Here is a 51,230-nt window from a genome sequence, read left to right on the forward strand (position 1 = left end):
TCGGCTCGTCGATCGGTTCACCGCTGAGCAGCAGCACCACCGCATCGTTGTTGGCTTCCAGACTGAGTTGGTCGCCAGTGCGCTCGAACAATGCCAATTGCCCTTCGCGAACCCGTTCCAGGCCATTGACCTGGACCGTGCCGCGCAACACCACCAGCGCCGTGTTGCGACCTTCGTGCAGATCCAGGTTCAGCAACTTGCCGGCATTCAGGCGGATGTCCCAGACGTCGATCGGTGTGAAGGTCTTCGCAGGCCCCCGCAGGCCATCGAACTCACCGGCAATCAAGCGCAGGCTGCCGGCCTTGTTCTTCAGGGCAATGCTTGGGATATCACCGTCGAGAATCGTCTGGTAACCGGCATCGGCCATTTTGTCCCTGGCCGGCAGGTTGACCCACAGCTGGACCATTTCCAGAGTGCCGCCGCTCTTGGCGAACGCTTCGGAGTGAAACTCTTCATGCAGAATTCCAGACGCTGCGGTCATCCATTGCACGTCGCCGGGGCCGATCTTGCCGCCGCTGCCGGTGGAGTCGCGGTGCTCCAGTTCGCCCTTGTAAACGATGGTCACAGTTTCGAAACCGCGATGCGGGTGCTGGCCTACACCACGACGCGCCGTGGTCGGGGTGAATTCAGCAGGGCCGGCATGGTCGAGCAGCAGGAACGGGCTGATGTGTTTGCCCAGGTTGTCGTAGGAAAACAGCGTGCGAACCGGGAAACCGTCGCCCACCCAGTGCGCTTTTGGACTGGTGTAGATACCGATGATGTTTTTCATGGTGCCTCCGAATGTGGGTGAGTCAGAACATGGACAAAGCTTAAATCCGGCACCTTTGATGCGCTAGACTGCGAAAATCACTCTTAGCGTTCTATTTGGAGAACGACAGTGGAAGACCTGAACAGCCTTTACTACTTCACCCAAGTGGTCGAACACGGAGGTTTCGCCGCTGCCGGACGCGCGCTGGACATGCCCAAGTCGAAACTCAGTCGACGGATTTCCCAGCTCGAAGAACGCCTCGGTGTACGGCTGATCCATCGCACCAGTCGGCATTGTTCGCTTACTGACATTGGCCAGGCCTACTACCAGCGTTGCCTGGCCATGCGCGTGGAAGCCGAAAGCGCCGCGGAACTGATCGAGCGCAACCGCTCCGAGCCTCAAGGGCTGGTACGCATCAGTTGTCCGACGGCGCTGCTTAATTCCTGGGTCGGGCCGATGCTGACGCGCTACATGCTCAAGTACCCGTTGGTGGAGTTGTTCATCGAGAGCACCAACCGTCGTGTGGACGTGATCCACGAAGGTTTCGACATTGCCCTGCGGGTGCGCTTTCCGCCCCTGGAAAACACCGACCTGGTGATGAAAGTACTGGGCAACAGCACCCAAAGCCTGGTGGGCTGCCCGGCCTTTCTCGAACGTTTGTCGTCACCCGCCTTGCCCGCCGACCTCAGTGGCTTGCCGAGCCTGCACTGGGGCGCCGCGCAACGTGAATACCAGTGGGAACTGTTCGGCCCGGATGCCGCCAGTGCAGTCATTCGCCATCATCCACGGCTGGTGACCGACGACCTGATCGCCCTGCGCCAGGCGGTGCTGGCCGGTCTTGGTATCGCCCACTTGCCCGCGGTGGTGGTGCGCGAGGATCTGGCCGCTGGCCGACTGGTCGAACTGGTGCCGGGCTGGGCACCCAAGTGCGGGATCGTCCATGCCATCTTCCCTTCGCGCCGTGGTTTGCTGCCGTCGGTGCGAACGCTGATCGACTTTCTGGGTGAGGAGTTCAGCCAAAGCGATATTGCCTAGTAGCAGCTGCAAGTTTGAAGTTACAAGCGGCAAGAAGCTTGAAGCTTGAAGCTTGAAGCTGCTTCTATGATTCGTGACTTTGAGTAAAGAGTGCTTTGCCGATACAGCGGTTTTTCTCAAGGATGCAGACCGGGATACTCGTGGCCATTCCCGTCACAACCCCTGGAGTCACACATGTCTGTTCCCGCTTTCGGCCTCGGTACTTTTCGCCTGCAAGGCCAGGTGGTCATCGATTCGGTGAGCACTGGCCTTGAACTCGGTTACCGGGTGATCGATACCGCGCAGATCTACGACAACGAAGCCGATATCGGCCAGGCCATCGCCGCCAGTGGCATTGCCCGCGAAGAACTGTTCATCACCAGCAAGATCTGGGTCGCCAATTTTGCCAAAGACCAGCTGATCGCCAGCCTGAAAGACAGCCTGCACAAACTGAAAACCGACTACCTCGACCTGACGCTGATCCACTGGCCGTCACCGGAAAACCAGGTGCCGGTGCACGAGTTCATGGGCGCCCTGCTTGAAGCAAAAGCGCTGGGCCTGACCCGGCAGATCGGGGTGTCGAACTTCACCGTCGACCTCATGCAACAAGCCATCGACGCGGTCGGCGCGCACAACATCGCGACCAATCAGGTTGAGCTGCACCCTTACCTGCAAAACCACAAGGTGGTTGAGTTCGCCCAGCGCCAAGGCATTCAGATCACCTCTTACATGACCCTGGCCTATGGCGAAGTCCTGAAAGATCCGCTCATCCAACAGATCGCCGAACGGCATCGGGCAACTGCGGCGCAAGTCACACTGGCCTGGGCCATGCAACTGGGTTACGCGGTGATTCCGTCGTCAACCCGACGAGCCAACCTCGACAGCAACCTGGCCGCCCGCGACCTGACGTTGAGCGCTGCGGACATGGCGCTGATCGCCGGACTTGAACGCGGCCAGCGCCTGACCAGCCCGAAGGGTATCGCTCCCGACTGGGATTGAGCAGAACCGCTCAGCGTTGCGCCAGGTGCAGAGCCAAACGCTCCATGGCGTCTTGCAAGGCCTGCACCGCCTGGCTCAACAACGTGTGGTCGCGATGACCGCACGCGACCTCCAACTGCTCGCAACAACGGACCAGGCGTTGCGCCTTGACCATCTGCGCGCCGCCCTTGATCCGATGAGCCAGGTCACGCAAACCCATGCGATCACGTTGGCGGTAAAAGTCCTGCAAACGTGCCAGGTCCTCGGCGTTACTGCTGGCCAGGTCAGCCAGCAGATTATTGATCAGACTGCGGTTGTCTCCGGCCAGTTGTTCAAGACTGCCGAGGTCGATCTCGGCACCGGCGGCCGGCGACGTTTCGCCCTGCGTCAGCGCACTCGTATTCGCTACTCTGCCGGCCAACCGGGCATTCAGATCGTGCAGGCTGATGGGCTTGAACAGGCAATCGTCCATCCCCGCTTCCATGCAGTGGATCTTTTCTTCAGGTTGGGCGTTTGCGGTGAAGCCGAGAATCAGGCTGGGCTTGTAGCCGTTGGCCCGCTCCTCGTCGCGAATCGCCCCCGCCAACTCGTAACCGCTGAGGTTCGGCATGTTGCAATCGCTGATCACTACGTCGAAGGAATCCTCACGCCAATATTCCAGCCCCTGTTCACCGTCGTTGGCAACAAGAACACGGTGCCCCAGATACTCCAGTTGTTGTGACAGCAACAGGCGATTGGCCGGGTAGTCGTCAACCACCAGAATGTTCAACGAGCAGCCCTGCTCTGTCGGCGCAGTGTCGACTGTCGGCAGCTCGGCCAGCGGCTGCAGTTCCGGCACATCGAGGCTGATATCGATCTGGGTGCCAGTGCCCAGCACACTGCTCAATTGCAATCGCCCGCCCATCATCTCGCACAGCGAACGGCTGATGACCAGGCCCAGCCCTGAGCCACTGCGGCCATCCTGTGCGCTATTGGCGGCCTGAACAAACGGACTGAACAGCCGCTGCTGGTCAGCACTGCTGATGCCGATCCCGCTGTCCTCGATACGCACGTTGATGCTCAGGTGCCCGTGCGCCGTGCCGGGCTCGACTCGCAACGTCAGGCGAATGTATCCGGTGCGGGTGAACTTGATCGCGTTGCTCAGCAGGTTGGAAACGATCTGCTTGAAACGCATGGGGTCGATCAGTACCTCGCAGTGACTTCGGGCATCCAGCTCGACCTGCCAGAGCAGGTTCTTTTGCCGCGCCAGACCTTCGAATACCTTGCTCACCGACTCGACCAAGGCCCACAGATTCGCCCGTTCCGGGGCCAGGGACAAATGCCCCGATTCGATCCGCGAGATATCCAGAATATCGCCGATCAACTCCAGCAACTGCTGCGCTGCATTCGACGCGACCTCAATCGCAAAACGGTCGGTAACACCCTCCTCGGCACGCTTCATTGCCAGTTCAAGCATGCCGATCAGCGCATTCATCGGCGTACGGATTTCATGACTCATGGTTGCCAGGAAAGTAGTTTTGGCCCGATTGGCATCGTCTGCAGCATCCCGGGCTTGCTGCACTTGCTGCAGTAATTGCTGACGCTTGCGGATCAGGCTGCGCTGGTAGGCAATCCAGCCCAGCGCCAACAGCAACAGCAGTCCTGCGGCCGCAAACCCCTGAATGATGGTAGTGCGGTGACGCGACCAGTAGCTGTCATCCAGCGGCAGTTCGTTGCGCCAGCGGTTGGCCAACTCGTCCATTTCCTCAGGGGGAATGCTTAACAGGGCTTTATTGAGGATTGAGTAGAGTTCAAGGGCTCCGCGGTTGGTCGCAAAGCTGATATGCGCCGGTTCAGTGCCGACCGTACTGGTGATCGCCAGAGCGTGGCGGTGCTCCCGAGCGATCAGGTAGCGCGCAATGATCAACGAACTTAACGCCGCATCGGCTTGACCCTTGATGACCAGCTCCATGCCTTGGGCCGGGGTTTGCACATCAACGAAGCGCACACCGGGAACTCGCGCAAGAATGGCCTCGCGCAGCGCGTGGCCGCTGTAGATTGCCAGTCGCTTGCCGGTCATGTCGTCCAGCGTCGCCGGATCCCGAGCCCCGCCGGCACTGACCAGGACAAAGGGATTGATCAGATACGGTCGAGTGAAACGCAGTTCTGCCTGACGCTCGGTGCTCGGGGTAATCACTGCCAGCAGGTCGAGCCCGCCTTGTTTGACCTGCTCTATTTGTTGATACAACGAATTGCCGCGCACGAGCTCGAACTTCAGCCCGGTATACAGGCTGATCCGGTCCAGGACCTGGGCGCTGAGGCCTCTGAACTCACCTTTATCGTCATAAAAAGACAACGGTGCAAAATTGTCGATGACCCCGACCCTGACTGACCGATGGCTATCCAGCCAGCGTTGTTCGCTGGCACTCAATTGCAAGCGTTGCACACTGCTGAAACTGCTGCCGGCACTCCAGCGGCGCAGAATGGTCATGCGCTCTTGCACGGGAATCGCCGCCAAAGCTGCATCGACAATGCGCCGCAATCGAGGAGTGTCAGCACTCACTGCAAATCCGAACGCGTTAATGTCCAGCCGGGCGAACCCCGCCAACTGCACATTGTTCAGGTAACTGTTATTGATCAGGTAGCTGGCACTGATGGAGTCGCCAAGGTAGGCATCAGCCCCGCCAAAAGCCACGGCGCCGATGGCACTCAATGTCGAGGGGTACAGTTGCAGACGGGCCTGGGGGTAAACCGCTTCGACCGCTTCGGGTCGCAAGTAATGATCGAGCATCGCCACCCGCAGACCCGAAAGGTCCGCTGTCAGCCTGGCGCTGTCGCCCGTACGGGCGACCAGCGCCGGTGCGTCTTCGGCATAGGCCCGTGACATCAGCAACTGCGGATCGGCCGCTTCAAAGTCGTTGGCGGTGCCCAGCAGATCGACGTTCCCCTGCTTCAATGCGGCAATCACTGCCCCCCGGGACGGGTAACGTTTCACCTCGACCTTGATGTGCAGTAACTGGCTGAGCAAGAGCGCAAAATCAGCAGTGATGCCTTCCAGATACGCGTCGTTGATCGTCACCTCGAACGGCGCGTAATCGGGTGCCGAAGCGCCCAGTCGCAAGCTGCCCTGTTCGCGCAGCCAGCGCCAATCGGTCTCTTCCAGCTCGACCCGGTAACCGTCGACGGCCGAACGCCCCTGCAGTTTCAGCAGCTGTGGTTTTGCGGCGAAGCTGTCCAGCGACCAGAAGGTGCTGAGCAACGTCAGGGCAATCAGCCATATGCGCAGGCTCATGTGCATTCAGATCAGCTGATTGCGCTTGGCGAAATCCACCAGATGAACCAAGGACTTCACATTGAGCTTTGCGATCAGACGGGTTTTGTAGGTGCTGACGGTCTTGTGGCTTAAATTCATGACATTGGCGATTTCCGTGTTGCCAAAGCCAAGCGCCAGATATCGAAAGATGGTCAGTTCGCGATCGGAGAGTTTCTCGATCATCTGCAGTTCGTTGAGCTGCAGCGGGTCCAGGCTCACTGAGCTGCTGTCCAGCCGAGGGAAATAGGTGTAAGCGGACATCAACGCCTGAACGGCTTTACGCAGCTCTTGCAGGTCATTGGTTTTCGAGACGAAGCCCAAGGCCCCGGTTCTCATGCAGCGGTCGACATAAAACCTGGGCTCATAGGAAGTGAAGACCACAACCCGAGAAGGTGATTGATCGCGCTGTAGACGACTGAGCAATTCCAGCCCGCCAAGCCTGGGAATATTCAGATCCAGCACCACCAGGTCTGGTGACTGGGCGAGGATCGTTTGCAGGGCCTCTGCACCGTCGGATGACTCCAGAATGGTCTTGAACATCACCCTGTCGCTGGAGTCCCTGAGGGCCCCAAGCACCATTTTGACGGCGGCCCGAATAACCGGATGATCGTCCACGATCAGCGCTGAACTCATGGCAACTCCTGTAGAAACGCCTCAAAATCCCGGCGTACCGCCCATGGCATTTGCCAAGGCTGACACAACGGCTGCGCAAAGACTGTTGCACGAAAAACGGAGCGAAACTACCTGTCAGAATTGACAGTTCAGACGAACGGTCGTGTGGCTCAGGCGCGCAAACCGCCCTGCTGCCGGGCGTGTCCACGCTGGGAACCGTGAATCGGCATATCGACGCGACTCATCAGACCTTCGAGGGTTTCCTGGTCCGGTACGCGAGCCTGGCTGATCCGAACGTTGTGCCGCTGGACGGCGAACAACGCGGGCAGTCCGGCTTTCTGGGCATCGTAGATCAACGTATGGCGGATTTGCTGGTTGTCCTGGCAGAAGGCCACTGGGTCGAGGCCGGTCCCGGTAAACAAGGTTGCATTGATGATGACCAGATCAAACGGCTCACAGCCGTATTCGACAACACTGAGCAGCTCTGCAAGGGAGTGCACGGGAGCGATCCGGAAATAACCGAGCTGGTTCAGGTTGCGCTCGATTTTCATGCGATGAAAATGCTGCTCATCGGCGATCAGGATACGTAACGATTTATTCGGCATAGTAGATTGACCCTGCAATGACGGTGCGGCCGTTTGCGCCCACCCTTATCAAGAGCGCCTGAGACTAAGGGCAATGCCGCGGTATTTCTGTAGGACCTTTCTGAAAGAAACAGTTCCATCTACTTTTAATTTTTTTGTTGTGATGCCGATGACACTGGCGGCCCTTGCTCCTGCACCGGCAACATTATTGCCAGCCAAACCGGCGGATGTAGAAGCCTTTCACCGCCTGGGTCAGCGCCATGTACGCCAGCAGGATCACCGGCAGGAACACAAAGTACAGCGACGGCAACGCCTGCAATTTGAAGTAATGCGCCAGCGGCCCCATTGGCAGGAAGATCCCCACCGCCATGATGATTCCGGTCATCACCAGCAGCGGCATGGCTGCACGGCTTTGCAGGAACGGAATCTTCGGCGTGCGGATCATGTGCACGATCAGCGTCTGGGTCAGCAACCCGACCACGAACCAGCCCGACTGGAACAGGGTTTGATGGTCCGGGGTGTTGGCATCAAACACATACCACATCAAGGCGAACGTCAATAGATCGAACACCGAACTGATCGGCCCAAAGAAGATCATGAAGCGCCCGACATCGGCCGGCTGCCAGCGTTGTGGTTTTCTCAGCATCTCGTCGTCGACGTTATCGAACGGGATGGCGATCTGCGAAATGTCATACAGCAGGTTCTGCACCAACAGGTGCATAGGCAGCATAGGCAGGAACGGGATAAATGCACTGGCCACCAACACCGAAAACACGTTGCCGAAGTTCGAGCTGGCAGTCATTTTGATGTACTTGAGCATGTTGGCGAAGGTCCGGCGGCCTTCCAGCACGCCCTCCTCCAGCACCATCAGGCTCTTTTCCAACAGGATGATGTCGGCCGCTTCCTTGGCGATATCCACCGCGCTGTCCACCGAAATGCCGATGTCAGCGGTACGCAGCGCCGGTGCGTCGTTGATCCCGTCGCCCATGAAACCGACTACGTGCCCGTTGGCCTTGAGCAGACGAACGATGCGTTCCTTGTGCGTCGGCGTCAGTTTGGCGAAAACATTGGTGGTCTCTACCGCCACCGCCAACTCGGCATCGCTCATGCGTTCGATGTCGTTGCCCATCAACAGGCCTTGTTGCTCCAGACCCACTTCACGGCAGATTTTCGCGGTGACCAGTTCGTTGTCGCCAGTCAGCACTTTTACCGCCACACCATGGGCGGCCAGCGCCTTGAGCGCAGGCGCGGTGCTTTCTTTCGGCGGATCGAGGAACGCCACGTAGCCGATCAGCGTCAGTTCCTGTTCATCGCCCAGGCTGTAAGTGTCGCGCCCGGCCGGCATTGACCGCGCGGCCACCGCGACGACGCGCAAACCTTCTTCGTTGAGCTCGGCAGTGACCTGACGAATCCGTGCCAGCAACTCATCGCTCAGCGCTTCCTCGGCCTCGCCGTGACGCACGCGGTTGCACACCGCCAACACTTCCTCCACCGCGCCTTTGCAGATCAGCAGATGCGGTTGGTCTTGCTCGGCCACTACCACCGACATGCGCCGGCGATTGAAGTCGAACGGGATTTCATCGACCTTGCGGAACGCGGTGCCTACCTGCAACTCGCGATACACCTCAACGTGTTCGAGCACCGCCACGTCCAGCAGGTTTTTCAGCCCGGTCTGGTAGTAGCTGTTCAGGTAAGCCATTTCCAGCACGTCTTCGGACTCTTCACCCCAGACGTCGACATGCCGTGCCAGGAAGATTTTGTCCTGGGTCAGGGTGCCGGTCTTGTCAGTGCAGAGCACGTCCATCGCGCCAAAGTTCTGGATCGCGTCGAGGCGCTTGACGATGACTTTTTTGCGCGACAGAAACACCGCGCCCTTGGCCAGGGTCGAGGTGACGATCATCGGCAACATTTCCGGGGTCAGGCCCACGGCAATGGACAGCGCGAACAACAGCGCCTGCATCCAGTCACCCTTGGTGAAGCCGTTGATGAACAGCACCAGCGGCGCCATCACGAACATGAACCGGATCAACAGCCAGCTGACTTTGTTGACCCCGGTCTGGAACGACGTTGGCGCACGATCGGTGGCGCCGACACGTTGGGCCAGCGCGCCAAAATAGGTGTTGTTGCCGGTGGTCAGAATCGCTGCGGTGGCCGCGCCCGACACCACGTTGGTGCCCATGAACAGAATGTTGTCGAGGTCCAGCGGGTTGCTGGTGTCGCTGTCCTGCTGGCGCGGAAATTTTTCCACCGGCATCGATTCACCGGTCATTGCCGCCTGGCTGACGAACAGGTCCTTGGCACTGAGCACCCGGCAATCGGCGGGAATCATGTCGCCGGCCGAAAGCACGATCAGGTCGCCCGGCACCAGTTGCTTGATCGGCAGCTCAATGCGCTGCGCACCTTTGACCCGGACCGCCGCACCATAGAGTTTGCCAAACACGGTCGCGGGCTCGGCGCTGAAGTCGCGGCGCATCACCGTCGCGGTGTTACTCACCATCGCCTTGAGCGCATCGGCGGCCTTGTTCGACTTGGCCTCCTGCCAGAAGCGCAACAGGGTCGAGAGCACCACCATCGAGAAAATCACCGTGGCGGCCTTCAGGTCGTCGGTCAGCCAGGAGATCACAGCCAGCAAGGTCAACAGCAGGTTGAAAGGATTTTTGTAGCAGTGCCACAGGTGAGTCCACCACGGCAGCGGCTGCTCGTGCTCGACTTCGTTGAGGCCGAACTGCTCACGCAGTGCCTCGGCCTCGCTTTCGCTCAGGCCGTCGCTGTGGCTGCCGAGGTTTTCCAGCAGGCTGCCGGTGTCGCTGTTGGCGGCGGCCACCAGGGTTTGCGCCAGGGTGGGCGGTACGTCGCGGTCGACCTTGGCGTCGGTAAAGCTTTCCAGCAACGCGAGTCGACGGAAGTGCCGGGCAATGTGCCGGGTCCGCAGGAAGCCCGCGAAGAATTCTTTCAGCAGGGTAAGGTTCATGGCAGTTCCCCCAAGGATCAGCCGGGAAACCCACAAGCAGGTACGGCCGACCTCGTGCCTTGCCGTAAAACAGGCAAAGCGGATCCGGCCCGCCCGTCAAAAAGACAGGCGCGTCGATAGGCTGCAATGACGACGTAAAAGTCGGCATCACGCACTGTTCAGTGTCGTTGAGAGGACGTCGGGACTCGGGCCAGGACTGGCCACGATCGGGATGCCGCTGCTCGCTTTCTGGCGAGACAACAGCACAGGAAACTGCGCGTTATCTTGCCGAGAATATGCCGGTTACCGTAACCGGCCGACTACTGTCACTCGAACAAGTACCCACTGTGGGCCTCCGCTATTGATGAAAACGCGCGCAGCTTACGCCGCACCTTTAAGCGCGTAAACCTTGAAACAATTTTCGCCGGATGAAATCGGAAGTTCTTCAGGAAGGGTTCAGGTTGAGTGTTTTCAGGGCATGAAACAGGAAAAAGATCGCAGCCTTCGGCAGCTCCTACGCGTGGTTGCGATCTTTATAAAAACGATGATTAACCGACGACGACCATCGCATGCCGACGATGATGAACCTCCAGATGGCCCTTGATCGCCCGCAGCACTTGGGCTTCATGTTCATGAATGAAAAAGTGCCCGCCGGCCAGCATGTCCACCGAGAAACTCCCTTGGGTTTCCTTGCTCCAGCCAATCAATTGTTCGGTGCTGGCCCGGTCGGCCTTGCCACCGAACACGTGCACCGGGCATTTGAGTCGTGGTCGCTCAAGAGGCTGAAAACGCCCGCACAGCAAAAAATCCGCCCGCAGGATCGGCAAGGTCAAATTCATCAGTTCTTCATTGGCCAGCACTTCTTCGCTGGTGCCACTCAGGCTGCGCAATTGCTCGATCAATTGGACGTCGGACTTGGGCTCGGAAAAGCCCCGGTCGTAGTCCGAACGCATCGTCGGCGCAGCCGTTCCGGAAGCGAACAGCGCCACCGGTTCCGGCGCGCCCAGCACCCGAAAAGCGTGGGCCATTTCACACGCCAGCAAGGCCCCGAGGCTATGACCAAATAACGCATAAGGCGTTTTCAAGGACGAACGTTGCTCCCTGGCCAGTTGCATCGCCAGTTCGCGCATGTCGGTCTGCAAGGGCTCGTCAAATCGTGCGCCCCGCCCCGGCAGCTCCACCGGTTTGACCTGCACCCATTCCGGCAGCTTGCGCCGCCAGCGGCTGTAGACCATGGCGCTGGCGCCCGAATAGGGCAGGCACAGCAGTGTCAGCCGGGCCACCGCATTCCCCTCACTCAAGTTATCTGTAAATAATACGGATGACGCACAACACAAATTAGTCGCCGATTCACGCGAATTGGCGCGGGACGCCCCGTAGCAGCTGCCGAAGGCTGCGTTCGGCGGCGTAGCCGTCGCAAATTCGGCATACACGGATTACTGGAAGACCGCATTACATGATTTTACGACCGCCTCGCGGTCGAACGCAGCCTTCGGCAGCTGCTACGGGTCATGTGTCGCCCCCGAATTTCTTAACTGTCTGGCATTAGGGTTTACCCCATCGCTGCAGTTCATCGCCAAATTGTATCGCTCACCTGAGCCGGCGATAACTCTGAACAGCCGAACCCAGCACCACGGCCCCCGCCGCAATCGACAACCAGAACCCGCTGCGTGCGCCGAAAGCATCCACCAGCCAGCCGGAACCCGCCGCGCCGATGGCCACGCCAATGCTCAAACCGGTGATCAGCCAGGTCAGGCCTTCCGTGAGTTTGGCCGGCGGCACAATGCGTTCCACCAGACCCATGGCGACAATCAGCGTCGGAGCAAAAGATAGCCCGGCGACAAACACCGCCAGCGACAACCCGAGAATGTTCCCCGCCCACAGCAACGGCAGCGTGGTCAGCGCCGTTGCCACCCCGCCGTACAGAAACAGCCGAGGCAACGGCACGTTGAATTTCAACGCCCCAAACGCCAACCCGGCCAGGCACGAACCGATGGCATACACCGACAGCACGATACTCGCCGCCGCCGGCTGGCCTTGCTGTTGGGCGAAAGCCACGCTGACCACGTCCACCACCCCGACGATAGTGCCCATGGCGCCCATCAACAGCATCAACAGGCGTATATCCGTCGAACCCACCACCGAGCCCGGCTGATCGGCGTCATGCGGATGCACCGGCGGCTCAGTGCTGCGCTGCAATACAAACGCCGTCACTCCAATCGCCAACATCAGCAACGCCGCCAACGGCCCGGCCTCGGGAAACACCACCACGCACAGCCCCACCGACAGCGGCGGCCCGACGATAAAACACACCTCGTCGAGCACCGACTCCAGGGCATAGGCGGTTTGCAACTGCGGCTGACCGCGATACAGCTCGGTCCAGCGGGCACGGACCATCGCTGACATGCTCGGCATGCAACCGGCCAGCGCGGCGAACACAAACAGCGTCCAGTTCGGCGCTTGTAATCTTGTACAAATCAACAGCAACAACAGCGCGCCACCGCCGACCAAAGCAGAGATCGGCAGCACCCGGCGCTGACCAAAACGGTCGACCATGCGCGACACCTGTGGCGCACAAAACGCCGTGGCCAAGGCAAAGGTTGCCGCCACTGATCCGGCCAACGCGTAACCGCCCTGCAATTGCGAGAGCATGGTGATCAGGCCTATGCCCGTCATCGAAATCGGCATGCGCGCAACCATCCCCGCCAGCACAAAGGCGCGGCTGCCGGGGGCGTTGAACAGCGCTCGATAAGGGTTTGCCATCGGGGGTCCATCCTCTGCTGGGGTGTGCAACTTGCCATAAAGCGCCCGCCTGTAAAATCGGAAATTGCCGATTCGAGGGAGAGTCATGAGCCCGGTGAAAGGTTGAGGGAGGCATTGCAGGGGTTGGAGTTGCTTTTAAGAGGAATGCGAGTCGTGGCTGATTCTGCTGAAGGCAAAGACTCTTTCAGCGGGCGCTAACGGCCTCAGGCGCTATTCGGGTTGACATCATCAACGCGTCCTTATTGAGCAGCAGGATTTTCCTGGCCGCCCGCGCAGCACTCATCACCGCTGAAAGCCCCGCCGCGCCTTCAGTGCCCATCACCATGTCGCACTCAGGCGCACCGGCCGCTGCGCATAACGCTGCAACACCGCACTGAACCTCGGTCCGCAGTCGCGTGGTTTGCAGATGAGCCTGAAGTTCAATGGCGTGATGCGGCTCACTGACAATGGCCAACGTTGGCTCAAACCTTAAACATTGTTCAAATAGTTTTTGCATATTGCAATGCGCACTGAGCGCAAACACAACGAATATATCCGAATTGCGCGCGACCGTCTCTAAAGCACTGCCCCCCCTAGAGCCGGTCGAGTCGATAACCAATAGGCGCTGCGCCATAAGCTTTCACCCCTGACTTATTCACCCGAATAAAAAATCATCTGATCCCCTATAAAAAACTCAACTGAGCCTATCAACCCCCCAATTACCGTTTATTCATCCGCTGACAGAGCGCGGTCAAACCCTCCTCTCTCCGGCGCTAAAACATGAGCAGAGAACTTTGCGCAACTCATCACCACCGCCCACTGCCTGCAAAAAGAACACTGATCTTGAGCCTTCGGCCTCGAAGATAGCAAACAGCCACGACTTTACAAGTTTCTGACCCATGAGCATTAGCTATATTGACTAGACCGTATAGACCTAAAGGTTTTCTCTAAATAACTATACAAAATAAATATAAAAGTACAACTAACAACCCACCCAATTAAAAACATAAAAAATACTTGCACATATTAAAAACCCAACTAAATTTCCGACCCATATACAAACAAAACTAAACCCACACAGTCATCCGCTCCACAATAACGCCCCGTAGCGAAGACCCAATGGAGTTTGACCATGGAAGAAACTTTGATACTTGTTGATCCAGACGATCGTGAAATCGGCACTGCACCGAAGTTGCGTGTCCATCAACAGGGTCTTCTGCACCGGGCATTCTCGATCTTCATTTTCGATGGCAATGGTCGAGTACTGTTGCAACAACGTGCCCTGGGCAAATACCACTCTCAAGGCCTGTGGACCAACGCTTGCTGCGGACACCCACGCCAGGGTGAACGGACCCGCGCCGCAGCCAAACGCCGGCTGCGCGAAGAGATGGGGCTCACCTGCAACCTGACGCCGGTCTCTACCCTGCTCTACCACGAACGCGTGTCGAACCAGCTCATAGAGCATGAATACGACCACGTATTCGCCGGTATCAGCCGCACGCCGCCGATTGCCAATCCCGAGGAAGCCCATAGCTGGCAATGGCTGAAGCTCTCCGAGATTCCGGGACGCATCGCGGCAACCCCTGAAACCTTCAGCATCTGGTTTCGCCGGATCTTCGAGCAGGTCGGGCCGGCCGGGGTGCGCCGGTGGAAAGAACTCGCGCATAGCCACCGCTGAGCACAGTTGCTCCGTCCAGATTTTCACAAGAGATCAGCCATGAACAGCAGCGTCCACATGATGTCGGCAACGTCTTTGCCAGCAACCGCCCAGCCACGTTCAGGCGAAACCTTCGACGCCTGGAAACAGGCCGTTGTGCAGCGCACTGAAAAGGCTCTGGAACGCACATTACCCACCAGCAGCACAACATCGGCACGCCTGCATGAAGCCATGCGCTACGCCGTACTTGGCGGGGGCAAACGCGTTCGCCCACTGCTGTGTCATGCCGCAGGGTTTGCCGCCGGAGCAGATCCACTAGCGCTTGAGGTTGTGGCCGCGGCCCTGGAAATGATGCACGTGTATTCACTGGTCCACGATGACTTGCCGGCCATGGACGATGACGACTTGCGTCGCGGTCGGCCCACCGTGCACAAGCAGTACGACGAAGCCACCGCCATTCTGGTGGGTGATGCCTTGCAGGCACAGGCGTTCATCACCTTGCGCGAGACACCGATATCGGCCGAGCGTCAGGCGTTGTTGATGGGCGAGCTGGCAATGGCCGTAGGTTCATATGGCATGGCTGGCGGTCAGATGATTGATTTGACCAGCATTGGCGTTGAACTGAACCGCACCCGGCTTGAGCAGATGCACCGGATGAAAACCGGTGCATTGATCCAGGCATCCGTGCGCATGGGCGCGTTATGCGCGCAAAGCCTGTCGTTTGATCTACAAGCCCTCGATCACTACTCAGCCGCCAGCGGCCTGGCCTTCCAGGTCGTCGACGACATTCTCGACGCAACCATGGACACCGCCACCCTGGGCAAAACCGCCGGCAAGGATGCCCGCGACCGTAAACCCACCTACGTCTCGATCATGGGCCTGGATCCGGCCAGGCAACTGGCGCAGCAACTGGTCGAGCAGGCCCACGACTCGCTGGAACCAGTTGGTGCCGCAGCGACCTGGTTGCACGGTCTCGCGGACCTGATTATGAAGCGCGCGCACTGAAATCCACGGCCATCCGGATAACGCTCAAAGAAGGAGTCCAGCATGTTCGAGTTGCTCAACACTATCGACAGCCCGGTTGACCTGCGGGCTCTGCATACCGGTGCGCTGGCCCCACTGGCAGACGAACTGCGGGCGTTCATCCTGCATAGCGTTTCGGGCTCCGGCGGCCACCTCTCGGCGAATCTGGGCACCGTCGAGCTGAGCATCGCCTTGCACTACGTGTTCGACACCCCCAGGGACCGGATTGTCTGGGACGTCGGTCATCAGGCCTATGCCCACAAGATCCTCACCGGGCGTCGCGACGCCATGGCAAACATTCGTCAGCTGGGTGGAATTTCCGGATTCCCGCGGCGCAGCGAGTCGCCCTACGACGCGTTTGGTACCGCCCACTCCAGCACCTCGATTTCGGCGGCGCTGGGCATGGCACTGGCAGCCCGGAACAAGGCCGAGCAGCGCCACTGCATTGCGGTGATCGGCGATGGCGCACTGACCGGTGGCATGGCGTTCGAAGCGATGAATAATGCCGGGCTCTACAAGGATCTGCCGTTGCTGGTGATCCTCAATGACAACGACATGTCGATCTCGCCAGCCGTCGGCGCGCTGCGTCATTACCTGGGTAAACTGACGACCAATCGCTGCGCGATCTCGACCAAGGAACGTCTCAAACGCCTATTGCGTGATGTTCCGGTCGTCCACGAACTGGTTCATAAAACCGAGGCGCACCTCAAAGGGCTGGTTGCGCCGGCCACATTGTTCGAAGCCATGGGATTCAACTATTCCGGTCCCGTTGATGGTCACGACCTCGACGCATTGGTCCACGCGCTGCAAGCGATGCAAAGTCTGCGCGGGCCACAACTACTGCACATCGTCACTCAAAAAGGTCACGGTTATACGCCGGCCGCCACCGACCCGGTGACGTACCACGGACCAGGGAAATTCAATCCGGTACAGGGCATTCTTCCAACGCCTGCCAGCAAGCAAACGTACACCCAGGTGTTCGGCCAATGGCTGTGCGATGAAGCGGAAAGTGACCCGCGCGTCGTCGCCATCACCCCGGCCATGCGCGAAGGTTCCGGGCTGGTGGAGTTCGAGCAGCGCTTCCCTGAGCGCTACTTCGACGTCGGCATCGCCGAGCAACACGCCCTGACCTTCGCCGCCGGGTTGGCCGCCGAAGGCCTCAAGCCGGTGGTGGCGATCTACTCGACCTTCCTGCAACGGGCCTATGACCAACTGATCCATGACATCGCGATCCAGAATCTGCCGGTGCTGTTCGCCATCGACCGAGCCGGCATTGTCGGTGCCGATGGCGCCACCCACACCGGCGCCTTCGACATTGCTTACCTGCGCTGCGTGCCGAACCTGACGGTCATGGCACCCGCCGACGAAAACGAATGCCGGCAACTGCTGCACACCGCCCTGCTGCATGACGGCCCAACCGCCGTGCGCTATCCGCGGGGTGTCGGCAGCGGTCAAGCGCCGCTGCAACAGCTGACGAGAGTGCCCTTGGGCAAAGGCGAAGTTCGCCGCACCTCGAGCCAAGCCAAGGGTTGCCGCATCGCAATCCTGGCCTTCGGTTCGATGCTGCTCCCTGCGCTGGAATCGGCTGAAACCCTGGATGCAAGCGTCGCCAACATGCGCTTTATCAAACCGCTCGACGGGGCACTGATCGAACAACTCGCCCGCAGCCACGACGTGTTGGTGACCGTCGAAGAAGGCTGCGTCATGGGCGGCGTCGGCTCGGCCTGCCTTGAGCACCTGATCACCACTGGCCTCTCCCGGCTCGTGTTGCAACTGGGCTTTGCCGACCAGTTCATCGAGCACGGTTCCCCCGAGCAAATGCTCAGCGCTTGCGGCCTTGATGCCAGCGGAATCACCGCATCGATCCAGCGTTTTCTGATCGAGCGCAGCCTGGACAACCAGCTGATCGAAAGTCCAACACCCCCCGCGTCGTTGCGCGCAAGAGCATGAAGTGAACATTCACAAGGAGAGAGTCATGAGCAGCCAACCTAAAAAGAACACCCTCGTTGACGAAACCCGACTGCCCTATCAAATCATTCAGGGTTCAAGCGTCGACAGTTATCAGGAGAAGGTCGTGTACACCTACGGTGACAGCCCTGAGGACTGGCGCAAGGCAATCGGCAATTACATCCTGTTTCAGTTCGGTGTCTACGACGATCCACGTTCGACACCGCCCATCAGCCTCGACGAATCCGGTATCCGCTACTTCGAACGGCAACTGAAAATCGCCGGCCTCGAAGAACCGAATCGCCCACCGATCAAACGCATCCTCGACATCGGTTGCGGCTGGGGCTACATCCTCAAATACCTGGCGGAACGCTTCCCTGAATGCCAACGCCTGGACGGGGTCAACGTCAGCCGCCGACAACTGGAGTACTGCGCGAAATTCCATGCCGAGCAAGGGTTGTCCGACCGCATCAACCTCTACCTGTGCAACGCCAAGGATATCGAACTGCTGCCGGACGCCGATGAGCCCTACGACCTGGTGATCATTCGCGGCGTGATCTCGCACTTCCCCGACGAACTCTACGAAACCACCATGCGCGCCCTCGCCCCCCGCGTGCGCGAAGGTGGTGTGGTGGTCATCTCGGACAACCTCTACAACACCCCTCTCGAGGTGTATACCCCCGACACCCCGGACGAAGTCGACCGCCTCGCCTGCAAACACCGCAAATCACCGGAGTATTTTCGGGAAGTCCTGGAACAGAGTGGTTTCACCACCCACGACATGCGCGTATTGCCCGCCAATATCGATGTCGCGCGTTGGTTGATGGATTCAAAAGCCAATATCGAGAACAAGGAGTTGTTCCCTCATGGGGTGACGGGTGCGTTGGAAGAGCTGCGGGTGCTGGCGGAGAACTGGTCGGTGGCGCTGCTTAAGAACAAGGTTTCGACGTATAGCGTGGTTGTGAAGAAGCCAAGCAAAAAATCCTGATGCTATTTCAAAGATAATACACGGAGGCTATATGACCACTCTTACACTTCCAAAGATCAGCTGCCCCCTGCCATATAGAATTTACCCGGAGAGTGAAAAACTTGAGGCTGGGACTATATCGTGGATGGACAAATGGCATCTTTACAGCGATGAAAAACATCGCCAACGCCTCGCCAGCATTGGCTGCGGCCGCTTAGGGGGGCTGATGTACCCATTTGCAGCGAACGCTGATGTAGCACAAATAATGTCGGACTATATTCTTTGGGCCTTTTCATTTGATGATGAGTACTGCGACGAAGGTTCAATGAGTGAAAATCCGGCACTGTCCATTACCGCCATGTTACAGATGCAACGCTCGATCGAATCCCCCGAAGTACCTACCTACCCTGAAAACAAATTTGCCATGGCGTTGCGCGACATACGTCTGCGACTGGACAAATATACGACCCCATTACATACCGCTCGTTTTGTAAATACTCAACGTGGTTACTTCATGGTCGAGGTAGGCAAACTGGTCAACCCCCAGCCCACCATGAGCGATTGCGCACTCCTGCGTCTCAGCTCCGGCGGCGGGTTGGTTTTTCCGACTCTTGGCCATATCAGCACCCTGGTCGATATAAGCCAGAAAAAAATGGAGGATCGGCGTCTCTGTGCGCTCACTGAAATGGCAGGGATGATGATTGTCTGGGAAAGTGATTTCTTTTCATACGCCAAGGAGTTGGCAAGAGAACCCGAGGACCGACAGCACAACATTGTCTCGCTGATTCAACAACGAAGTGGTGTTACACATGAGCAAGCATTGGCAAAGGCTTTCAGCTGGCGCGACAACATAGCCGGTTTGTATATGCGCCTGAGAGAGTCGGTACTGACAGACGCATCGCCTGAAGTTGAAGCCTATATCGAAAGTCTGGATTGTTATTGGCGTGGGGGGCTGGAATGGATAAGTGAAAACCCTAGGTACCGCTATTTGAATGGTATTGACGGTCAAGCGGCCTATCAGGGAGGCGTCCTGACCGAAACCTTCCCGGATGATTGCCGGGGAACAGTGGATATCCCATCAATTTCCTGGTGGTGGCATTACGACCCCTCTCACTCAACAGTCGGAATTTAGTCAGCGAACACAAAGGGATAAGCGGACGATATTATCCGACCATGAGGGAACCCCGTGAAAGTCATCCTCGCCCAACCCCGTGGCTTCTGCGCCGGAGTGATCCGGGCCGTCGAAACCGTCGAACAGGCCCTGAAGCAATACGGTGCGCCGGTGTATGTGCGTCACGAGATCGTGCACAACCAGCATGTGGTCGAGAGCCTGCGCAGCAAGGGTGCACGGTTTGTCGAGGAACTGGATGAAGTGCCGGCGAATGCGGTGACCATCTTTAGCGCCCATGGTGTGGGCACTGACGTGGAGGACGAGGCCCGCGGACGTCAGTTGCGGGTGCTGGACGCGACCTGCCCGCTGGTGACCAAGGTGCATAACCAGGGTCGGCAGTATGCGGCCAAGGGATATCAGGTGATTCTGATTGGCGAAGCTGGGCATCCGGAGGTGGTGGGTACTCTGGGGCAGATTCCGGCGCCGGTAACGTTGGTGCGAAATGTCGCTGAAGTGGCAGAGTTGACGTTCGCGGCGGATACACCGTTGGCCTACATCACTCAGACCACCCTGAGCGTCGACGATACCCACGCGGTCGTTGAGGCGCTCAAGCGGCGCTATCCGCAGATAGTCGGACCGGATACCCGGGACATTTGTTATGCCGTGCAGAATCGTCAGACCGCTGTGCGTGAGTTGAGCCGCTGCGCCGATCTGGTGTTGGTAGTTGGCAGCGTTAAAAGCGCCAATTCCGTGACCTTGCGCGATATCGCCGGCGAAAGCGGCAAGCCCAGTTACCTGATCGCTGATGGCAGCGCGGTGCGCAGTGAATGGTTTAGTAATGGGCCGACTGTCGGTATTACTGCCGGAGCCTCGACGCCGGAGTCCATGATTGACGATGTAATCGCTGCCCTGGCACGGATCGCCCCGCTTGAAATCGAAGCCCTGCCAGGTCGTGAAGAACACGTGCAGTTCCGCCTGCCCGAAGGGTTGATTGCGCGCCAGTAAGGCACGCCTCACAGGAGCCGAATCGATGAACAGCGCCATCCCCAGACGTCGCACCCGCCAGGTCGCCATTGGTTCGGTGAGGCTGGGCAGCGACAGTCCGATCGTGGTGCAAGCCATGACCAACACCGACACCGCCGATGCCCAGGCCACGGCCCGTCAGGTCGAAAACCTGGCGATGGCCGGTGCCGAACTGGTGCGGATCACAGTCAACAGCCATGACGCTGCTGCTCAGGTGGCGAACATTCGCGAGATGCTCGACCGGCGTAATGTCAGCGTGCCGCTGGTGGGCGACTTTCACTTCAACGGCCATCGATTGCTCGCGGCATATCCCGCGTGCGCCGAGGCGTTGGGCAAGTACCGGATCAACCCCGGCAACGTTGGCAAAGGTGCCAAACGCGACGAACAGTTTTGCAGCATGATCGAAGTCGCTTGCCGCTATGACAAACCGGTGCGGATCGGGGTCAACTGGGGCAGCCTCGATCCTGACTTGCTCGCACGCATGATGGATGCCAACGCGACGCTCGCTCAACCGTTGGCCGCTGATGCGGTGATGCGCGAGGCGTTGGTGGTCTCGGCACTGGAAAACGCCCAGCGCGCCATCGAGGTCGGTTTGCCGGTAGATCACATTGTGTTGTCGGCGAAGGTCAGCCATGTGCAGGATTTGATCGCGGTGTACCGCAACCTTGCGGCGCGCTGCGATTTTCCGCTGCACCTGGGTTTGACCGAAGCCGGCATGGGCTCCAAAGGCATCGTCGCCTCCTCCACCGCGCTGGCGGTGCTGTTGCAGGAAGGCATCGGCGACACGCTACGCATTTCCCTCACCCCGGAACCCAATGGCGACCGCAGTCGCGAAGTGTTGGTCGCGCAGCAGATTTTGCAAACCATGGGACTGCGAGCCTTTACCCCGAGCGTCGTCGCCTGCCCCGGTTGCGGACGCACCACCAGCAGTTTTTTTCAGGAGTTGGCGCAACAGATCGAAGACTTTCTACGCAGCCAAACGCCAGTCTGGAAGACCGTGTACCCGGGCGTCGAACAGATGCAGGTGGCGGTCATGGGCTGCGTGGTCAACGGCCCGGGCGAGAGTCGTCTAGCCGACATCGGTATTTCCCTGCCCGGCGCTGGAGAGCATCCGTCAGCCCCGGTTTACATGGACGGTGAACGGGTTCTGACGCTAAAGGGCGCGAGTATTGCCGAGGACTTTACGCAGTTGCTCGGACTCTATGTTGCGGCTCGTTATGGCGGGCAGGAGCAGGCTCGGTTACAACTGGCCGCAGCCCTTGGCTCGTCCTTGATCCCTCATGCCTGACAACCAACCCAAAAGCAAAAGTCTGCAGCTTTCATTGACTGCCGTAGGCGTACAACTATTTGCTATTCACATCCTTGGGCAAAAAAATCAGCTTCTTGAACTCCTGGCTCCCTTGCCAGTCAGCTAATTAGGCCCTCCCTCAAGGCTGCCGGAGTTACGCGGCAATGGCTGATCATTACAACGAGCGACAAAGCGCTATCGACGCTCATGGCATCATCGGTGACATGCGCAGCGCTGCACTGATCAACGACAAGGGCAGCGTGGACTTTTTCTGTTGGCCGGAATTCGACAGCCCGTCGATTTTCTGCTCATTGCTGGACACCCCGAATGCCGGGATCTTCCAACTGGCACCCGACCTGCCCGATGCTCGACGCGAGCAAATCTACCTGCCCGACACCAATGTGCTGCAAACCCGCTGGCTGAGTGAACATGCGGTGGTGGAAATCACCGACCTGCTGCCCATCGGCGACAGCGACGAGAACCAGCCACTATTAATCCGCCGTGTGCGACTGGTCAGTGGCCGCGCCACGTTCCACCTGCATTGCGCGGTGCGCCATGACTACGCCCGAGCGCAGACCAAGGCGCGGATCGACGGTGCAGACATCTGCTTCGAAGCCGCTCATCAGCCTGGTTTACGCTTGCGTGCCAATCAGCCGATGCAGGTTGTACAAAACGCGGCCGTCGCCACCTTCAGCCTCGAACAGGGACAAAGCGCCGAATTCCTCCTGGGAGCCCTCGACGACCCACGTTTCAAGGATGAAAACAGCGACCTGTGCCTGCAACGCACGCTGAAGTTCTGGCGCGACTGGATCGGTCGATCCAATTACCGTGGACGCTGGCGTGAAATGGTCAACCGCTCGGCACTGACACTGAAACTGCTGACCTCGCGCAAACACGGTGCGATCCTCGCCGCCGCAACCTTCGGCCTGCCGGAAACACCCGGCGGCGTCCGCAACTGGGACTACCGCTACACCTGGATCCGTGATGCCTCCTTTACCGTTTACGCCTTCATGCGCCTGGGCTTTATCGAGGAAGCCAACGCCTACATGCGCTGGTTGCGCGGACGGGTCAGCGACTGCCAGGGCAAACCGATGAAGCTCAACGTCCTGTATGCCATCGATGGTCGTCAGGAGCTGCCGGAAACCGAACTCACGCACCTGTCCGGTCACGGCGACGCCAGACCGGTACGTATCGGCAACCAGGCCTACGATCAGGTTCAGCTGGATATTTTCGGTGAGTTGATGGACGCGGTGTACCTGGTCAACAAGTACGGTGAAGCTATTTCCCACGAGGGTTGGCTGCACACCGTCGAGGTCGTCGATCAGGTCTGCGGCACCTGGCAGCAAGAGGATGTCGGCATCTGGGAAATGCGCGGCGAGCAGCATCACTTTCTGCATTCGCGGCTGATGTGCTGGGTGGCGCTGGATCGAGCCATCCGTCTTGCCTCGAAACGCTCGCTGCCCGCCCCGTTCGCCCGCTGGGACCAAACCCGCCAAGCGATCTACGCCGACATCTGGAGCAATTTCTGGAACGCCGAACATGGGCATTTCGTCCAGCACATCGGTGGCACCGCGCTCGACGGTTCGATGCTGCTGATGCCACTGGTGCGCTTCGTCAGCGCCAAGGACCCGCGCTGGCTGTCGACCCTGCAAGCGATCCAGAAAACCCTGGTGCGCGACGGCATGGTTTACCGCTACCACAATGACGATAGCCAGATCGATGGCCTGCCCGGCACCGAAGGTGCGTTCGCCGCCTGCTCGTTCTGGTACGTCGAATGCCTGGCCCGCGCCGGTCAGCTCGAAAAAGCCCACCTGGAATTCGAACAACTGCTGCGCTACGCCAACCCGCTCGGGCTATACGCCGAAGAGTTCGACAGCCACGCAAGGCACGTTGGCAACACGCCACAAGCGCTGACCCATCTGGCACTGATTAGCGCGGCGAGTTTTCTCGATCGGAAACTGAGTGGGGAAAAGAGTTACTGGCAGCCGTAAGGTTCTGGTGACAGACAATCCTTTGTGACAAGGAGACTCGCCCTTTTACCAGTAAGTTAAGGGATTTGAGGCTCGGCACATTCCCCGTAGCAGCTGGCGAAGCCTGCGTTCGGCTGCGAAGCGGCCGTAAATCCTGCATCCACGGTGAACCTGAAAAAACGTGGTGTCTGATTTTACGACTGCTTCGCAGCCGAACGCAGGCTTCGCCAGCTGCTACGAATCGTGTAACGGCATGACTGACCGGCAAAAGGGCAAGCCCCTTCGCCACGGGTTGTGCTCTACGCGTCCGTGTCGTAAGGATCGAAATTATCCAGCGCCCGGTTCACCAATAACTCGCTCAACACCACCATCTGCTGAATCGCCAGCGCCACATGACGGCGTGAACCTTCCAGTTCGAAGGCCAGATCGCTGGCCAGCACATTCACCGACGCCAGGGTTTCGCTGGCGTGGGCCAGCAGGGTTTCGTTATCGGCATCGGGAATGACCACAAACATTTTACCCGGCCGGGTATCGAGTTTCGGTGGCGGGGTGAACGGCGGCAAGTGGTAATCCAGCGCACGCTCGGCTGCGTCATGCAGCTTGCTGGAGTCGAGGGAGTCGTAAGGGGATACGCTAGGGTTTTCGGGGGGATTGGGGGTGATTTTGACCACGGTTGAAACTCCATTCAGAAATTGGAGCTCGCCATTTCTGCGACCAAGCAGAAGGGTGGCGAACTGTACGCAGGTTGGTCGACCAGGGAATGGAAACCCGGCAGGGCCTAAGCCCTCCCACGCACAGTTTGCCAATAAGCAAAAAAACCGCTCACGCGGTTCTGTGCGCCATTCTAAACCCGGGCGACCAAACCCAGTCACTGATTTTGCAGCGACCCGCAAAGGCTAGCCCTCGCCCCGCCCTCATCGCAACCCTAAAAAACCGTCGGAAATATCCCCTTCTGCACCGCATCTGTAGGAACCAGACCATTAAGCCATCACTCGATCCGTAGCAGCTGGCGAAGCCTGCGTTCGGCTGCGTAGCAGTCGTAAATCCTGCCTCCACGGTTAGCCTGAAAAAACGGGGGTGTCTGATTTTACGGCCGCTACGCAGCCGAACGCAGGCTTCGCCAGCTGCTACGGACGGTGTCAGGGCTTACAACCGTTAAACAACAGTGCATTCACGCCCATTGGCGGGAGTCATTCCGCACGCTGAAATATGCGGTTGCAAGCCAGCCATTCGCCTCATAACATCGCCCCCTCAACGGGTACAGCGGAGCTGTTCAACAAAACCCGCATTCAAGGAATCAGAATGACCCAGCGCATCCAATGCAGCATCAAAGCACCTCCCCGATCGGGCCTGACCCGGGATCAACTTTGGGAAGCCGAAGACAAAGGTCTGATCAAATGTTGGGAAATCGGTCGCGAACGTGCCGCTAAATTCCCCGATCTTTCAAAACGCTGCCTGGCCGGCGAACTCCCGGTACTCGGCTGGAAAGGTGGCGTCAGCCGCAGCCTGAAGAAACGCGATAAGTTCGGCTCCCTCAAATACCTCGCCCAATGGCAAGGCCTGCGTGGTGAAGACCTGGACATCGACCTGACTCAGGAACGGACGATGACCTGCTCCAGCACCAGAATGGTCGTGACCTTCACCCCGGATCGCTCGAAATACTTCAACCAGCCGTCGGAAATGGAAGCCTAGGAGCAGGACGCATGGTCGATTTACATCAGGAATTTCAGAACAGTGTGCTTTTTCACGAGGCACGGATTGATCGCCGCTCGGCCGACGCATTGGTGGGCATTGCCGCTGGTCTAGCCGCCGATGGAAAAATAAATCTACAGGAAGCCGAGTTTCTCAAGAGCTGGATCGAAAGCCATCTAAGTCATTTGAGCGATCCAGTCGTGAATCTCCTCTACAAACGCCTCGCCAGCATGCTCAGCGATGGAGTTCTGGATGCTGAGGAATCAACCGAACTATTGGAAATGCTGCATCAGTTCGCGGGGCTTCCCGTCGGTTCGACTCAAACCTTTACGACTCCCACCAGCCTTCCTCTAAACAATCCACCACCAGCATTGAGCTGGGCCGACCGGGTGTTCATCTTTACCGGCGTCATGGCTTACGGCCCGCGAAAAGACTGTGAATCATTGATCCTTGAACGCGGCGGATTGATTGGAGGCTCAGTCAGCAGGAAGGTCCATTATCTGGTGGTCGGCAGTATCGGCAATGATCAATGGCTGCACAGCAGTTACGGAACCAAGATCAAAAAAGCTGTGGAACTCAGAGAAAGCGGAGTGCCAATCGCCATTGTCAGTGAAGAGCACTGGCAAAAAGTGCTGTTCGCATAATCCTTCAACCTCGAGTCTTTGTGGGGGTGTACAGATGAAAAAAGAGACGCTGACCCAGTATGTTCATACCCCCTGTCTGACCATTGCCTACGAAGAACATGGCCCGATCTCGGGCGAGCCGGTCATTTTGCTTCACGGCTTTCCCTACGACCCACGCAGCTATGACGACATCGCTCCGGGCCTCGCTGAGCGTGGCTATCGGGTGATCGTGCCTTACCTGCGGGGTTACGGCCCAACCCGATTCAACAGCGCGAACCTGATGCGCTCCGGCCAACAAGCTGCGTTGGCGCAGGATCTACTGGACTTGATGGACGCATTGGCGATTCCCCAAGCCGCACTTTGTGGCTACGACTGGGGTGGTCGGGCGGCGTGTATCGTCGCAGCGCTGTGGCCAGAACGGGTGCGCTGCCTGGTGAGCGGGGACGGCTACAACGTTCAAGACATCCCGAACTCGACTCAGCCTTTGGTGCCCGAGACCGAGCACCGGCTCTGGTATCAGTACTACTTTCACACCCAGCGCGGTGTTGACGGCTTGACCACCAACCGTCGAGAGCTGTGTGAATTGCTTTGGCGGCTTTGGTCGCCTACTTGGGCACGTGGCCCAGAGCTGTATCCGCTGAGCGCACAAGCTTTTGACAATCCGGACTTCGTCGACGTGGTGATTCACTCGTATCGACACCGATTCATGTACGCGCCGGGCGATCCGGCTCTTGAGCACATAGAACAAGCGCTGACTCAGCAGCCACCTATCGGCGTGCCGACGATCTCCCTGTGTGGGGCTGATGACGGCGTGGGTCCGGCGGCTGAGGTTGATGACGATATCGGGCTGTTTACCGGGTACTACGAGCGCCGGGTTCTGTCAGGGGTCGGCCACAACATCCCGCAAGAAGCGCCCAAGGCGACGCTCGCTGCGCTATTGGAATTGCTGGAAGCTCCCTGACTCAAACCTCCTCAACAACACTCTCCCGCGAAAACCGTTCGCGATACGCTTGCGGTGTCACGCCTATGGCCCGCAGGAAACTGCGGCGCAGGGTTTCTTCGCTGCCGAACCCGCATTGCACGGCGATCCGTTTGATCGGCACTCCAGTGTCACTGAGCAATCGTCGTGCAGTTTCGACGCGAATCAGTTCGATCGCCCGCGCCGGGGTCTGGCCGGTGTCGGCGCGATAGTGGCGGATGAAGCTGCGCTCGCTCATGCCGGCTTGCAGGGCCAGCGCCGGGATGCCGAGGTCCAGGGAGAGGTTTTCGGCGATCCAGGCGTGCAGCTCATCAAAGCGGTTGCCGTGCTGTTGCAGGTCCAGGGTCACGCTGAACTGCGACTGGCCGCCAGGGCGTTTGAGGAACACCACCAGTTGTCGGGCGACTTCCAGGGCGATGCCGCGCCCCAGATCCGCTTCCACCAGCGCTAGCGCCAGATCGATGCCGGCCGTGACCCCGGCCGAGGTCCAGACCGGGCCGTCGTTGATGAAGATCGGGTTGGGTTCGACCCGCAGTTTCGGGTGCTTTTGCGCCAGCTGATCGCAGCGGGTCCAGTGGGTGACCACTCGACGACCGTCAAGCCAGCCGCTGGCCGCCAGCAAAAATGCGCCGGTGCACACCGAGGTCACGCGCCGGGAAACCGCAGCCTGTTGGCGCACCCAGTCCACCAGCACAGCGTCTTCGGCCGCCGCATAGACACCCCAGCCGCCCGCGATGATCAACGTATCGGAAGGTCCGTCCGGTAACGGTTCGGCCAGCAACGCCAACCCGGCCGAGGACATCACCGCCCCGCCGCCATCGGCAATGACCGTCGGCGCATAGGGCGGCGGCAATCCTCGCTGCGCGGCAATGTCATTGGCCGAGGCAAACACCTGCAACGGCCCGGTGACATCGAGCAATTGCACATTGGCGAAGGCCAGCACATGAACGGTTTTCGGTGAGTTCGGCATGGTTGGCGTAATTCGAGGGTTTATTGGCGTGTACGCCAAATCCTACGGGCATACAGTCAAACCGTCCACCCGAACCGGGTGAGAACACGCAGACCAAGGAGATAGCGTCATGACGTTGCAGATCGGTTTTCTGTTGTTTCCACAGGTGCAGCAATTGGACCTGACCGGACCTTACGATGTGCTGGCCTCGCTGCCGGACGTGAAGGTGCATTTGATCTGGAAGGACCTGGTCCCTGTGACGGCAAGCACCGGCCTGGTCCTGAAGCCGACCACCACATTCGATGACTGCCCGGACCTGGATGTGATTTGCATCCCCGGAGGCAGCGGCGTCGGAGCATTGATGGAAGATCCGCAGACCCTTGCATTCATTCAGGCGCAAGCCGCCAAAGCACGCTACGTGACCTCGGTGTGCACCGGCGCATTGGTGCTCGGCGCGGCTGGATTGCTCAAGGGCAAACGTGCGACGACCCACTGGGCCTACCATGAATTACTGAGTCTTTTGGGCGCTATTCCGGTTCGAGACCGGGTGGTGCGCGACGGCAATCTGCTGACGGGTGGCGGGATCACTGCCGGTATCGATTTTGCCCTGACCCTGGCCGCCGAGTTGTATGGCGATGACGTGGCGCAACGGGTGCAGTTGCAACTCGAATACGCGCCTGCACCGCCGTTCAATTCCGGCGACCCGCACACCGCGCCGAAAGCCGTGCTGGAGGAAGCTCATCGGCGGACAGCCGCCTCGCTCAACCAGCGCACGCTGATCACCGAACGCGTAGCGGCACGGCTCGGTTAAGCGCTTGGCCAGGTCTGAAACAGACTTTTACAGCGCTCATAAAAAAACCCGCCGAAGCGGGTTTTCCAAGACCATGACGACATCCTGTCGCTGCATTCCTTGCAAATGGTCGATCATCCATGACCCTGAGCGCGTCCTGCGCTGCAGTTGATGGAGTCAGATTAGGCCTGAAACCAAAAGCGCAAAAGACGACATACCATCGACCGTGCGTAAGCCATTGGCTATGCGTCAGCGTAAGCCCTCATCAGCCCCTTTCCTGCAGACGAAAAAAAACCCGCCGAAGCGGGTTTTTCAAGACCATGATGACATCCTGTCGCTGCGATCCTTGCAAATGGTCGATCATCCATGACCCTGAGCGCGTCCTGCGCTTCAGTTGATGGGTGTAGATTAAACTTCGGATCCAATCTGAAATAGACGACATCGTTACTAGCGCGTGTAAGACATTCGCCATTGCAGCACTTCCGAAAACCCTTAGAGCCGTCAGGTCTCAAGCATCCGAGTCGCGAGTAGTGCGTCAGACAAGGCTCAAACACGCTGGGTCAATTCATTGTTCGACAAAGGATTTCAGATTCGTCAACGCGTGGTCCCACTGCCGACTGATGATTTCCAGCGAGCGCCGCGCCTCGTCCAATTGCGTCGGCTCAAAGACCCACCGGCGCTCACGCCCCAGCTTGGTGTCACGCACCAGACCGGCGTCCGCGAGCACCCGCAAGTGTTTGGTCACGGCCTGACGACTGATGTCGGTGCCCACGGTCAGTTGCGCGATCGACATCGCCCCGCCGCCGCACAGCACGTCGATCAGCCGCAGCCGGGTTTCGTCGCCGAGCGCGGCGAAGGTCAGCGCCGAACGGCCCAGCGCAGTGGCGGCCGACGGTGCATCCAGTGTCAAGGAGTCAGGGTGCGGCAAGGTACGTCTCGATGTTGGTCATTTGGTCATCCCAGCCCCGACTGTTCATGCGGAAGGCTTTGAGACGGCGTTCTACCGGAATGTTATCGAAACCGGACTCCACGACCTTCAGCAAAGTACCGCCGTCCATGTCTTCGAGCTCGAACAGCACCAGGGTGGTGGGCTCCGACGAATAGTCCATGTTCGGTTCCACCGCATACGGATGCCAACGGAACGCAAACACCCGCTCGGGCTCGACCCGCGCCACCTGTACGTCCCAGACCAGATGTTCATAGCCCGGATAAGTGATTTGCCCCCGGGTTCGCTCACCGGCGACAAAACGTTTGCCATCGAGCGCGACGCCAAACCACTTACCGAACGATTCGGCATTGGCCAGGGCGCGCCAGACTGTGGAGCGTGGAGCCTTGAGCAGGATCTTTCTTTCGATGCGATCTGATGAGTGCATAGGTCACCTCCTTTTGATGAACACTAGGCCCGGATGGAGAAATGCGCAATCTCAAGGTTGCGCATTTCGCGGTTTCACTCGATCTACAAGGCTGTTTCGTGGCCACCTGTCTGCGTATCAGGTGTTGTTACAGCCCTTGGCAATGGAGTCTTCGTTGGAGGTGTAAGGTCTGGAAGGCTCCAGGTTCCACTCAGGCTTGTTGCGGGCAATGTTGAAATGACAAACCAACTGGCGGCGCATGCTACCGATGTTGCTGTCACGGTTGTCCGGGTTGTCTTTCCAGTTCGCGTCCAGGTAGTGATCGGCAGCCAGTTCGTTGAAGAAGTTGTTGGTCTGGCCGTCCTGCACCTTTCTGCCGCAATCGGTCGGCGTCACTTCGAGGGTCATGACCTTCTTGCCAAAGCCTGGGTCGTCGCGCTCGACCCAGCTCGCGCTTTGTACATAGCGATCACAGCCATTCTTTTCAGTCGTGGGGTAGATCACCTGCTTTTTACTGTCGTAGACAAAGGCAGCGTCTTGTTGAGGGGTTTGCGGCAACTTCATGTTGATGACCGGCAAGTGCTGCTGCACCGCCTTGTACCATTGGATCTGATTAAGCCGAGCGCCTTCCAGGCCACTGTCTTCGGTATAGAACAGCGCAAGGATCGATGGGGATTTCGGTGGGGTCTCTTCCCATTTGGCCAAGCGCAGTTCGTTTTGGGTGCCGAACGATTCGGCAGCAATCTTGCTCATGGCGCGGATGCTTTGATAGAAGGCCGGGCCTGAAGCGCTGTTGCGTTCATCACGTACGTCGAATGAGCATTGGCGGGAGTGATCGCCCCTGTTCTGCTGGTAATTGGCGGCCCATTGCTCGGCCGTGGTCACGCCTTGCTCGTGACAGAATTTTTCCACGTTGCCGGGGGTTCGCCGCGAGTCAGTGCAACCTTGTTGCCCGCGGTCATCGGTGGCCGCGTCGATCGGGAACGAGCACAACACGGCGTAATCCTGATGGTCCTTGGGGTTGCCGAAGATAGTGTCGAAAATGAAGCCGCTTTTGAGCCCATAAGCCAGCTTGCGGAACTTCGAATCCTTGCGCAGATACGAGGCGGATACCCCGCCACTCGCCTGGCTTTTCGGGCTGATGCTGTAGAACTGGTAATCGGTCGAAGGCCAGGTCGCCCGAAACAGCACACCCGAGCACAGAAACGCCGGTTTGGACGGCCCACCGCAATCTTGCCGGGTGTCGTTATAGAGTTGGTTGAGACGGGTGACCGTGTCGCTACCCAAATCGGCATGGGCCGTGGAAAAGAATGACAGACCAGCGATGGCGATTGCGCTGGCGATGGGTGCTCTGATTCCCTTCATGGAAATACCTCCTGGTGGTTGAAGCTGAGTGGCCAGTGCAGGCCGTCATGTCCTTCAGATTCATCGCGGGACCGGGTTGCAACCAGCCGCTTTCGCTTCATTGTCTGAGACGGTGGGCCTGAATGGCTCCAGGTTCCATGGCGTCTTGCTGCGGTAATTGACCAGCACACAGTTCAGTTGCTGACGCATGCTGCCGGCAGACTTTTCTTCTTCACGCCAGTTCTGGTCGCTGCCCTTCAACGCGAACAGTTCGTCGTACAACGCGCTCAACTGATTATTCGGTAGCGCCCGCCCCTCGGCGGTGGGTACGACGCTCAAGGTCCATTCATCCTTGCGGGTCCCGGGGTCATAGCGTTTGACCCAGTTGGCCGACGCAATGTACTGACGGGGCGGTGTGCCGGCGACCGGGTTAACGGGGGCGTTGGCGTTCAGTGCGATCACCTGATCGGCGGCCACATAGCTGAAACGCTGCTCTGGGGGCTTGGTGAAGTCCAGGCGCAGAATCGGTACTGGATAGCCCTGGTCATTCAATTTTTTCTGGAAGTTGCGCGCACTCTTCAGACCGTCCTCCGGCTTGGGCGGTGCCTGGTCGCCTCGGGTGGCGAAGTTCTGAGTACTGTTGACGTTGTAGATGAAGGCGTCGATGTACTTCATGTTCTCGCTGCCATCGTTGGTGGCGGAAGCGTTTTTGAGCATGAATTCGTTGACTTGGGTTTTGATCGAAAACGGGTCCTTCATGGTGGTGGTTGCACGGGACTCATGCACCCGGATCATGGCATTCCAATCACTGGGTTTTTCAGCATTCCAGGAACACTGGCTGGACTGGATGGGGCCCTTGAACAGCCCGGTGTATTGCTGGGTCCACTTGTCGGCGGTGGTGACCCCGGCCTCGGCACAGGTACCGTAAGCCCACTGGGCATTCTTGTTGTTCAACCTGCCCTGGGCGTTTCTCGGTGGTTCTTTGCTGTCAAAGAAGCCGCAGCCATACCACTTGCGCTCCGGTCCGGTGCCACCATCGAAAGCGTAGATGCAGGTCCAACCCTGCTCTTTGACTGGCCGGTTCAACGCCGCCGCATCCGTTGGGGTGCGCATGATGAAACCTGCGGGGTGAATCAGAATGCTGGTGCTCAGATCCTTGCGAATCCAGGAGAAGGAGGTAGCGCCGATCTTGATCGCATAAGGGCTGTAATCCCAGGGATTGAAGGGCCCATCATTGACCATGCGCAACGTCACGCCGCTGCAATAGTAATGACCGCGCGCGGCCCCGGAATCGATTTCCTTGCAGTCGTTATTCAGCGTGTTGTAGTTGCGGTTGATTCGATTCAGGGTCTCGACTGGATCGAGGGCGGGTTGTGCGGCTATCGCCGATAACGCAAAGGTAGAAGTGAACGCCAGAATAATTGGCGCACATGCCATAGGGCGCATGCAGACCTCCTTGTCGCAGTGCTGGATGATGTTTTCCTGTTTGGCAGCGTAGACCAGACCCGGCATATGTTCCTGGCGCTGGAACTTTTTAGTCGGCGCTTCTCGGACTTATCGGATCGTCCCAAAAGAAATACCCTACGCAAGGTGCCACTTCCCAAAGGATGAATCAGTGTGAAAACACTCCACGGCAGTTGCCTGTGCAAGGCCATCGCCTATGAACTCGACAGCCTCGACATGCCGATCAGTCACTGTCATTGCCATACCTGTCGCAAGGCCCACGCGGCGGCGTTCGCTTCGACGGCCGGGGTCATGCGCGAGCATTTTCGTTGGGTCAGGGGTTTGGACAAGTTGTCATCCTTCGAGTCCTCGCCCGGCAAACTGCGACACTTCTGCTCGCAGTGCGGCTCGCATCTGGTGGCCGAACGTTTGGCTCAGCCGCATGTGATTGTGCGGGTGGCGACGCTCGATGATGATCCGCAGATGACGCCGCAGGCACACATCTGGACGTCTCACGATGTGCCTTGGCTGGTTTATGAAGGGCTTGCCAGGAAGGAGACCTGAGTTTGCCCGGTGGTCGGGGCTTGATGCTCTAGCGGCTGTAAGGGCCTCTTCGCGAGCAAGCTCGCTCCCACATGGTATTTCGGTCGTACACACATTTTGTGTGCACCCAGATCCAGTGTGGGAGCGAGCTTGCTCGCGATAGCGTCCGTGCAGGCACCGCGATTAGCGGATAAACACCTGCGCCGTGGTGATCGCCATGTCGCCGCCCGGCATTTTGATGCTACCGATCTGTTTCAGGCTGTCGGCATCAAAAATCGCCACGTCGTTGAAGGTCCCGGCCAGGTAGATCTTGCTGCCGTCCTTGTTGAAGGAAATGCAGTAGTAGGAGTGATCCAGGTTCGTCGCCTGAAGCAGCTTCTTCTGCTGGATGTCGTACTTGGCCAGACGATTGAGCACGCCAAACATCAGGTTCGGATCTTTCGGCGAGCGCATGCCACTGAAATAGATTTCGATCAGCGGGCCGAAATCGGTAGTTTCGGTCTTGCCGGTTTTCAGGTCGATGCTGAACAGCCCGTAGAGGTTTTCGGCGGTGGCCGGGTCCTGTTTCTCGTCCTTGAATTTCGCCGTGGTGTAGAGCAGCGAGAAGTCGTGACGATACGTCTGCTGGTTCCACACGTAGAGCACGTCCGGTGCGCTGTAGTTCGAACGTTTCCAGTGACGGCTAGGGATCAGCACGTCGAACTTGCCGGTTTTCACGTTGACCTTGTAGATGTCCGCACCCGCCACATACAGCGTGCCGTCGTCACCGCTTTGCATGATGGTCAGCTGGCGCGGTGCCGGGAAGCTGCGAACCGGTTTGGCGCTCATGCCGGCATCGGTGGCGTACACATCCAGCCGTGGTTGCTGCACTTCGTAATGATCATTGAGCATCAAGGTCGGGTTGGCGACGGTGTACAGCTCCTTGCCGTCGTGACTGAGGGTGAACGCGAACATCGAGCGCGCTTTCTCCCCCGGTTGCTGGGTGATGCTGGCGTGGAACACCTGCTTGCAGCTGTCGAGTTCGACGCCGTAGATGTCCGCGTAGTGGTTGTTCAGCACGTAGGCGGTCTTGCGGTCCGGCGACAACTGAATGGTGCCGGGGCCAAAGGCATCCGGCAGTTTGCAGGTCTTGTACAGGCTGTCGGTTTTAAGGTCGATGACGTTCAGGTTGTTCGGATAATTGGTGGTCAGCATGTACTCGTGACCACTTTGAAGCACGGTGTTTTCATCGGCCAGAACGCTGAGTGAACAGACACTCAGGAGGGCGGAAGCGGCCAAGCCGCAGGCATTGATGTGTCGCATGCAGGAATCCTTCTTCTGTCCGATCATTTATCTTTTGGGAAGACTGTGCCGAGGTTGCGCCAGCTCTCGTTGGAAGCTTGGGCGTCCTTGTTCCAGTCCGGGTAGGTGCTCATCATGTCCGGCACCTGAGCCGGCCACCAGCAAGGGTCGGAACAGCCATAAAGGTCGGCTTCCATCGGCTGACACAGCGATGACACACCGCCAAAGGCGTCGATTTCCCAGCCGGGGTCAGTGGTCGAAGCGCAACCGGCGACGGAACTCATTGCCACCACTTCTTCGATACGGTTTTCGGCCGCGGCCTGATCGAGCTTCTGGGCTTTGTTATTGATTGCCTTGAGATGTTTCATATCAGTGAGCCTTGCGCGGAGTGATGTAACTGCTGATAAACGCAGGGTTGTGGGCCATGATCCGGGTGTAGACCTCGATGCCGAAGTCGACCCAGTCACGCATCAGTTCGCAGTAGTGATAGGTCGGGTGGGTCGGGTCGCCATAACGGGCATAGCTCTCGTGGTAGCAGCCGCCGGAACACAGGTTACGGATCTGGCAGTCTTCGCAGCCGGTGTTGCTCCGGTCCAGGCGCTGGGACAAAAAGTCGTTCAACTCGACCTGTTTCACGCCGCTGTGAACGTTGCCGAAGGTCGGCAATGACGAGCCGGTGAAACGGTGGCAGAGGTTGAGTTCGCCCTTGTGATCCACCGCCAGCATCTTCAGTCCGGCACCGCACGGCAGGGCTTTTTTGTGGCCTTCGTGGATGTCGGTGATCAACTGGTGCAGGTTGGAGAAACCGATGTTGCGGTGCTCCAGCGCCGCTTCCAGATAACGCCGGCCGAGCTTTTTCATGTTGGCGAAGACTTCGATCAACTCGTCGCTGGACAGGTTGAAGCTGCTGATGTCGCCCGAGGTCACCGGGGCAAAACCGACTTCGGCGAAACCCAGTTCGTTGAACAGGTGATCCCAGATGGTTTCGACGTCGGTAACGCCGGTAGTCAGGGTCACTCGCGCACCGACCGGGCGGCTGTTGTAGCGCGACAGCAGCATCTCGGCCTTGCGCCGAACCACGTCATAGGTGCCCTGCCCGCCCACGGTGATGCGGTTGCGGTCGTGCACGGTTTTCGGTCCGTCGATGCTCACCGACAAACCAAAACGGTGGGCATTCAAGTAGTCAACCGTGTCCTCGGTGAGCAGCGTGGCGTTGGTGGTCATGACGAATTCGACGAACTTGCCGGCCTCGCGAAAGCGTTTCTCGCAGTAGTCGACCATGTACTCGATCAGCTTGCGATTGCTCAGCGGCTCGCCACCGAAGAACACCACGGTAAAACGCTCTTCGTCTGGCGATTCGCGCAGCAGCATTTCCACCGACGCGACGGCGGTGTCGACGTCCATCTTCTTGCCGGCCGAGGGCTTGTCGAGGTCTTCCTTGTAGCAATACGTGCAGCTCAGGTTGCAGCCGGTGTTGACGTTGAGCACCACGGTGTTGATCGCCGTGCGTTCGACCCGTTTGGTGCCGATGTCCGGGGTCAGCGGCGAACCGTCGCTGACCAGTTCCAGGGAGATCAGCTCGCGCAGGGTTTCACTGATTTCATCGCCGTTGAAGCGTGCCGCCAAGCGCTGGATCAAGTCCTCCGACGAACAGCCGGGACCGCGCAAGGTATCGATGATGGTGCCGGTCAGCTCATCACTGGCGAACAGCGAACTGCTGGGAATATGGAACAGCATGCGGTCGGCATCGACGTGCACTTCGTGCAGATTGCGCTCGACCAGATTCAAGATAGCGCCCATTACAACCTCCTGTGCAAACCCCGTTTCACGAGGCCTGCGGTCATTCCTGAAAAGTGTCTGAAACCGTTACGTCAGCCAGCTCACGTTTTCAAATCAGGGAATGGGTGGATTGTTCCAGCGTTGCACAGTGACAATCATGTGGCCCTCGCCGGTCAGGGATTTCCCTGCGTCGTCGACGGCGGCGATCACCTTGAGGTTGCCGGCGTTGTTGGTGGACATCTTGCGCGCAGGGTTCGGCCCCGCATCACCCGGGGTGAACACGCCGCTGTCGGCCTGCATGGTGCCGGCAAACTTGACGTCCTGGTCTTCCTTGGCGCGGTCGTCGAAGGCTTCGACCTTCCATTGCGCCGGGAACACACCGATGCGATACGGCTTGCCATCGGCGCCATTGCCCCAGGCTTCGGCGTCAAAACGGCCCTGGACTTTCGGCGTCGAACCGCCGCCCTCACCGATCCGCGCCACCGAGAATTCCGGCACCACCTTGACCTCGGCAATCTGGCTGTAGACTGCCAGCGTCACGCCTTTCAAGTTGCCAATCGTGACCTCGCGCGCACCAGGCTTGGCATCGGCGGCGGCTTTGATTTTGACCTTGATGCGCTCTGGACTTTGCTCCAGCACTTGCGCCACTTGCACTCCGCTGCCGAAGTTCGGCGTGCCTTGCAGGCCGGTGCCGATCAGGGTGACTTCGGTTTCGCTGCCGGCCTTCAGATAACCCGGCTGCACCGCCAGTAAACGGCTGGAGCCTTGTTTGGCGGCGATAAAGTCGACGCCACGTTCATCGTGCTCGGCTTCGAACATCCGGCCCTGCAGTTCAGTGCCCTTGGCGGCAAACACCTGACGCATGACGACGCCGTCGATGGTCACGTTGCCGCGCCATTCGTAACCGCTGTAGAGGATCGCGCTGCCGTCGCCATTGAACGGGCTGCCATCGGCGTATTGGCCTTTGACCGTGACCTTGAACTGATCAAAGCCCGAGGCGCTGACGCTCATGACACCGGCCAGTTCACCCTTGCCCGGCAAGTGACCGCTGAAGCTCCAGTCCCCCACCAGCGTTTCGGCTTTCGGCGCGGTTTTCTGCCAGGCTTTCCAGGCCGGGTTGTCCAGCGGATAGCGCTTGGCCAACAACGGCACCATGTCTTTGCGGGCAATGTCGAACCAGTCGCGGTCGCGGGCCAGCGCCTGGTATTCCAGAGACGGCCATTGGCCGAGGTGGAAATTCACCAGACGCTCCCACTCCTGGGCCGGCCGCCGTTGCAGGGCCACCCGCGCACCGGAGTGGCAGCGGCCGCACATCTGGCTGGTCTGGTCGTCGAAATGCTCGACAGTGTTGAGTCGGCGCTCCAGCGCGTAACGCACGCCATCGGTTTCACTCGGTGCCAGGCCTTGGGTATCGGCGAGGTATTTGACCAGTGTGCGGCGATCCTCATCACTGATCTGCAAACCGTGCATGGTCTGCATCCGGGCGATGCTCATCAGCCAGCCTTCGGGGGTTTTACGCTGGTGGCTGATACGGCTCAAGGCATTGTCGGCCTCGGGGGTATGACAGCCCTGGCAGGTTTCCTTGAGGATGGTTTGGGCATCACGCGCAGCCATGCTTTGCGGAGCATGCAGGGCGGCACACGCGGCGAGCGCCAGCAGACTGGCGCTCATGCCTGATCGGAGTTTTCTCTTCATCAACGTCGAACCTCGCACGGTGCTTTCTTATTGTTGTGATCTGTTGTTTTTATGGTTTCTGCCGCCGGCTAACCGGTCGCTGGCGGAGGCAAGAGAAACGTCTGCGAAGGAGCAATACACGGAGCGTGCCAGCTTATTAATAGTCTTTAAAATCAGATAATTAGAGATAAGTAGCGACTTTTGATCACAGTTGAAAAACATGAGCGGCGTCTAATATCGCGACAACTGTTGCACTCTGAGACGAGCATAGATGACGCCCTGCGTATACGATGGCCAGCTATCCGCTTAACCGCTTCAGCTACGGGAACTGCGCCATGCTCAATGCTTTGCTCTTCGACCTCGACGGCACCCTGACCGACACCGATGCGCTCCATCTGCTGGCGCTGCAACAGCTGTTGCTGGAGGAGGATGGCCGGGTCTTCAGCAAAGCCGAGTTCGAAGCGCATGTGAGTGGCCAGGCCAACGCCAACATGTGCCGCTACCTGTTCCCGGACCGCTCGGTGGCCGAGCGCGAAGCGTTCGCCGAACGCAAGGAAGTGCGCTTCCGTGAACTGTCGCCACAACTGACACCGATTGCCGGGCTGCTGCGTTTACTGGATTTCGCCAAGGCTCAAGACATCGGCATCGCCGTGGTGACCAACGCGCCACGGGCCAACGCCGATCACATGCTTGAAGCTCTGGGCCTGCGTGAGCGTTTCGAACATATCGTGGTCGCCGAGGAACTGCCCCGCGCCAAACCCGATCCCCTGCCCTACCTCACCGGCCTCGAACGTTTGCACGCCAGCGCCGGGGTGACCCTGGCGTTCGAAGACTCGATCCCCGGCCTGACGGCGGCGGTGAAGGCCGGGATTTTCACCGTGGGCCTGGTGACCAGCCAACGCCGCGAGACACTACTGGCCGCCGGTGCGCATCTGGTGATCGAGGACTTTGACGATCCGCAGCTGTGGGCCGTGATCGACCGCATGGTGAGCCGTTAATGGTTATAGATGTCTCATCCGCGTCTCAGTTTGCGACAACGCCGCGCACTCCTGTCAGCTGCTTTTGGCACTGCCCCCCGCTAAATACAGCCCTTCGGCAAACTGGCACAACCGTTGCGAAAGACCTCGTCACACGAACAAGACGAGGTTCCACCATGCCGCTTCCTTATCTGCTTCCTGCCGTTTCGGCTTTCATCCAACGCGCGCCGCGCATGCTGATCGGCGCCGACTGGGTCGAGGCCGCCGACGGCCAGACCATGCCTTTGCACAACCCGGCGACCGGCGAAGTGCTGTGCGTTGTACCGAAGGCTACGCCGGACGACGTGGATCGCGCCGTACTCGCTGCGCGTCACGCGTTCGATGATTCAGCCTGGACCCGCACCCGACCTCGGGAGCGGCAAAACCTGTTGTGGAAACTCGCTGACCTGATGGAGCGCGACGCCGAATTGCTCGCGCAACTGGAATGCCTGAACAACGGTAAAAGTGCCGCCGTGGCGCAGGTCATGGACGTGCAGTTGTCCATAGACTTCCTGCGCTACATGGCTGGCTGGGCGACCAAGATCGAAGGCTCCAGCGTCGAAGTCTCGCTGCCGTTAATGCCGGATGATCAGTTCCACAGCTTTATCCGTCGTGAAGCAGTGGGTGTGGTCGGCGCCATCGTTGCCTGGAACTTCCCGCTGCTGCTGGCCTGCTGGAAACTCGGCCCGGCCCTGGCCACCGGTTGCACCGTGGTGCTGAAACCGGCGGATGAAACGCCGCTGACCGCGCTGAAACTCGCCGAGTTAGTACTGGAAGCCGGCTACCCGAGCGGGGTGTTCAACGTGGTCACCGGCACTGGCATCACCGCAGGTTCGGCGCTGACCCACAACCCGTTGGTGGACAAACTGACCTTCACCGGCTCCACTGCCGTCGGCAAGCAGATCGGCAAGATCGCCATGGATTCCATGACCCGGGTCACCCTGGAGCTGGGCGGCAAATCGCCGACCATCGTCATGGCCGACGCCAACCTCGGCAGTGCCGCCGCCGGAGCGGCCAGCGCGATCTTCTTCAACCAGGGTCAGGTCTGCTGCGCAGGTTCGCGGCTCTATGTGCAGCGCAAGCATTTCGACAATGTGGTGGCCGACATAGCCGGTATTGCCAACGCCATGAAGCTGGGTAACGGCCTGGACCCGAGCGTTGAAATGGGCCCGCTGATCTCGGCGCGCCAGCAGGAGCGGGTCTACAACTACATCGAAATGGGCCGTGAAAGCGGCGCGACCATCGCCTGTGGTGGCGAGCAATTCGGCCCTGGGTTCTTCGTTAAACCGACAGTGATTGTCGACGTCGATCAAAAGCATTCGCTGGTTCAGGAAGAGATCTTCGGCCCGGTGCTGGTAGCGATTCCGTTCGATGACGAAGCCGATGCATTGCGCATGGCCAATGACAGTCCGTATGGTTTGGGCGCGAGCATCTGGTCCAACGACCTGGCGGCCGTGCACCGGATGATTCCACGGATCAAGTCCGGTTCGGTCTGGGTCAACTGCCACAGCGCCCTCGACCCGGCATTGCCGTTTGGTGGTTACAAGATGTCCGGCGTGGGCCGGGAGATGGGGTATGCAGCGATCGAGCATTACACCGAGTTAAAGTCGGTGTTGATCAAACTGTAATCATTGGTGCTCTCCAGACCGTCATCGCGAGCAAGCTCGCTCCCACATTGGATCTCTAGCGTTCACCAGATCCCTGTGGGAGCGAGCTTGCTCGCGATGGCGCCAGACCGGTCACCTCAACTGTCAGGGTTGAAACCCCTGCCCCAGCAACCAACTGCGCACCACTCGCCCCTGATCCACCGTCAAACCTGCCAGCGCTTGCTCGGCGGGTTCGGTTTGCAGGCGACGCAGCAACGGCGCCAGCTCCACCCCTTGCACGTGCCAGATCCCCAATGGCTGATCCGCCGTGATCACCACTTCGGCCTCGTCGACAAATCCATCGCGCAGTACCGGTGCGCGTTCAATTCTCAGAGACGCAAAATCTGCGGGTGCATGAGCAAGCTCCGTATCCGGCCATTGTCGACGCGCCCGCCAGAACGGTTGCTCCGGCCAGCGCAGTTCATCGGCATAAAAATCCCGGCCAATGCGCGCAAACCGCAAAAACAGCTGCTCGACCCGTTGTTGATGAAAACGCTGAGCCAATGCCGCCCGCTCAGGTTTACGCAACAAGGTGTTGATCACCACCGGCGCCTGCAACGCTGAAGACAACGACTGAAAGATGCCGTTGCCCGACAGCGGATCAACCGCCATAGCCGCATCGCCAACCCGAATCCAGTTATCGCCGCACACCTGTGGATTGAGAATCGCCGTGCTGCTGCGGGCATGCAGTTGCAGATCGGTTTCAGGCCGCCCCCCGAAAAAATCGGCGGCCAACGGCGAGCCCTGACGGCGCTGGCGACAGTAGTCTAGCAACTGCGCTTTGCCCGGCAACCCGGCGCTGGCCACGTCCACGGTCAACTGCCAATAACATTGACCATCGGCCCGTCGCGCCATCCAGGCCCAACCGTCCTGCAGACTTTCCACAGCGCTGGCGGTGCTGCCGGGCGCGCCCTGCCAACGGTTGAGCAGGCTGACCGTCTCCGGTCCGCGCGGTCCTTTGCCAAGCGCTGGCGCCTGACGACCGCGAGCCTCCACCAGAAACCCGCTGAACAACTCACCATGACCTTCGACCTCAACCCGATGGCCTGACGCCTGGGAGTGGACGGCCAGCACCCGGCCTTCAATCAGCTCGACGCCGGCCAGGCGCAAGTCCTCACGCAGGCCTCGATCAAAGCTCGGCCGATCCAGCAGAAACTCGATGTTTTGCGCATGCTGCTGACCGTTCCACGACACCTGCCGCTGCGACGGCAACGCGGCCTCCGCCAGTGCCTGATTCAAACCGGCGCTACGCAGGGCTTCGAGCACCCGTTGCGAGACGCCTTCGAGCGCCGCGAAACGCCGCCAATCGCTGATCAGCGTTACCGCATAACCCATCCGACGCAGCCCCAGCGCCACTGCCGCACCCGCAGGCCCGGCACCGAGAATCAGGATCGCGCTCATGTCCAGACTCGCCGCTCGGGGCCACGATAACGGGCGTTATCGCGCAGCCATTCGAGAATCTGTGGATTGCTCGCGTCAAGGTGTCCGGCGAGGAAATTGGCGATATGCCCGGTCAACGCCGCGCAACCGAGACTGGCGCCGGATTGCCCTGGATAGGTGCCTTGAACGCAGGCGGCAAAGTCGGCCTGCTGACTGTTCAACCACGACCATTCGTGTTCGCCGCAACGTGCATCGCCGGTCACCCGCAACACCTGTGGGTAACTCGCGGGGTACACGCCCTCGCCTTGCGCCGGGCTCGACGCGCACAACAAAACACCACGGGCCAATGCTGCCGAACAGGCTTCACGCAGCAGGCTGCGGTCCTGGCGCAAACCCAGGCTGAGGTTGATTACCCGCACGTCCTGCGCCACCAGCCAATCGATCGCCGTGGCGATTTGCAAGGCACTGGTCACCCCACGCTGGTCGAATACTTGCGCCACACAAAAACGCGCCGAGGCAGCACGTCGGCTGATCGCCTCGACGACCGCGCTGCCGTGGCCCAGAGGGTCGTCACGCAGTTGGTCTTCGGCGAGCCCATCCTCGACCAGATAAAACCTTCGCCCGACGCTCACCTGCCCGCGTTGCGCCACGGAATGCCCACTGTCGACCACGCCAATCCGTAGCTCAGGCTTCATGCAGCACCTGCACAGGCGTCAGCACGCCGTCGAATAATTCAAAGCGCAAATCGGCATCGGCCAGGGTTGAGGGGCGATGGCTGATCAGGATCCGCGTGCGCCCGGTAAACAGTCGGTCGATGGCCTCGATGACTTCCCGCTCTGTGGCCTCGTCGACTGCCGAGGTAGCTTCATCGAGCACCAGAATCAGCGGATCCTGCAACAGCGCACGGGCGATAGCGATCCGCTGTTTCTGCCCGCCGGACAACTGCTGACCACGCTCGCCCAAAGGACTGTCGAGGCCTTCGGGCAGGGACGCGATCAAGCTGTCGAGTTGCGCCAACCGCGCCACTTCGACCACCGCCTCACGGCTGGCATCCGGCACCGCATACGCGAGATTATCCGCCAGACTGCCGCGAAACAGCACGATGTCCTGGCTGACGACGGCAATCCGCCGACGCAACTCGAACAGCTCCAGTTCACGCAGATCGATGCCGTCCAGCAGCACCCGGCCGGACTGCGGGTCGTGGTGCCGTTGCAGCAGGTCGATCAGTGTCGACTTGCCAACCCCGGAGCCGCCGCTCAGGGCAACTTTCAAACCGTAAGGAATACGCGCCTCGATCCCGCGCAAGGTCACCGGGCGGCCAGGATGGCTAAAATGCACCGCCTCGAAACACAGTTCGCCAGAGCTCGGCATTGGCTGCGGCGTTACCGGCGTGACGACGCTCGGCTGTTCACCGCGCAGCTCCATGACCCGACCGAGGCTGACGGTCATCCGTTGAATCGCCACATACAACCCGAGCAAGCTCTGCACCGGCCCGACCGCCATCCCCAGATAGGTCGAAAACGCGATCAACGCGCCGAGCTGCCAAGTACCCTGCACCACCCAGTAACCACCAATCAAAAACGCACAGGCCCGCGACAAAGAGGTCAGCGTGCCAGGCACTGCTTGGGTGAAAAATTCGGTGACTTGCAGGCGCAGCAACTGGCTCATGTAGCCCTGCCCCAATGTTTCGAGACGCCGCGCTTCGCGTTGCTGCTGGCCGGCGGACTGGATGAATTTCATCACCGGCAGGGTTTCGACCATGAACGAGGACATGTCCGCCGAGCGCTCTCGCAATTGCCGCACATCACGCTCGACCTTGCGCCGCATCCAGCGCAGCCAGAGCACGTCCAGCGGAATCAACACCAACGCCAGCAGCGAGAGTTTCCATGACAGGGTCAGCAACATCGCCACCGCGCAGACCAGACCGATGACACTGGAAACGGCCGAGAACAGCGAGTCGACGGCAAACCGCTGGATCTCCGCGACGTCTCCGTCGAGGCGCGACATCAGGTCGCCGATCCGCCGTTGCCCGTAGAAGCCTGGCGACAAGGTCTGCAAGTGTCGATAAAGGTCATCGCGCAGGGCAAACAGAATGCGCCCCGACAACCGCGTGTGCAGGTAGCGATTGATCCCCGATAACGCGGTACCGAGCAGTCCGGCGACAATCATCAACCCGGCGATCAGCACCAGCATGGAAAAGTTGTGCGCCAACAGTCCATCGTCGATCAGCAACTTGGTCAGCCAGGGCTGCACCAGCACCAGTAACGAGGCGCACACCGACAACCCGAGCAGCCCGGTTATCGCCAGCCGATGCGGGCGCACGAAGCCGTAGAGCCACGCAAGCGCGGCATCCAGTGCCTGGGGGTTGTGGCTGTCGACCAGCCTGACGATCAAGCGACGCATCAATTGCGCAACTGTTTGAGCTTGCGATACAGCGTCGCTCGGCTGATGCCTAGCGCATCGGCGGTGGCCGAAACATTGCCATGATGACTGTCGAGGGACTGTCGAATCAGCTCCAGCTCGTTCTCGCGAATACTGCCGGAGGACGAACGTTCGCTGGCATTCAGCTCATCGAGCATGCTGTCAGGCAGATGATCCAGGCTGAGCACGCTTTCACCGGGCTCGCGCATCGCCAGCGCGGTACGCAGCACCATCTCCAACTGGCGGATGTTGCCCGGCCAGTGGTAACCGGCGAGCAGATTGCTCAGGTCCTCTTTCAGCTTGACCGTCGGGGCGTCGAGTTTGCCAAGCAAGCGCTTCACCAGCTCACTGAAATCATCGCGCTCGCGCAAGGCCGGCAGCATCACGCTGATGCCGTTGACCCGGTAGAACAGATCTTCGCGAAAGTGTTTGTCCTCGACCAGACGCTTGAGGTCGCGGTGAGTCGCGCAGATCAGCGCGACGTCGATGTCTTGCTCTTCACCGGCGCCCAGCGGCGCGACCTTGCGGTCCTGCAACACCCGCAACAGGCGCGCTTGCAACGCCAGCGGCATGTCGCCGATTTCATCGAGGAACAACGTGCCGCCATGGGCCTGTTGCAATCGACCGATCATCCCGCCCCGCCGTGAACCGGTGAACGCGCCTTCACGGTAGCCGAACAGTTCCGACTCGATCAGGCCTTCGGGGATCGCTGCACAATTGACCGCGACGAAGGGTTTGTCGCAGCGGCTGCCGGCCATGTGCAATGCCCGGGCGATGACTTCCTTGCCAGTGCCGGTTTCCCCCAGCAGCAACACCGGCAACTCATTGGCCAGGCCTTGCCGGGCCATGCGCAATGCACGCGCATACCGCGCATTGCTACCGGCCAGGGATTCGAGATCGGGTTGGGATTTGGTGCTTTTGGCAACACTGCGCGGCGTGCTGCTGACGTTAATCGAGCGCCGTGGCGCCCGCAGGGTTTTGTAGAAAAATTCGCCCTTGGCGGTTTGCAGACTGCCGATCCCGTCTAGTTGCAGACGCGCCAGCAATTGCAAGCCATCAACCCCGAGAAACTCTTCGCAACGACGACCGACCAAGGCTGAGCGCTCGGCATTGAGCAACTGGCAGGCTTGAGCACTGACGGCCAGAATCTGCCCGCCGAGGCTTACCGCCAACAGCCCTTGCCAAGGCGATTCGAGGTACTGTCGACGGCTGTGGAAGGCCAGCACGATCTGCTCGGGGAAACTTGCATTGAACACCCGGCTTTCAATCTGACTGACCGCCATCGCCAGCAACGAGGTGCTGTCATGCACCCGACCCAACGGGCCTTCGCGGGTCAGGTCGAGTACGCCAAGGATGTCGCCCTGAGGGCAATGAATCGGCACCGAAGTGCAGGAAAAATCGCTGAGACGATCGAGGTAGTGTTCGCCGCAGTCGATCAGTGTTGGCCGGGCTTCCACCAGCGCAGTGCCGAGGGCGTTGGTGCCGCGTACAGCTTCGCTCCAGCAGGCGCCCAGGGTGATGTCTTGCAGGCCAGTGCCCTTGAGTCGGTCGGCGCGGCCTTCAACCGCGAGAATGGTCGCGTCGGAATTGGCGAGGATGATCAGCCCTTCCTTGCCCTGACGCGCGGCCAGGTAATCGATGGCCGGCATCGCGGCGTCGATCAGCAAGCGATTGCTCGCCAGCAACACCTCGAGGCTCGCGCTCGATTCCAGCGCCAGCTCATGCTTGCCATTGAAGTGCACGCCATGGCTCAAGCTGCGCCGCCATGAGGCATCGATTTCAGCGCGCAACACCCCGCTGGGGACTTCGCCTTCAAGGTGAAGTTTCTCCCGGGCCAGCCGGGCTTCATGTTGCAGCTCTGGAGTTATTGTTTTTATAAGAGTCATCAAGCGCTCCGGATCGGTCCGCCCAGTCTCTGGCCGGGTCACTTCCAGACATGCGACGAAGCACGCATGCCATGGGGAAATATCTACCCGGTTCAGATGGCAGTAAAGGGAAGTTTGCCCGATACCTCGGACGGCCCTTCCCTCAAGCAAAACCTGCGCCATGGGAAATCGGCGCCAGCGCTTATCTTTACGTTAACGTCAAAGGACTGGCAAGTGCCACAGAGCGCCTGACTCGGTGTTCATGAGCAATAGGACTCGCGTTGTGACTCGATCAGGGTCAATGCCGCAGACCAGGCCAGGTCGATGATGTTCTCGGCATCGTCCTGCTCGAACTGTTCAGCCGTGTGGGTGCAAACCGCTGACGATGGGAAGTTCAGCTCACAGCCGCCCGCAAGCGCCTGGACCTGTGCCTGACAGGCGCGCTCCAGGAAGTAAATTTCCTGGAACGCGTGGGCCACGCTGGCGCCGCCCACCAACAGCCCGTGATTACGCAGAATCATCGCCTTGTGCGGCCCCAGATCGGCAATCAACCGCTGACGCTCGTCCAACGACAAGGCGATACCTTCATAGGTGTGATAGGCCAGCTTGCCGTAGAACTTCAGTGCGTGCTGAGTGATCGGCAGCAGGCCTTGCTTCTGCGCAGCCACCGCCATGCCCGCCGCCGTGTGCGTGTGAATCACACAGTTCAGATCGGCGCGCGCCATGTGGATGGCCGAATGGATTACGAAGCCCGCGGTGTTGACTCGATGATCCGCGTAAGCCGGGTCGACAATTCGGCCCTGCGGGTCGATGCGCACCAGATCCGAGGCGCGCATGCGATCAAAGATCACCCCGTAACGGTTGATCAGGAAGTGATGCTCGGGACCCGGAATCCGCAACGTGATGTGGGTGTCGATCAGGTCAGTCATGCGGAAATGCGCGACCAGCCGATACAGGGCTGCCAACTCGCACCGGGCCTGCCATTCAACAGCGTTCATCTCTTCAGGCTTACTCACAAATCCACCTCTTCTTGTACGTGATGGCGACCGGGCGTTCCTTGGGTGAGCGAAGCGCAGACGCCGATTATCGACAGCACGGTGTGCTTGTGGGCTTTATCGCGGCCGGGCTAGGATTAGTCAATTTTCAAATTCTTAACTTTGCTATTAGTAATGCTAATAGATGGAGTTTCTATGCCCTCATCTCCCTCGCACTCCAGCCGGCGCTTTCTCAATGACCGGCTCGACTGGAACCTGTTGCGCACGTATCTGGTAATCGGCCAGGAAGGCAGCATGAGCCGCGCTGCTGCGCGCCTGCACATTACCCAATCGGCGGTGAGCCAGGCGCTCAAGCGTCTCGAAGAGCAACTCGACTGTGTACTGATTGTTCGCAGCGGCCGGCGCTTCGACCTCACCGAGACTGGCGAAGAAGTGCTGCGTATCGCGGCGGATATTTATGGTGATGTTTCCCGTTTGGGGACGGTGCTGGAGAGTCGTCACGATGACGTGGTGGGCAAGGTGCGGATCCTTATGATCAGCGGTATTCAGTCGGTGTACTACGATGAGTTTCTGGCTGATTTCCATGAAAGTCACCCGAACGTCGAGCTGGAAGTCGAGGTGATGGGCAGTTCGGACATCATCAGTTCACTGCTGCAAAAAACTGCGACGGTAGGCGTTGGTCTATGCCGACAGCGCCAGCCTCGGCTGGAGCAACGCGTGTTGTTTCGCGAGCGTTATGGGTACTTCTGCGGCCAACGCCACCGGTTGTTCGGGCAGGAGAATCTGACACTCGAACAACTTGCCGCCGAGCACTTCGTCAGCTTCACCAGCGACCAGTTGGGCGGCAATCTTTCACCGCTGACACTGTTTCGCGACCAGCAAGGCTTTACTGGCAAGATCGTCGCATCATCGACCAGTTTCGAAGAGATTCATCGGCTGATTTGTGCAGGGTTCGGGATTGGTTGTTTGCCCGTTCACCTGGTACGGCGAGACGTCGAGCAGGGGTTGCTGTGGCGTTTGCCGCCTGAGGAAGGCGTGGCGGATCTGGATATTCAGCTGCTCTGGAATCGCGAGCAGAAAATGACTCAGGCCGAAACGGTGTTCCTGGATAGCTTCCAGCACCTGCTCGGCAAGCATGAACAGGTGCTGTAGCTGTTAGCACTTCAAACGTGAGGATCGTTTGGTGGTTTGCTCGGGCTCGCGTATTGCGGCTTCAGGTGACCGTCCTTGTCCAGCAGCCACGCATCCATGATCTGCCGTACCACGGGACCGGCAACCCGACCGCCGGCCTCGCCGTTCTCGATCATTACTGAAATCACGATCTGCGGATGTTCGGCCGGGGCGAAACCGACGAACAAGGCGTTGTCGCGGTTACGCTCGCGGGTCTTCAAACGGTCGTAGCGTTCACCCTGTTTGATCGCTACCACTTGTGCGGTACCGCTCTTGCCTGCGATCCGGTATTGCGCCCCCACTGCTGCCGCACGAGCGATGCCGCGTGGATCGTGCATGACCATTTGCATACCGTGGTTGACCTGGTCCCAGTCCCGTGGATTCTTCAGCAGGATATTCGGCATCGGATGCTCGTCCACCGGCGCAACGCCGTCGATCGTCTTGGCCAGGCGAGGTCGGTTCCACACGCCTTTGTTGGCGATCAGAGCAGTCGCCTGAGCCAGTTGCAGCGGCGTCACTTGCATATAGCCCTGACCGATCCCGAGGATCACCGTTTCACCCGGGAACCACGGTTGGCGACGAGTAGCGCGCTTCCAGGCCTGGGATGGCATCAACCCGGCGGACTCTTCGAACATGTCCAGCGAGACCTTCTCGCCAAGGCCGAACTTCGCCATGTAATCGTGCAGACGATCGATGCCGAGCTTGTGCGCCAGGTCGTAAAAGTAGGTGTCGTTGGAGCGCATGATCGCCGCATCCATGTCGACCCAACCGTCGCCACTGTGATTCCAGTTGCGGTATTTGTGATCGAAATCCGGCAGTTGGTAGTAACCCGGATCGAAGACCCGAGTGGATGCCGTCACTACGCCGGTGTCGAGCCCGGCAATCGCTACTTCCGGTTTGATCGTCGAGCCCGGCGCGTACAACCCGCGTAATACCCGGTTGAACAGCGGGCGGTCGATGGAGTCATGCAGCGCCGCGTATTCCTTGAAGCTGATGCCGGTGACGAACAGGTTCGGATCGAAGCTCGGTTTGCTAACCATTGCCAGCACTTCACCGGTTGCCGGATCAAGAGCAACCACTGAGCCACGACGGTCGCCCAACGCGTCTTCTGCCGCTTCCTGAAGCTTCACATCGAGGCTGAGCACGATGTTCTTCCCGGGAATCGGGTCAGTGTGCTTGAGCACTCGCAGCACCCGCCCCTGGGCGTTGGTTTCGACCTCTTCGTAGCCGACATGACCATGCAACTCGGACTCGTAGAATTTTTCGATACCGGTCTTGCCGATCGACTGGGTACCGCGGTACTCGACGGTGTCCAGTGCCTTGGATTCTTTCTCGTTGATGCGCCCGACATAACCGATCGAGTGGGCGAAATGCGCGCCCAGCGGGTAGTTGCGAACGAACTGCGGCTCGACGTCGATTCCCGGCAAACGGAACTCGTTCACCGCCAGTACGGCGATCTGCTCTTCAGTCAGCTCGTAGAACAGGGTGACCGGAACAAAGGGATGGCGCGCCTGTTTCATCGCCTTGTCGAACAGCGTGCGGTCTTCAGGAGGTAAATGCAGCAGGCTGACCACCGAGTCCAGCTCACCCTTCACATCGGTCGCGCGCTCGCGGGTGATGGTCAGGTTGTAGCTCGGCCGATTGTCGGCCAGCAGCACGCCATTGCGGTCATAGATCAGGCCGCGAGTCGGGGTAATGGGCAGAACGTGCACCCGATTGTTTTCGGAGATCGTCGAGTGATAGTCGAACTCGACCACTTGCAGAATGTACAGGCGCGCAACCAGTGCACAGGTGATGGCAACCACGAACAGCGCGCAAGCCAACAACCGCTTGTTGACCAGACGCGTTTCTGTTTCATGGTCTTTGATCGGGATCGGTTCGGGCATTTCTGCAGCAACTCTTTGACTGGGTTAAACGCCATTCCCTGCGCGTGACATCAGTCCATCAAAAAACGAGCTGCACCATACCAAAAACTGCACGGCCGCTTTAGGACTAATTTCCTGAGTGGCTGTCCTTGACGGCCAAAACGACAGTCGGACGCGCTACGGGCTCACAGTAAAGACACGGCCATGAGCGAAGGTCACTTTCTCGCAGACAAAACAAAACCCCTACCTGCGGTCGCAGATAGGGGTTTCGGAATTTAATCTTGACGATGACCTACTCTCACATGGGGAAACCCCACACTACCATCGGCGATGCATCGTTTCACTGCTGAGTTCGGGATGGGATCAGGTGGTTCCAATGCTCTATGGTCGTCAAGAAATTCGGGTACTGAGTCGTCGCCGGTTGGCTTCGCTTCAGCAAATTGGGTAGGTGATAGATTTGTGTGTTTTTTCCGAACTTTCGGTGTACTTCGTCTTCACACACCGCAATCTGGCGCTC

Annotated in this window: 42 protein-coding genes and 1 rRNA gene (1 of these 43 only partly in view); 18 read left to right on the forward strand and 25 right to left on the reverse strand. The window is 59.2% G+C overall.

Translation table 11 applies throughout. The features are described from left to right. Positions 1-769: the 5' portion of a pirin family protein gene (locus BK659_RS19510; protein ID WP_123426607.1), read on the reverse strand. Its footprint begins 98 nt before the window's first position; only the first 769 of its 867 coding nucleotides appear in the window; it begins with the start codon at positions 767-769; its stop codon lies off the left edge, out of view. Positions 770-877: 108 nt separating this feature from the next. Between BK659_RS19510 and BK659_RS19515 the strand changes: the two genes are divergently transcribed. Then, positions 878-1,783 (forward strand): LysR substrate-binding domain-containing protein, encoded by a 906-nt coding sequence (locus tag BK659_RS19515; RefSeq protein ID WP_123426608.1) that lies wholly within the window; start codon positions 878-880, stop codon positions 1,781-1,783. A gap of 174 nt (positions 1,784-1,957) precedes the next feature. Beyond that, a complete protein-coding gene (dkgB, locus tag BK659_RS19520; protein WP_123426609.1) occupies positions 1,958-2,761 on the forward strand; it encodes a 2,5-didehydrogluconate reductase DkgB in 804 nt (267 codons plus the stop codon). A gap of 10 nt (positions 2,762-2,771) precedes the next feature. Here the strand turns inward: dkgB and BK659_RS19525 are convergent, their stop codons facing one another. From BK659_RS19525 to BK659_RS19555, 7 genes are all read right to left on the reverse strand, one after another. Further along, the gene (locus BK659_RS19525) at positions 2,772-6,017 is read right to left on the reverse strand and encodes a transporter substrate-binding domain-containing protein (protein WP_123426610.1); all 3,246 of its coding nucleotides are present in this window, start codon (positions 6,015-6,017) and stop codon (positions 2,772-2,774) included. Beyond that, positions 6,018-6,665 (reverse strand): response regulator transcription factor, encoded by a 648-nt coding sequence (locus tag BK659_RS19530; RefSeq protein ID WP_123426611.1) that lies wholly within the window; start codon positions 6,663-6,665, stop codon positions 6,018-6,020. Positions 6,666-6,814: 149 nt separating this feature from the next. Next, a complete protein-coding gene (locus tag BK659_RS19535) occupies positions 6,815-7,249 on the reverse strand; it encodes an ANTAR domain-containing protein (protein WP_123426612.1) in 435 nt (144 codons plus the stop codon). A gap of 184 nt (positions 7,250-7,433) precedes the next feature. Further along, a complete protein-coding gene (gene mgtA, locus BK659_RS19540) occupies positions 7,434-10,199 on the reverse strand; it encodes a magnesium-translocating P-type ATPase (protein WP_123426613.1) in 2,766 nt (921 codons plus the stop codon). 527 nt (positions 10,200-10,726) lie between these two features. Continuing rightward, positions 10,727-11,461, reverse strand: a complete 735-nt coding sequence (locus BK659_RS19545) for a thioesterase II family protein (RefSeq protein WP_123426614.1) — start codon at positions 11,459-11,461, stop codon at positions 10,727-10,729. Positions 11,462-11,768: 307 nt separating this feature from the next. Further along, entirely contained in the window at positions 11,769-12,941 is a 1,173-nt protein-coding gene (locus BK659_RS19550; protein WP_123426615.1) for an MFS transporter, read from the reverse strand. Positions 12,942-13,125: 184 nt separating this feature from the next. After that, on the reverse strand, positions 13,126-13,554 hold the full coding sequence (locus BK659_RS19555) for a hypothetical protein (protein WP_123426616.1): 429 nt from the start codon (positions 13,552-13,554) through the stop codon (positions 13,126-13,128). A 498-nt stretch (positions 13,555-14,052) separates the two neighbouring features. Between BK659_RS19555 and idi the strand changes: the two genes are divergently transcribed. The 8 genes from idi (at position 14,053) to BK659_RS19595 (ending at position 23,927) form a co-directional block, all read left to right on the forward strand. After that, positions 14,053-14,598 (forward strand): isopentenyl-diphosphate Delta-isomerase, encoded by a 546-nt coding sequence (idi, locus tag BK659_RS19560; RefSeq protein ID WP_123426617.1) that lies wholly within the window; start codon positions 14,053-14,055, stop codon positions 14,596-14,598. A gap of 60 nt (positions 14,599-14,658) precedes the next feature. Then, positions 14,659-15,582 carry a polyprenyl synthetase family protein gene (locus BK659_RS19565; RefSeq protein ID WP_185015420.1) on the forward strand — a complete coding sequence of 308 codons (924 nt, stop codon included), beginning with the start codon at positions 14,659-14,661 and terminating at the stop codon, positions 15,580-15,582. A 42-nt stretch (positions 15,583-15,624) separates the two neighbouring features. Further along, positions 15,625-17,550: a 1-deoxy-D-xylulose-5-phosphate synthase gene (gene dxs, locus BK659_RS19570; protein ID WP_123426619.1), complete on the forward strand. Its 1,926-nt coding sequence runs from the start codon at positions 15,625-15,627 to the stop codon at positions 17,548-17,550. A gap of 25 nt (positions 17,551-17,575) precedes the next feature. After that, positions 17,576-18,535, forward strand: coding sequence for an SAM-dependent methyltransferase (locus BK659_RS19575; protein ID WP_123426620.1), 960 nt, complete (start codon positions 17,576-17,578; stop codon positions 18,533-18,535). A 31-nt stretch (positions 18,536-18,566) separates the two neighbouring features. Beyond that, positions 18,567-19,646, forward strand: a complete 1,080-nt coding sequence (locus BK659_RS19580) for a terpene synthase family protein (protein ID WP_123426621.1) — start codon at positions 18,567-18,569, stop codon at positions 19,644-19,646. Positions 19,647-19,700: 54 nt separating this feature from the next. Beyond that, positions 19,701-20,630 carry a 4-hydroxy-3-methylbut-2-enyl diphosphate reductase gene (gene ispH, locus BK659_RS19585; RefSeq protein WP_123426622.1) on the forward strand — a complete coding sequence of 310 codons (930 nt, stop codon included), beginning with the start codon at positions 19,701-19,703 and terminating at the stop codon, positions 20,628-20,630. Between the two features lie 25 nt (positions 20,631-20,655). Further along, complete coding sequence (gene ispG / locus BK659_RS19590) at positions 20,656-21,936, forward strand: flavodoxin-dependent (E)-4-hydroxy-3-methylbut-2-enyl-diphosphate synthase (protein ID WP_123426623.1); 1,281 nt, start codon at positions 20,656-20,658, stop codon at positions 21,934-21,936. Between the two features lie 164 nt (positions 21,937-22,100). Next, complete coding sequence (locus BK659_RS19595) at positions 22,101-23,927, forward strand: glycoside hydrolase family 15 protein (protein ID WP_123426624.1); 1,827 nt, start codon at positions 22,101-22,103, stop codon at positions 23,925-23,927. A 278-nt stretch (positions 23,928-24,205) separates the two neighbouring features. Here the strand turns inward: BK659_RS19595 and BK659_RS19600 are convergent, their stop codons facing one another. Next, positions 24,206-24,577, reverse strand: a complete 372-nt coding sequence (locus BK659_RS19600) for a DUF6124 family protein (protein WP_123426625.1) — start codon at positions 24,575-24,577, stop codon at positions 24,206-24,208. A 631-nt stretch (positions 24,578-25,208) separates the two neighbouring features. Between BK659_RS19600 and BK659_RS19605 the strand changes: the two genes are divergently transcribed. From BK659_RS19605 to BK659_RS19615, 3 genes are read left to right on the forward strand one after another with little or no spacing between them, the layout of a single operon-like run. Beyond that, positions 25,209-25,598 (forward strand): hypothetical protein, encoded by a 390-nt coding sequence (locus BK659_RS19605; RefSeq protein ID WP_123426626.1) that lies wholly within the window; start codon positions 25,209-25,211, stop codon positions 25,596-25,598. An 11-nt stretch (positions 25,599-25,609) separates the two neighbouring features. Next, complete coding sequence (locus tag BK659_RS19610) at positions 25,610-26,242, forward strand: BRCT domain-containing protein (RefSeq protein ID WP_123426627.1); 633 nt, start codon at positions 25,610-25,612, stop codon at positions 26,240-26,242. Between the two features lie 34 nt (positions 26,243-26,276). Next, positions 26,277-27,182 carry an alpha/beta fold hydrolase gene (locus BK659_RS19615; RefSeq protein ID WP_123426628.1) on the forward strand — a complete coding sequence of 302 codons (906 nt, stop codon included), beginning with the start codon at positions 26,277-26,279 and terminating at the stop codon, positions 27,180-27,182. Position 27,183: 1 nt separating this feature from the next. On the opposite strand, the gene BK659_RS19620 is transcribed toward BK659_RS19615, so the two are convergent. Beyond that, positions 27,184-28,170, reverse strand: a complete 987-nt coding sequence (locus BK659_RS19620; RefSeq protein ID WP_123426629.1) for a GlxA family transcriptional regulator — start codon at positions 28,168-28,170, stop codon at positions 27,184-27,186. A 109-nt stretch (positions 28,171-28,279) separates the two neighbouring features. On the opposite strand from BK659_RS19620, the gene inhA reads away from it, so the two are divergent. After that, complete coding sequence (inhA, locus tag BK659_RS19625) at positions 28,280-28,960, forward strand: isonitrile hydratase (RefSeq protein ID WP_123426630.1); 681 nt, start codon at positions 28,280-28,282, stop codon at positions 28,958-28,960. A 544-nt stretch (positions 28,961-29,504) separates the two neighbouring features. Here the strand turns inward: inhA and BK659_RS19630 are convergent. The 4 genes from BK659_RS19630 to BK659_RS19645 all read right to left on the reverse strand — a co-directional run bounded on the left by BK659_RS19630 (position 29,505) and on the right by BK659_RS19645 (position 33,081). After that, complete coding sequence (locus BK659_RS19630; protein ID WP_259740282.1) at positions 29,505-29,867, reverse strand: ArsR/SmtB family transcription factor; 363 nt, start codon at positions 29,865-29,867, stop codon at positions 29,505-29,507. Beyond that, positions 29,854-30,312: an SRPBCC family protein gene (locus BK659_RS19635; protein WP_123426631.1), complete on the reverse strand. Its 459-nt coding sequence runs from the start codon at positions 30,310-30,312 to the stop codon at positions 29,854-29,856. Before BK659_RS19635 ends, BK659_RS19630 begins: the two co-directional genes overlap by 14 nt. Positions 30,313-30,429: 117 nt before the next feature. Beyond that, positions 30,430-31,656 carry a DUF2599 domain-containing protein gene (locus BK659_RS19640; protein WP_123426632.1) on the reverse strand — a complete coding sequence of 409 codons (1,227 nt, stop codon included), beginning with the start codon at positions 31,654-31,656 and terminating at the stop codon, positions 30,430-30,432. A gap of 60 nt (positions 31,657-31,716) precedes the next feature. Beyond that, positions 31,717-33,081, reverse strand: coding sequence for a DUF2599 domain-containing protein (locus BK659_RS19645; RefSeq protein ID WP_123426646.1), 1,365 nt, complete (start codon positions 33,079-33,081; stop codon positions 31,717-31,719). A gap of 171 nt (positions 33,082-33,252) precedes the next feature. Here BK659_RS19645 and BK659_RS19650 point away from each other — a divergent pair, with 171 nt between their 5' ends. Continuing rightward, a complete protein-coding gene (locus tag BK659_RS19650; protein WP_123426633.1) occupies positions 33,253-33,642 on the forward strand; it encodes a GFA family protein in 390 nt (129 codons plus the stop codon). Between the two features lie 162 nt (positions 33,643-33,804). Here BK659_RS19650 and peaD read toward each other — a convergent pair whose 3' ends face one another. The 4 genes from peaD to peaA form a co-directional block, all read right to left on the reverse strand. Next, entirely contained in the window at positions 33,805-34,923 is a 1,119-nt protein-coding gene (peaD, locus tag BK659_RS19655) for a quinohemoprotein amine dehydrogenase subunit beta (RefSeq protein WP_123426634.1), read from the reverse strand. A gap of 23 nt (positions 34,924-34,946) precedes the next feature. After that, positions 34,947-35,270 (reverse strand): quinohemoprotein amine dehydrogenase subunit gamma, encoded by a 324-nt coding sequence (gene qhpC / locus BK659_RS19660; protein WP_054596428.1) that lies wholly within the window; start codon positions 35,268-35,270, stop codon positions 34,947-34,949. Position 35,271: 1 nt separating this feature from the next. Next, positions 35,272-36,702, reverse strand: coding sequence for a quinohemoprotein amine dehydrogenase maturation protein (gene peaB / locus BK659_RS19665; protein WP_123426635.1), 1,431 nt, complete (start codon positions 36,700-36,702; stop codon positions 35,272-35,274). A gap of 93 nt (positions 36,703-36,795) precedes the next feature. Continuing rightward, positions 36,796-38,376, reverse strand: coding sequence for a quinohemoprotein amine dehydrogenase subunit alpha (peaA, locus tag BK659_RS19670; protein ID WP_123426636.1), 1,581 nt, complete (start codon positions 38,374-38,376; stop codon positions 36,796-36,798). A gap of 314 nt (positions 38,377-38,690) precedes the next feature. On the opposite strand from peaA, the gene BK659_RS19675 reads away from it, so the two are divergent. Further along, positions 38,691-39,353 carry an HAD family hydrolase gene (locus BK659_RS19675; protein WP_123426647.1) on the forward strand — a complete coding sequence of 221 codons (663 nt, stop codon included), beginning with the start codon at positions 38,691-38,693 and terminating at the stop codon, positions 39,351-39,353. Positions 39,354-39,508: 155 nt separating this feature from the next. Then, on the forward strand, positions 39,509-40,999 hold the full coding sequence (locus BK659_RS19680) for an aldehyde dehydrogenase family protein (RefSeq protein ID WP_123426637.1): 1,491 nt from the start codon (positions 39,509-39,511) through the stop codon (positions 40,997-40,999). Positions 41,000-41,122: 123 nt separating this feature from the next. Here BK659_RS19680 and qhpG read toward each other — a convergent pair whose 3' ends face one another. The 5 genes from qhpG to BK659_RS19705 all read right to left on the reverse strand — a co-directional run bounded on the left by qhpG (position 41,123) and on the right by BK659_RS19705 (position 47,699). Beyond that, positions 41,123-42,418, reverse strand: a complete 1,296-nt coding sequence (qhpG, locus tag BK659_RS19685) for a flavin-dependent monooxygenase QhpG (RefSeq protein WP_123426638.1) — start codon at positions 42,416-42,418, stop codon at positions 41,123-41,125. Then, positions 42,415-43,092: a subtilisin-like serine protease QhpE gene (gene qhpE / locus BK659_RS19690; protein ID WP_123426639.1), complete on the reverse strand. Its 678-nt coding sequence runs from the start codon at positions 43,090-43,092 to the stop codon at positions 42,415-42,417. The genes qhpG and qhpE overlap by 4 nt, the downstream gene beginning before the upstream one ends. Beyond that, entirely contained in the window at positions 43,082-44,800 is a 1,719-nt protein-coding gene (locus BK659_RS19695) for an ABC transporter ATP-binding protein (protein WP_123426640.1), read from the reverse strand. The genes qhpE and BK659_RS19695 overlap by 11 nt, the downstream gene beginning before the upstream one ends. After that, positions 44,800-46,704, reverse strand: coding sequence for a sigma-54-dependent Fis family transcriptional regulator (locus tag BK659_RS19700; RefSeq protein WP_123426641.1), 1,905 nt, complete (start codon positions 46,702-46,704; stop codon positions 44,800-44,802). Before BK659_RS19700 ends, BK659_RS19695 begins: the two co-directional genes overlap by 1 nt. Before the next feature lie 239 nt (positions 46,705-46,943). Then, the gene (locus BK659_RS19705) at positions 46,944-47,699 is read right to left on the reverse strand and encodes a class II aldolase/adducin family protein (RefSeq protein WP_123426642.1); all 756 of its coding nucleotides are present in this window, start codon (positions 47,697-47,699) and stop codon (positions 46,944-46,946) included. 174 nt (positions 47,700-47,873) lie between these two features. Between BK659_RS19705 and BK659_RS19710 the strand changes: the two genes are divergently transcribed. Continuing rightward, entirely contained in the window at positions 47,874-48,830 is a 957-nt protein-coding gene (locus BK659_RS19710; protein ID WP_123426643.1) for a LysR family transcriptional regulator, read from the forward strand. 11 nt (positions 48,831-48,841) lie between these two features. Here BK659_RS19710 and mrdA read toward each other — a convergent pair whose 3' ends face one another. Both mrdA and rrf read right to left on the reverse strand, forming a co-directional pair. Beyond that, positions 48,842-50,734 carry a penicillin-binding protein 2 gene (gene mrdA, locus BK659_RS19715; protein ID WP_123426644.1) on the reverse strand — a complete coding sequence of 631 codons (1,893 nt, stop codon included), beginning with the start codon at positions 50,732-50,734 and terminating at the stop codon, positions 48,842-48,844. A gap of 258 nt (positions 50,735-50,992) precedes the next feature. Beyond that, positions 50,993-51,108: ribosomal RNA gene (rrf, locus tag BK659_RS19720) — 5S ribosomal RNA — on the reverse strand. Positions 51,109-51,230 lie beyond the last annotated feature (122 nt).

The sequence above is a fragment of the Pseudomonas brassicacearum genome, assembly GCF_003732225.1.
In the GTDB taxonomy this organism is placed as follows: domain Bacteria; phylum Pseudomonadota; class Gammaproteobacteria; order Pseudomonadales; family Pseudomonadaceae; genus Aquipseudomonas; species Aquipseudomonas brassicacearum_E.

Coding starts and splice junctions, on each gene's coding strand:
- dkgB (WP_123426609.1), top strand. CDS start 1,958: ATGTCTGTTCCCGCTTTCGGCCTCGGTACTTTTCGCCTGCAAGGCCAG.
- BK659_RS19525 (WP_123426610.1), bottom strand. CDS start 6,017: ATGCACATGAGCCTGCGCATATGGCTGATTGCCCTGACGTTGCTCAGC.
- BK659_RS19530 (WP_123426611.1), bottom strand. CDS start 6,665: ATGAGTTCAGCGCTGATCGTGGACGATCATCCGGTTATTCGGGCCGCC.
- BK659_RS19535 (WP_123426612.1), bottom strand. CDS start 7,249: ATGCCGAATAAATCGTTACGTATCCTGATCGCCGATGAGCAGCATTTT.
- mgtA (WP_123426613.1), bottom strand. CDS start 10,199: ATGAACCTTACCCTGCTGAAAGAATTCTTCGCGGGCTTCCTGCGGACC.
- BK659_RS19550 (WP_123426615.1), bottom strand. CDS start 12,941: ATGGCAAACCCTTATCGAGCGCTGTTCAACGCCCCCGGCAGCCGCGCC.
- BK659_RS19555 (WP_123426616.1), bottom strand. CDS start 13,554: ATGGCGCAGCGCCTATTGGTTATCGACTCGACCGGCTCTAGGGGGGGC.
- idi (WP_123426617.1), top strand. CDS start 14,053: ATGGAAGAAACTTTGATACTTGTTGATCCAGACGATCGTGAAATCGGC.
- BK659_RS19565 (WP_185015420.1), top strand. CDS start 14,659: ATGTCGGCAACGTCTTTGCCAGCAACCGCCCAGCCACGTTCAGGCGAA.
- dxs (WP_123426619.1), top strand. CDS start 15,625: ATGTTCGAGTTGCTCAACACTATCGACAGCCCGGTTGACCTGCGGGCT.
- BK659_RS19575 (WP_123426620.1), top strand. CDS start 17,576: ATGAGCAGCCAACCTAAAAAGAACACCCTCGTTGACGAAACCCGACTG.
- BK659_RS19580 (WP_123426621.1), top strand. CDS start 18,567: ATGACCACTCTTACACTTCCAAAGATCAGCTGCCCCCTGCCATATAGA.
- ispG (WP_123426623.1), top strand. CDS start 20,656: ATGAACAGCGCCATCCCCAGACGTCGCACCCGCCAGGTCGCCATTGGT.
- BK659_RS19595 (WP_123426624.1), top strand. CDS start 22,101: ATGGCTGATCATTACAACGAGCGACAAAGCGCTATCGACGCTCATGGC.
- BK659_RS19605 (WP_123426626.1), top strand. CDS start 25,209: ATGACCCAGCGCATCCAATGCAGCATCAAAGCACCTCCCCGATCGGGC.
- BK659_RS19610 (WP_123426627.1), top strand. CDS start 25,610: ATGGTCGATTTACATCAGGAATTTCAGAACAGTGTGCTTTTTCACGAG.
- BK659_RS19615 (WP_123426628.1), top strand. CDS start 26,277: ATGAAAAAAGAGACGCTGACCCAGTATGTTCATACCCCCTGTCTGACC.
- BK659_RS19620 (WP_123426629.1), bottom strand. CDS start 28,170: ATGCCGAACTCACCGAAAACCGTTCATGTGCTGGCCTTCGCCAATGTG.
- inhA (WP_123426630.1), top strand. CDS start 28,280: ATGACGTTGCAGATCGGTTTTCTGTTGTTTCCACAGGTGCAGCAATTG.
- BK659_RS19635 (WP_123426631.1), bottom strand. CDS start 30,312: ATGCACTCATCAGATCGCATCGAAAGAAAGATCCTGCTCAAGGCTCCA.
- BK659_RS19640 (WP_123426632.1), bottom strand. CDS start 31,656: ATGAAGGGAATCAGAGCACCCATCGCCAGCGCAATCGCCATCGCTGGT.
- BK659_RS19645 (WP_123426646.1), bottom strand. CDS start 33,081: ATGCGCCCTATGGCATGTGCGCCAATTATTCTGGCGTTCACTTCTACC.
- peaD (WP_123426634.1), bottom strand. CDS start 34,923: ATGCGACACATCAATGCCTGCGGCTTGGCCGCTTCCGCCCTCCTGAGT.
- qhpC (WP_054596428.1), bottom strand. CDS start 35,270: ATGAAACATCTCAAGGCAATCAATAACAAAGCCCAGAAGCTCGATCAG.
- peaB (WP_123426635.1), bottom strand. CDS start 36,702: ATGGGCGCTATCTTGAATCTGGTCGAGCGCAATCTGCACGAAGTGCAC.
- peaA (WP_123426636.1), bottom strand. CDS start 38,376: ATGAAGAGAAAACTCCGATCAGGCATGAGCGCCAGTCTGCTGGCGCTC.
- BK659_RS19675 (WP_123426647.1), top strand. CDS start 38,691: ATGCTCAATGCTTTGCTCTTCGACCTCGACGGCACCCTGACCGACACC.
- BK659_RS19680 (WP_123426637.1), top strand. CDS start 39,509: ATGCCGCTTCCTTATCTGCTTCCTGCCGTTTCGGCTTTCATCCAACGC.
- qhpG (WP_123426638.1), bottom strand. CDS start 42,418: ATGAGCGCGATCCTGATTCTCGGTGCCGGGCCTGCGGGTGCGGCAGTG.
- qhpE (WP_123426639.1), bottom strand. CDS start 43,092: ATGAAGCCTGAGCTACGGATTGGCGTGGTCGACAGTGGGCATTCCGTG.
- BK659_RS19695 (WP_123426640.1), bottom strand. CDS start 44,800: ATGCGTCGCTTGATCGTCAGGCTGGTCGACAGCCACAACCCCCAGGCA.
- BK659_RS19700 (WP_123426641.1), bottom strand. CDS start 46,704: ATGACTCTTATAAAAACAATAACTCCAGAGCTGCAACATGAAGCCCGG.
- BK659_RS19710 (WP_123426643.1), top strand. CDS start 47,874: ATGCCCTCATCTCCCTCGCACTCCAGCCGGCGCTTTCTCAATGACCGG.
- mrdA (WP_123426644.1), bottom strand. CDS start 50,734: ATGCCCGAACCGATCCCGATCAAAGACCATGAAACAGAAACGCGTCTG.